Source organism: Psychrobacter sp. R86515, assembly GCF_042466315.1.
In the GTDB taxonomy this organism is placed as follows: domain Bacteria; phylum Pseudomonadota; class Gammaproteobacteria; order Pseudomonadales; family Moraxellaceae; genus Psychrobacter.
Genome location: NZ_JAXHCC010000001.1, coordinates 2,941,245 through 2,998,915, shown reverse-complemented (window position 1 = coordinate 2,998,915; position 57,671 = coordinate 2,941,245). Strand labels below are relative to the sequence as shown.

General features: G+C 43.5%; 47 protein-coding genes (2 of these 47 cut by a window edge). 28 read left to right on the top strand and 19 right to left on the bottom strand.

What is annotated here, in order from left to right:
* The 6 genes from SJY28_RS12255 to carA form a co-directional block, all read right to left on the bottom strand.
* Positions 1-928 carry the 5' portion of a putative DNA modification/repair radical SAM protein gene (locus SJY28_RS12255; protein WP_057760729.1) on the bottom strand. Its footprint begins 341 nt before the window's first position, so 928 of the gene's 1,269 nt are visible here — the first part of the coding sequence; its start codon is at positions 926-928; its stop codon lies off the left edge, out of view.
* A 141-nt stretch (positions 929-1,069) separates the two neighbouring features.
* A complete protein-coding gene (locus tag SJY28_RS12250) occupies positions 1,070-1,645 on the bottom strand; it encodes a hypothetical protein (protein WP_379544659.1) in 576 nt (191 codons plus the stop codon).
* A 202-nt stretch (positions 1,646-1,847) separates the two neighbouring features.
* Entirely contained in the window at positions 1,848-2,741 is an 894-nt protein-coding gene (locus SJY28_RS12245) for a hypothetical protein (RefSeq protein WP_379544658.1), read from the bottom strand.
* Between the two features lie 471 nt (positions 2,742-3,212).
* A complete protein-coding gene (gene greA / locus SJY28_RS12240) occupies positions 3,213-3,689 on the bottom strand; it encodes a transcription elongation factor GreA (RefSeq protein ID WP_057760725.1) in 477 nt (158 codons plus the stop codon).
* A gap of 330 nt (positions 3,690-4,019) precedes the next feature.
* Positions 4,020-7,283, bottom strand: a complete 3,264-nt coding sequence (gene carB / locus SJY28_RS12235; protein ID WP_102091162.1) for a carbamoyl-phosphate synthase large subunit — start codon at positions 7,281-7,283, stop codon at positions 4,020-4,022.
* A 153-nt stretch (positions 7,284-7,436) separates the two neighbouring features.
* On the bottom strand, positions 7,437-8,678 hold the full coding sequence (gene carA / locus SJY28_RS12230; RefSeq protein ID WP_379544657.1) for a glutamine-hydrolyzing carbamoyl-phosphate synthase small subunit: 1,242 nt from the start codon (positions 8,676-8,678) through the stop codon (positions 7,437-7,439).
* 502 nt (positions 8,679-9,180) lie between these two features.
* Between carA and SJY28_RS12225 the strand changes: the two genes are divergently transcribed.
* The 13 genes from SJY28_RS12225 to SJY28_RS12165 all read left to right on the top strand — a co-directional run bounded on the left by SJY28_RS12225 (position 9,181) and on the right by SJY28_RS12165 (position 27,089).
* On the top strand, positions 9,181-9,717 hold the full coding sequence (locus SJY28_RS12225) for a gamma carbonic anhydrase family protein (protein WP_379544656.1): 537 nt from the start codon (positions 9,181-9,183) through the stop codon (positions 9,715-9,717).
* A 157-nt stretch (positions 9,718-9,874) separates the two neighbouring features.
* Positions 9,875-10,576: an HAD family hydrolase gene (locus tag SJY28_RS12220; RefSeq protein WP_379544655.1), complete on the top strand. Its 702-nt coding sequence runs from the start codon at positions 9,875-9,877 to the stop codon at positions 10,574-10,576.
* A gap of 125 nt (positions 10,577-10,701) precedes the next feature.
* A protein-coding gene (gene prfB / locus SJY28_RS12215; protein ID WP_102078362.1) for a peptide chain release factor 2 occupies positions 10,702-11,797 on the top strand; the annotation gives its coding sequence in 2 pieces (ribosomal slippage) (positions 10,702-10,773 and positions 10,775-11,797; 1,095 coding nt in all).
* Positions 11,798-11,858: 61 nt separating this feature from the next.
* Complete coding sequence (locus tag SJY28_RS12210; protein ID WP_379544654.1) at positions 11,859-12,143, top strand: pyrimidine/purine nucleoside phosphorylase; 285 nt, start codon at positions 11,859-11,861, stop codon at positions 12,141-12,143.
* 210 nt (positions 12,144-12,353) lie between these two features.
* Complete coding sequence (locus SJY28_RS12205; RefSeq protein WP_379544653.1) at positions 12,354-13,484, top strand: DNA topoisomerase IB; 1,131 nt, start codon at positions 12,354-12,356, stop codon at positions 13,482-13,484.
* A 309-nt stretch (positions 13,485-13,793) separates the two neighbouring features.
* Positions 13,794-15,515 carry an AMP-binding protein gene (locus SJY28_RS12200; protein ID WP_379544652.1) on the top strand — a complete coding sequence of 574 codons (1,722 nt, stop codon included), beginning with the start codon at positions 13,794-13,796 and terminating at the stop codon, positions 15,513-15,515.
* 72 nt (positions 15,516-15,587) lie between these two features.
* Complete coding sequence (locus SJY28_RS12195; RefSeq protein WP_379544651.1) at positions 15,588-16,379, top strand: SDR family NAD(P)-dependent oxidoreductase; 792 nt, start codon at positions 15,588-15,590, stop codon at positions 16,377-16,379.
* A 111-nt stretch (positions 16,380-16,490) separates the two neighbouring features.
* Positions 16,491-17,072 carry a murein L,D-transpeptidase family protein gene (locus SJY28_RS12190; RefSeq protein WP_379544650.1) on the top strand — a complete coding sequence of 194 codons (582 nt, stop codon included), beginning with the start codon at positions 16,491-16,493 and terminating at the stop codon, positions 17,070-17,072.
* Positions 17,073-17,380: 308 nt separating this feature from the next.
* A complete protein-coding gene (gene clpB, locus SJY28_RS12185) occupies positions 17,381-19,978 on the top strand; it encodes an ATP-dependent chaperone ClpB (RefSeq protein ID WP_379544649.1) in 2,598 nt (865 codons plus the stop codon).
* Between the two features lie 207 nt (positions 19,979-20,185).
* A complete protein-coding gene (locus SJY28_RS12180) occupies positions 20,186-21,463 on the top strand; it encodes a PQQ-dependent sugar dehydrogenase (protein ID WP_379544648.1) in 1,278 nt (425 codons plus the stop codon).
* A 189-nt stretch (positions 21,464-21,652) separates the two neighbouring features.
* Positions 21,653-23,296 (top strand): BCCT family transporter, encoded by a 1,644-nt coding sequence (locus SJY28_RS12175; RefSeq protein WP_191113839.1) that lies wholly within the window; start codon positions 21,653-21,655, stop codon positions 23,294-23,296.
* Positions 23,297-23,540: 244 nt separating this feature from the next.
* Entirely contained in the window at positions 23,541-25,193 is a 1,653-nt protein-coding gene (locus SJY28_RS12170; protein ID WP_379544647.1) for a BCCT family transporter, read from the top strand.
* Positions 25,194-25,436: 243 nt separating this feature from the next.
* Positions 25,437-27,089: a BCCT family transporter gene (locus tag SJY28_RS12165; protein WP_057760694.1), complete on the top strand. Its 1,653-nt coding sequence runs from the start codon at positions 25,437-25,439 to the stop codon at positions 27,087-27,089.
* A 143-nt stretch (positions 27,090-27,232) separates the two neighbouring features.
* Here SJY28_RS12165 and SJY28_RS12160 read toward each other — a convergent pair whose 3' ends face one another.
* The 8 genes from SJY28_RS12160 to dnaQ form a co-directional block, all read right to left on the bottom strand.
* Positions 27,233-27,589: a hypothetical protein gene (locus tag SJY28_RS12160; RefSeq protein ID WP_379544646.1), complete on the bottom strand. Its 357-nt coding sequence runs from the start codon at positions 27,587-27,589 to the stop codon at positions 27,233-27,235.
* Between the two features lie 233 nt (positions 27,590-27,822).
* A complete protein-coding gene (locus SJY28_RS12155; RefSeq protein ID WP_102078350.1) occupies positions 27,823-28,179 on the bottom strand; it encodes a DUF3144 domain-containing protein in 357 nt (118 codons plus the stop codon).
* A gap of 76 nt (positions 28,180-28,255) precedes the next feature.
* On the bottom strand, positions 28,256-29,422 hold the full coding sequence (gene metK, locus SJY28_RS12150; protein ID WP_057760687.1) for a methionine adenosyltransferase: 1,167 nt from the start codon (positions 29,420-29,422) through the stop codon (positions 28,256-28,258).
* A 489-nt stretch (positions 29,423-29,911) separates the two neighbouring features.
* A complete protein-coding gene (gene nth / locus SJY28_RS12145; protein WP_379544645.1) occupies positions 29,912-30,607 on the bottom strand; it encodes an endonuclease III in 696 nt (231 codons plus the stop codon).
* A gap of 120 nt (positions 30,608-30,727) precedes the next feature.
* On the bottom strand, positions 30,728-31,573 hold the full coding sequence (locus tag SJY28_RS12140) for an RnfABCDGE type electron transport complex subunit B (RefSeq protein ID WP_379544644.1): 846 nt from the start codon (positions 31,571-31,573) through the stop codon (positions 30,728-30,730).
* A gap of 257 nt (positions 31,574-31,830) precedes the next feature.
* Entirely contained in the window at positions 31,831-32,769 is a 939-nt protein-coding gene (gene nudC / locus SJY28_RS12135) for an NAD(+) diphosphatase (protein WP_379544643.1), read from the bottom strand.
* A 265-nt stretch (positions 32,770-33,034) separates the two neighbouring features.
* The gene (locus SJY28_RS12130) at positions 33,035-34,717 is read right to left on the bottom strand and encodes a hypothetical protein (protein WP_379544642.1); all 1,683 of its coding nucleotides are present in this window, start codon (positions 34,715-34,717) and stop codon (positions 33,035-33,037) included.
* Between the two features lie 147 nt (positions 34,718-34,864).
* Positions 34,865-36,499, bottom strand: coding sequence for a DNA polymerase III subunit epsilon (dnaQ, locus tag SJY28_RS12125; protein ID WP_379544641.1), 1,635 nt, complete (start codon positions 36,497-36,499; stop codon positions 34,865-34,867).
* A 350-nt stretch (positions 36,500-36,849) separates the two neighbouring features.
* Between dnaQ and SJY28_RS12120 the strand changes: the two genes are divergently transcribed.
* Both SJY28_RS12120 and SJY28_RS12115 read left to right on the top strand, forming a co-directional pair.
* The gene (locus SJY28_RS12120; protein WP_379544640.1) at positions 36,850-37,395 is read left to right on the top strand and encodes a hypothetical protein; all 546 of its coding nucleotides are present in this window, start codon (positions 36,850-36,852) and stop codon (positions 37,393-37,395) included.
* A 103-nt stretch (positions 37,396-37,498) separates the two neighbouring features.
* Entirely contained in the window at positions 37,499-37,804 is a 306-nt protein-coding gene (locus SJY28_RS12115) for a hypothetical protein (protein WP_379544639.1), read from the top strand.
* 121 nt (positions 37,805-37,925) lie between these two features.
* On the opposite strand, the gene SJY28_RS12110 is transcribed toward SJY28_RS12115, so the two are convergent.
* On the bottom strand, positions 37,926-38,405 hold the full coding sequence (locus tag SJY28_RS12110; RefSeq protein ID WP_379544638.1) for a YkvA family protein: 480 nt from the start codon (positions 38,403-38,405) through the stop codon (positions 37,926-37,928).
* Between the two features lie 203 nt (positions 38,406-38,608).
* On the opposite strand from SJY28_RS12110, the gene SJY28_RS12105 reads away from it, so the two are divergent.
* Complete coding sequence (locus tag SJY28_RS12105) at positions 38,609-39,886, top strand: LD-carboxypeptidase (protein ID WP_379544637.1); 1,278 nt, start codon at positions 38,609-38,611, stop codon at positions 39,884-39,886.
* 19 nt (positions 39,887-39,905) lie between these two features.
* Here SJY28_RS12105 and SJY28_RS12100 read toward each other — a convergent pair whose 3' ends face one another.
* Positions 39,906-40,928: a GlxA family transcriptional regulator gene (locus tag SJY28_RS12100; RefSeq protein ID WP_379544636.1), complete on the bottom strand. Its 1,023-nt coding sequence runs from the start codon at positions 40,926-40,928 to the stop codon at positions 39,906-39,908.
* 181 nt (positions 40,929-41,109) lie between these two features.
* On the opposite strand from SJY28_RS12100, the gene SJY28_RS12095 reads away from it, so the two are divergent.
* From SJY28_RS12095 to arfB, 6 genes are all read left to right on the top strand, one after another.
* Positions 41,110-42,915: an acyl-CoA dehydrogenase gene (locus tag SJY28_RS12095; RefSeq protein ID WP_379544635.1), complete on the top strand. Its 1,806-nt coding sequence runs from the start codon at positions 41,110-41,112 to the stop codon at positions 42,913-42,915.
* A 22-nt stretch (positions 42,916-42,937) separates the two neighbouring features.
* A complete protein-coding gene (locus SJY28_RS12090; RefSeq protein ID WP_102078819.1) occupies positions 42,938-43,945 on the top strand; it encodes an NADP-dependent oxidoreductase in 1,008 nt (335 codons plus the stop codon).
* Positions 43,946-43,948: 3 nt separating this feature from the next.
* Positions 43,949-44,731 carry an SDR family NAD(P)-dependent oxidoreductase gene (locus tag SJY28_RS12085; RefSeq protein WP_102078818.1) on the top strand — a complete coding sequence of 261 codons (783 nt, stop codon included), beginning with the start codon at positions 43,949-43,951 and terminating at the stop codon, positions 44,729-44,731.
* A 158-nt stretch (positions 44,732-44,889) separates the two neighbouring features.
* Complete coding sequence (locus SJY28_RS12080) at positions 44,890-45,654, top strand: SDR family oxidoreductase (protein ID WP_379544634.1); 765 nt, start codon at positions 44,890-44,892, stop codon at positions 45,652-45,654.
* Between the two features lie 237 nt (positions 45,655-45,891).
* Positions 45,892-46,734 (top strand): HpcH/HpaI aldolase/citrate lyase family protein, encoded by an 843-nt coding sequence (locus SJY28_RS12075; protein ID WP_379544633.1) that lies wholly within the window; start codon positions 45,892-45,894, stop codon positions 46,732-46,734.
* 357 nt (positions 46,735-47,091) lie between these two features.
* A complete protein-coding gene (gene arfB / locus SJY28_RS12070; RefSeq protein ID WP_379544632.1) occupies positions 47,092-47,505 on the top strand; it encodes an alternative ribosome rescue aminoacyl-tRNA hydrolase ArfB in 414 nt (137 codons plus the stop codon).
* A 151-nt stretch (positions 47,506-47,656) separates the two neighbouring features.
* Here the strand turns inward: arfB and SJY28_RS12065 are convergent, their stop codons facing one another.
* From SJY28_RS12065 to SJY28_RS12055, 3 genes are all read right to left on the bottom strand, one after another.
* Positions 47,657-49,525, bottom strand: a complete 1,869-nt coding sequence (locus SJY28_RS12065; protein ID WP_379544631.1) for an autotransporter domain-containing protein — start codon at positions 49,523-49,525, stop codon at positions 47,657-47,659.
* 413 nt (positions 49,526-49,938) lie between these two features.
* Positions 49,939-51,192, bottom strand: coding sequence for a YbfB/YjiJ family MFS transporter (locus SJY28_RS12060; RefSeq protein ID WP_379544630.1), 1,254 nt, complete (start codon positions 51,190-51,192; stop codon positions 49,939-49,941).
* A 351-nt stretch (positions 51,193-51,543) separates the two neighbouring features.
* The gene (locus tag SJY28_RS12055) at positions 51,544-52,743 is read right to left on the bottom strand and encodes a sugar transporter (protein ID WP_379544629.1); all 1,200 of its coding nucleotides are present in this window, start codon (positions 52,741-52,743) and stop codon (positions 51,544-51,546) included.
* 737 nt (positions 52,744-53,480) lie between these two features.
* Here SJY28_RS12055 and SJY28_RS12050 point away from each other — a divergent pair.
* The 6 genes from SJY28_RS12050 to SJY28_RS12025 all read left to right on the top strand — a co-directional run.
* Positions 53,481-54,395 (top strand): hypothetical protein, encoded by a 915-nt coding sequence (locus SJY28_RS12050; RefSeq protein WP_379544628.1) that lies wholly within the window; start codon positions 53,481-53,483, stop codon positions 54,393-54,395.
* 37 nt (positions 54,396-54,432) lie between these two features.
* Positions 54,433-54,840 (top strand): alpha/beta hydrolase, encoded by a 408-nt coding sequence (locus SJY28_RS12045; protein ID WP_379544627.1) that lies wholly within the window; start codon positions 54,433-54,435, stop codon positions 54,838-54,840.
* 3 nt (positions 54,841-54,843) lie between these two features.
* Positions 54,844-55,017, top strand: coding sequence for a hypothetical protein (locus SJY28_RS12040; protein WP_379544626.1), 174 nt, complete (start codon positions 54,844-54,846; stop codon positions 55,015-55,017).
* A gap of 97 nt (positions 55,018-55,114) precedes the next feature.
* A complete protein-coding gene (locus SJY28_RS12035) occupies positions 55,115-55,747 on the top strand; it encodes a TetR/AcrR family transcriptional regulator (protein ID WP_379544625.1) in 633 nt (210 codons plus the stop codon).
* Between the two features lie 81 nt (positions 55,748-55,828).
* Entirely contained in the window at positions 55,829-56,812 is a 984-nt protein-coding gene (locus tag SJY28_RS12030; RefSeq protein ID WP_379544624.1) for an MDR family oxidoreductase, read from the top strand.
* A 400-nt stretch (positions 56,813-57,212) separates the two neighbouring features.
* Positions 57,213-57,671, top strand: the 5' portion of a protein-coding gene (locus SJY28_RS12025; protein ID WP_379544623.1) for a hypothetical protein. It continues 177 nt past the right edge of the window; 459 of the gene's 636 nt are visible here — the first part of the coding sequence; it begins with the start codon at positions 57,213-57,215; its stop codon lies beyond the right edge, outside the window.

Here is a 57,671-nt window from a genome sequence, read left to right as displayed (position 1 = left end):
AAAATGGCGACTCCGGCTCCACAATCTCATGCGCACCAAAACCATAAAAGCGCATTAACCAATCTGCCTGATACAGACGATTCTCTCGTACCATGGGCACGGGCGTTCCAATCGCAGGCAAGCGATTATCAGAGAGCATAGGTACATAGCCTGAGTAATAGACACGCTTGAGATCATACGTTTTGTAAAAGTGACTCGACAGCTGAATCACCTGCAAGTCAGTCTCGTTACTCGCACCAACGATCATTTGGCTGGTCTGACCTGCTGGCGTGAACTTAGGCGCTTTCTTATGAGTCTTACGGCTTTCACGAATGGTGATGATTTCTTCTTTTACCGTCTCCATCGGTGCTTTTAATTGGTCATGTGATTTCTCTGGCGCAAGCAAAGCCAACCCTGATTTGGTTGGAATCTCGATATTGACGCTCAAACGATCCGCATATAATCCTGCTTCTAATAGCAGTTCCTTTGACGCACCTGGAATGGTCTTTAGATGGATGTAACCATTAAAGCGTTCGCGAGTACGCAAGAGTTTGGCGACTTCGACCAGTCGCTCCATTGTATAGTCGCCACTTTTAAAGATACCAGAGCTAAGAAATAACCCTTCAATATAGTTACGGCGATAAAACTGCATGGTTAAGTCAACGACTTCTTCGACACTGAACGCGGCGCGCGGCGTATCATTGCTTTTACGTGAGGTGCAATAAGCACAGTCGTAAATGCAGTGATTGGTCAAAAGAATCTTTAGCAGACTGACGCAGCGACCATCTTCGGTATAGCTGTGACAGATACCTGTTGCTGAGGCATCACCTAGTCCGCCGCCTTGGTTTTTGCGAGTACCAGCGGAGGATGAGCAGGAGACATCATACTTGGCAGCATCAGCCAAAATATTGAGTTTTCCCTGTAATCTTTCATAATTGATGTTTGCCATAAGTCGCGTTTTACCAATTAATTGATGAAAGACTATTTTACCAAAATTATCGCTAAGTCATTGTATTTATAGGTGAAGTTAGAATGATATGCGACAACGGTTGTCGTCACAAAAATCTGGACTTTTGGATATGGTTTGAATTTACATAAAGATTTTTTCAGCTAATAATCCAACCACCAATCCGCTAACAATACCTGCAATACCGAGTAGTAGGAGAGGAATGGCTAGTATCGTGAATATCTGTGCTTGGCTTTTTTGAATCTCAATAGAGTAGTGGTTTGAATCAATATTGGCCAACGGTATGGCGCCTCCTATCATTGCTTGAAATCTTGAGGTACTTGAACCTGGTCCTAGCTTTAATTCGTAGTGACCCGCTTCCGCCTTAAAAGTAAAAAGCTCCATTCTTCCAGTATCAAAATTGTTTGAGCGCGGAGACAGTATCGAGCGGTTAATCTTGATTTCTTTGTTAGTAGCGGTATTGAGAATATGTGGTCTAAACTGATACAGCGGCGTTTTTTTGAAGAGAGGGCCCTTGTGCCAGATTGCATAAACGCCAGGTTTTGAGACAGTAAAACTACCTGCATTATCGTTATATGGTAGTGTCAATAATATGACGACATTGAATGCATTGCTAAACAGTTTTATCGCTTTAAAGACAATAAATATGCCAATAAGAATAAGGATGAATAGAAGTATTCTAATGGACAGGATGCTCATTCTTCATCTGCCTTAGTGATAAAGAGCTTAATAATAACGTGGTATAGCCGATACAAGTACAAGGCTCATTTTTCGGATTAACAAACGTTTATTTATATCACAATAAGTTGGCTATTTCCCAAAATAAAGGTCTTGTAGACTAGATGACTAGTCCACAAGACCTTTTATAAAATTTAGAATTTATTAAGTTCTATTACTGTATTTACTGAACCTTCGCACGTATTACCACGGTTTTGGCTGCATTGGCATCAAAGTTCACCAAGTTCCATTTCAGACCAGAGTAGTTTTCTTGGACAACCACAGTATTGCCAACCTGCTGAATGGTTTGATAGCTATCGCCACCCGTTGTCGCAAGCGTCGGCAGAGGACTATTCAACGAGACTAACTGGACGCCACTTGGTAATGAGATCATGGCGTTGATGTCATTGACTGGCTGTGCCGTGGTATTGGTGTACGTGGTGTGATACTCGATCACATCACCAGGGGCAATATGATTGGCAGGGACGGCAACTTCACGTCCATCAGCATTTTTTAGAATTTTCATGACTTTGGTGTTGGCATTGACTACGCCAGGCGTGCTAAAAGTCGGGGTCAGTTGCAACGTATCCAAAGTTGTCGTCGTTGTCGTTACTTGATTGGTCACTGGCTGCTGCATAATCACTGGCGGGGTGACGTTGGTTGCGACAGGTAGTACTTGCGTCACGCTGCTGGCAGGCGTGGTAATCACATCTACTTTAGTGACCTTATTGGTAATAGAGTTAGTCACTGGTACGCTAGTAACGGTCGTCGTACCTTGGACAATAGGAGACTGACGCACGACATAGCGTGGCACAGTGGTCACCTGAGTTATCGCGTACGGCATACCATCTTGCATGGTGATACCGTTTGGCGTCGCCGTAATAGTAGCAGTTTTGCCATCAGAGTATTGCTCGACCACCGTGGTGCTACCGCTCGCAGATGAGCTAATAGCAATCTCAGGGGCAGCATTGGCAGATGATGCGGCCAACATGATACCTGCTAGCATTGCAGACATAGCTGCATTTTTTGCCATAGTCGTTTTAGTAGTTAATGCTTGAAAACTATTGTTCGTAATCATAAAAGACTCCTCAAAAATAATAGTAAGTAATACAACAATAGATAATGCTTAGATAAACAAAACCCCCGCTAAATGACACCGAAAAATATGCCAAATAACGAGGGTAGTAGTGCTGATATTAGCCTATGTATGCGATCAGACCATCATTATTTTTAGTAAGAGCGCAGCAGTGCTAACTTGTATAAAAGCTATTCAATCTTAACTATTTCTTATTGAATAAACTGAATATTGAAGCTGTTGTGCGCTCAAACTCAAATAATTATGCGCCAAAACAAATCATGGATAAAAGCAGCATTGTGTAACCGAAACGGTATAAATGCTATCTATGTGTAGTACAGCTTTCATCTATGGAGTCGCATAACTAAGTAGCTAGGCGCAATCATTGTCATCGAAGCTGCTATCTAAAAGTCATTTTTCAAACTGTCTACAATTGAGAGTATCAAAATTCTAGATTAGAACGCAGTGTAGCTATTAGTCGTAAATGACTTTCATAACTTCATATTCAACGACGCCCTTTGGCGTTTCGATGCGCACTTCGTCGCCTTCGAATTTACCAATCAGACCACGAGCGATTGGTGAATTGACTGAGATTTTACCAGCTTTAAAGTCAGCCTCATCATCGCCAACGATTTTGTATTGTTTCTCTTCTTCGGTGTCCATGTTTTCAATCACGACGCTGACGCCAAACACGATACGGCCTTCTTTTGGCAGTGTCGAAGGATCGATGACTTGAGCGCCACCAAGTTTGGCTTCGATATCACGAATACGTGCTTCACAAAAACCTTGTTGCTCACGGGCAGCATGGTATTCAGCATTTTCTTTCAAATCGCCGTGTTCGCGTGCTTCAGCAATCGATGCTGTGATGCGTGGACGGTCGACACTTTTTAGCTGTTTTAATTCGGCTTCTAAAGCCGCGTGTCCTTGCGGAGTCATTGGGTAACGTTGCATGTTTTTTCCTTAAACCAATAACACCACACCACCTCATAATGAGATGGTGTCAGTGTTGTTGCAATGGATATAAAATATAAAAGAGTGATAATTAAGACGATGTAATGAACAAGTTGGCTATCATTTATGAGTGTATCTCACCTCAATTCAAGCATAGGCGCACTTAAGCTTACGTAATAAAAAGCATAGTCGCAATTTAGCCACTATGCTTTTTAGGTCTATCACGGTAAAGGTATCGTTCCTCAAGCATGGTTGGCTATATTTAAAGCAAACAACGATACTTGAGTGAGCTTTTAGGCAAGCCTAACGGTTATGCTTAATCTACTGAAATTATTCAGCCACGTCAATAGACTTTGCTTGCTCATGCAAATCTTGTAACTTATAGACATCAAACGGTAAGTCAATCGCATAAGATTTGCAGACGGCATCAGCGGCACCTAACGTGGTGACGTAGAATACTTTGCCCTGTAGCGCACTGCGGCGAATAGAGAACGAATCCTCTTGAGCTTGCTTACCTTCAGTAGTATTGATGATAAGGTCGATTTTGCCGTTTTTCAAGGCATCAACGATATGCGGGCGACCTTCAGTAACTTTGTTGATTTGCTGACTTTCGATACCAGCGTCGCTCAGTACTTTTTGCGTGCCAGTGGTCGAGACAATCTTAAAGCCAAAGTCTGCAAGCTGACGAGCAATCGGAGCGATTTGGGCTTTGTCACTGTCACGAACTGAGATAAAGACCGTTTTTGTTTCGCCTTCAGTCGGTAGACCTGGCAGACGCTCGTTACTACCGATAATGGCCTTGTAGAATGCTTCGCCAAAGGTTTTGCCTACGCCCATAACTTCGCCCGTTGATTTCATCTCAGGACTCAAGATTGGGTCAACGCCCGGGAACTTAGCAAATGGGAACACCGCTTCTTTGACCGCATAGAATGCTGGGACAATCTCAGTGGTAAAGCCTTGGTCTTTAAGCGAAGTACCAGCCATACAGCGCGCTGCAACCTGTGCTAACGAAGTACCGATACACTTAGAGACGAACGGTACTGTACGTGCAGCACGTGGGTTCACTTCTAGGATATATACCGTTTCGCCTTTTACCGCGAACTGTACGTTCATTAGACCGATAACGCCTAGCTCTTTTGCCATAGCGACCGTCTGTGCACGCATCACGTCACATAGCTCTTTAGACAGTGAGTATGGTGGTAGTGAGCATGCTGAGTCACCTGAGTGAACGCCAGCCTGTTCGATATGTTGCATAATACCGCCGATAACGACATCAGTACCATCACATACACAGTCTACGTCGACTTCGATAGCATCATCTAAGAAACGATCTAGTAGGACAGGCGCTTCGTTCGATGCTTGTACCGCAGTACGTAGGTAATGTCTTAGCTCGTCTTCGTTATAGACGATTTCCATCGCGCGGCCACCTAGTACATAAGATGGACGTACAACCAATGGATAGCCTACATCTTTTGCTTTAACCAAGCCGTCTTCTAAGCTGGTCGCTAGAGCGTTTGATGGCTGTACTAAATTCAGCTGCTGAATCATGTGCTGGAAGCGTTCACGATCTTCGGCACGGTCGATTGCATCTGGGCTAGTACCGATGATTTTAACGCCTGCTGACTCTAGTGCGCGTGCAAGTTTCAATGGTGTTTGACCACCGAACTGGACAATCACACCATCAGGATTTTCGATACGAACGATCTCTAGCACGTCCTCTAATGTGATTGGCTCAAAGTATAGACGGTCAGAAGTGTCATAATCGGTTGAAACCGTTTCAGGGTTACAGTTGACCATGATGGTCTCGTAACCATCTTCACGCATAGCAAGCGCTGCATGCACACAGCAGTAATCAAACTCAATACCTTGGCCGATCCGGTTAGGGCCGCCACCGATAACCATGATTTTCTTTTTGTCTGTTGGGTTTGCTTCACATTCGCTATCGTACGTTGAGTACATATAAGCCGTGCTAGTAGCAAACTCTGCGGCACAGGTATCGACACGCTTATAGACTGGATAGACGTTTAGATCCCAACGCTTCTTGCGAAGTTGCTTTTGTGAGATACCAAGCAATTTAGCCAAACGCAAATCTGACAAGCCTTTACGTTTAAAGCTACGTAGATTTTTCTCGTTCAAGCCGCCAAAACCAAGTGATTTTACAGTGGCTTCTGTTTTAACGATGTCTTCTATCTGTACTAAGAACCATGGGTCAATCTTGGTAAAATTAAACACTTCATCGACACTCATACCGACGCGGAATGCATCAGCAACGTAGTAGATACGCTCAGGTGTTGGAATGGTTAGGCGGTTGATAATTTCGCTACGCGCTTTTTCGGCGCTTACTTTTGATAAATCAATTTGCTCGTCAAAGCCATCCGCACCTGTTTCCATGCCGCGCAATGCTTTTTGCATTGACTCTTGGAAATTACGACCGATCGCCATCACTTCACCGACCGATTTCATCTGAGTCGATAGGATATTGTCTGCTTGTGGGAATTTTTCGAAGTTGAAACGAGGTATCTTGGTCACGACATAATCAAGCGCAGGCTCAAAGCTGGCTGGCGTTTTGCCACCAGTGATGTCATTTTGCAATTCATCTAGCGTGTAACCAATGGCCAGTTTCGCTGCGATTTTGGCAATCGGGAAGCCAGTGGCTTTTGAGGCTAGGGCAGATGAGCGTGATACACGTGGGTTCATCTCAATGACGACCATACGACCAGTATCAGGATTGATACCGAACTGTACGTTTGAGCCGCCCGTTTCTACACCGATCTCACGCAGTACTGCTAATGACGCATTACGCATGATTTGATATTCTTTGTCGGTCAAGGTCTGTGCTGGCGCGACGGTGATTGAGTCACCGGTATGCACGCCCATTGGGTCAAAGTTTTCGATGGCACAGATGATGATGCAGTTGTCGTTTTTGTCACGAACCACTTCCATCTCATACTCTTTCCAACCGATCAATGACTCATCGATAAGCAGTTGATGGTTTGGAGACAAGTCAAAACCGCGCTCACAGATTTCAATGAACTCATCACGGTTATAAGCGATACCACCGCCTGAACCGCCCATTGTAAATGATGGACGAATGATACACGGATAGCCCATTTTTTCTTGAGTCGCAAAGGCTTCTTCCATGGTTTCAGCCGTTTCAGCGCGAGGGCACTCAAGGCCAATACGCTTCATGGCTTTATCAAACAAGTTGCGGTCTTCTGCCATCTCGATTGAGTCTTTGGTCGCACCAATCAACTCACAGTTATACTTGGTCAATACGCCGTGCTTATCTAGCTCTAGCGCACAGTTTAGTGCTGTCTGTCCGCCCATCGTTGGCAAGATTGCATCTGGACGTTCTTTGGCAATGATTTGCTCAACGGTTTGCCAAGTAATCGGCTCGATATAGGTCGCGTCAGCCATGACAGGGTCGGTCATGATGGTCGCAGGGTTTGAGTTGACCAAGATGACGCGGTAGCCTTCTTCTTTTAGTGCTTTACACGCCTGTGCGCCTGAATAGTCAAACTCACATGCTTGGCCGATGACGATAGGGCCTGCGCCAATGATAAGAATGCTTTTTATGTCGGTACGTTTTGGCATAGTTAGAGCTACCTTCGTTTGGGTGATAATTTGAGTAATCTTTATTTTTGATAACGCTCATGGCGTTTTATGCTTGCAGTGCTTTATTTAGTGCCGCTTGAACCGCTATGGACGATTCAAACGTTTACTTATTATTTAATTATAATCAACCGTTTACGCTTGGGCAGTTTTAGACTGCTCCATCATATCCGCAAACTTATCAAACAATGGCGCGCAGTCATGTGGACCAGGGCTGGCTTCTGGGTGACCTTGGAAGCTAAATACAGGCTTATCGGTCAGCTCGATACCTTGGTTGGTACCATCAAACAGTGAGCGATGGGTAGATTTAACGTTGTCAGGTAGCGTGTCTTCATCAACCGCAAAACCATGGTTCTGACTGGTGATCATAACCGTGCCAGTCGCCAAATCTTGTACTGGATGGTTGGCACCATGATGGCCAGTTTTCATTTTGATAGTATTTGCACCGCTAGCCAAACCAATCAGCTGATGACCTAAGCAGATGCCAAACGTTGGGACGTCAGTTTGTTCAATGATGTGACGTACCGCATCGATTGCGTAATCACAAGCTGCAGGATCGCCAGGGCCGTTTGATAAGAAGATGCCATCTGGGTTCATTGCTAGCACATCTGCGATAGGGGTCTGTGCTGGTACAACCGTTACGTGACAACCGCGGTCAACGAGCATGCGTAGGATGTTTGTTTTGCTACCGAAGTCATAAGCGACGACGTTGTATTTAGAATCGATGTGAGTGCCGAGTTGCTTAAAGAAGCCGCCAGTACCGCTATCATGACTACCAGGGATATCACGGTTGAGTAGGGTGTCTGATAAATCCCAAGTGCCCGCTGTCCACTCGAAGTTCTCTTTAGTGCAGCATTCTTTTGCCAAGTCCATGCCCTTTAGACCTGCAAAACCTTTTGCTAATTCAATCGCTTTTTGCTCATCGTCACTGCTGATAGTCTCGCCGTTTGAGGCAGTCATGATACAGCCGTTCTGTGCACCTTTATCACGTAATAGACGTGTTAGCTGACGCGTATCAATTTCAGCGATAGCCACTGTCTCATTACGCTGTAAATAGTCGCTAAGTGACTCTGAGTTACGGAAGTTAGAAGTTGCCATGGTGGCATCACGGATGATAAGACCGTCTGCCCATACTTTGTGACCGTTGCCAGATTCTGTGTCCTCGCTATTGGTGCCTGTATTACCGATATGAGGGTAAGTCAAAGTCACCAGTTGGCGGGCATAACTTGGATCGGTTAGGATTTCTTGATACCCTGTCATGGCTGTGTTAAATACCACTTCACCAATACGATGACCTAGGCTGCCGATACTGACACCGCGAAAAATTGTACCGTCTGCTAGTGCCAAAATTGCTTGTATTTCTGCCGATGAATTCAAGGATTGCCTCCGCTGTTATTGGTGAGTGCCATCATGTTTTGTTGGACTAAAACTGCTCCGTATCCTTTTATTTACGGCATTTGACTGTTGTCATATAAAAGTAAAAAAAGGGCGATACACAAAAATTTTCCACAAAAAAGCGAGAAGACATTATTGATGAAAACTACAAAACCCACTAGATAGTGAATAGGTAACTTGCATCATGTCCGCTCGCTTAGGCACAGATTTTGCGTATTATATACAAAATAGAAGGTTATAGCTAGCCGATTTACTGGATTAATAGTCATTTCATGGCTAATAATGAGGACTTTATAAAGATATTGACTTTATAAAATAGCCTAAGCAGATATTGACTACTTTCTCTTTTATCGAATTCGACATCAAGCGTGTATTAATAGCGCTGGATTTTCGCAGTTGGCTTTGCCACAATGGACAGCGCAGCGCTAGACCCAATTTTTATAATCGTTTGTTATAACAATAATGAAGATGACAAGGAGTCGTTATGATTTATCAGTATTTAGACAAAACCCCTGAGTTTGCTGCACCGTTCAACGGCTGGGTAGCAGACTCAGCGCAAGTGATGGGCGATGTGTATTTAGGCCATCAGGCCAATGTGTGGTTCGGTGCAGTGATACGCGGTGACAACGATCGTATCCATATCGGTGACTATAGTAATGTGCAAGAAAACAGTGTGATTCACACCGATGCAGGTATTGAGGTGAAAATCGGTAATTACGTGACTATCGGTCATCTGGCTATGCTACATGGCTGTGAAGTCGGTGATAACAGCCTAATAGGCATTGGCGCTGTGGTGCTTAACAATGTCAAAATTGGTAAAAACTGTCTGATAGGGGCGAAAGCCTTGATTACTGAAGGTCAGGTTATTCCTGATAACTCGCTAGTGATGGGCGCGCCTGCAAAAGTAGTCAAGACACTGACCGATGAGCAAGCAGCGATGCTAAAAATGTCAGCGCTACATTATGCTGAGCGTTGCCAGAAATTTAAAACAGGCTTAACAGAAATCGCGATGCCTGACTAAAGGTAAATAAACGAGCTAAGTTTAAATAGATAGACGATAGGGCGCATACTTATTTCATTGATAGACTGTTCAATTAATACGGTCAGCCTTAAAGCATAACGTACCCAATTTTATTAAATAATTCATATTTTTTCGCAACCAATGATAAGGTCTCACCATGCAGGCAAATCAAGCACAAACACAACAAAAACAACTGGCATTATTTGATTTAGATCATACATTACTTGATGTCGATAGCGATTATCTCTGGGGTGAGTATATCGTAAAGCATGACCTTGTCGATGAGGCGCAGTACCGCACTGCCAATCAGAAATTTTATAATGATTATATCGAAGGCACGCTAGACGCGACAGAGTACAATGAATTCGTCGCGCAGTTTTTAAGAAGTCTGCCGCTTGACAGACTTGATGAGCTAAGAGAAGACTATATCAAAAGCGAAATTGAGCCACATATTCGCCCAAAAGCAATGGAAGCGTTGTGCCAGCATATTGAGCAAGGGCACGATGTAGTGATTATTTCTGCGACCAATGATTTTGTGGTATCGGCCATTGCCAAGCGGTTTGGTATTGAAGCTGCCAATGTATTGGCGACGCCGCTCGAGATCAAAGACAATCGCTATACAGGTAAGCTAACTGACAGACCAAACTTCCAAGCGGGCAAAATATACCATTTGGATAAATGGCTAAATAAACAGCAAGCCTCTGGTATCACGTTTGAAAAGACGTACGCGTATTCAGATTCCAAAAATGATATTCCATTGCTCGAATGGGCTGACGTGGCCGTTTGTGTATCACCTGATGATGCGTTACATGCCCATGCCTTGGCACATCGCTGGGCAGTAGAAGATTGGTCAATCTAGATTATTTAATCTAGTAATAGTAGCAACATTAGCAATAGTGATAATTAGCGAACCATTTAGCATCAATCTCATTTAAAATAGCGTCACATTCGTTATTTATTTTTATTAGAAAAACAGGAATATTTATGGAAATCAATCCGTATCAAGAGCAAATTAAAGACTTATCAGAGCGTGGGCAGGACTTGCGGAGGTATCTTTGACTTCGATGGTAAGCAAGAGCGCTTAGAAGAAGTCAATTTAGAGTTAGAAAACCCCGAGCTATGGAACGATCCAGAGCGCGCGACCAAAATTAATAAAGAAAAAAGTCACCTTGATGGTGTCATCGATGTGGTGGTTTCTCTTGAAACCACACTAGAAGACGCGTCTGCCATGCTAGAGCTGGCAGTCGAAGCAGAAGATGAGTCATTGCTAGCTGATGTACAGAGCGAGCTAGATAGCGCTGAGAAACGTGTTGCTGATTTAGAATTCCGCCGAATGTTTAGCGGTGAGATGGATCCAAATAACTGCTACTTGGATATTCAGTCAGGCAGTGGCGGTACTGAAGCGCAAGATTGGGCTGAAATGCTACTACGCATGTATACGCGCTGGGCAGAAGCACATGGTTTCAAAGTAGATGTGATTGAAGTGTCATCAGGCAGCGTGGCTGGCATTAAGTCGGCAACCATTGAGATTAAAGGCGATTATGCGTTTGGTTGGTTGCGTACCGAAATTGGCGTTCACCGTTTGGTACGTAAGTCACCATTTGATAGTAATAATGGTCGTCATACGTCGTTTGCTGCGGTGTTTGTCTCGCCTGAGATTGACGACAACGTCGAGATTGATATCAATCCAGCGGATTTGCGTATCGATACCTACCGTTCATCTGGGGCGGGTGGTCAGCACGTAAACACGACAGATTCTGCGGTACGTATTACCCATGAGCCGTCGGGCGTGGTAGTGACCTGTCAGAATGAGCGTAGTCAACATGGTAACAAAGCCACTGCGATGAAGATGCTACGTGCTAAGCTCTATGAGCTTGAAATGCAAAAACGTATGGAATCACAGCAAGCAGTCGAAGATGGCAAGTCTGACGTCGGTTGGGGCAGTCAAATTCGCTCTTACGTGCTCGATGACTCACGTATCAAGGACTTGCGTACGGGTGTTGAAACCTTTAACACTGGTGCCGTACTAGATGGTGACCTCGATCAGTTTATCGAGGCGAGTCTAAAAGCAGGACTGTAAAAGGCCGTTTTAAATAAGCAGCCGTTTTAAAATAGTAACCAATATTTAATTAAGGAAAATTATGCCAAGCGTTAATAATTATTTTGATGATAAAGTGACTTCTATTGCTTTTCAAACGGCTACCAAGCCTGCGACTGTCGGCGTCATGGAAATTGGTGAGTATGAGTTTGGCACTAGTGAATTTGAAACCATGAGTGTGGTGAGCGGTGCATTGACTGTTAAGCTGCCAGAGAGTGATGAGTGGCAAACGTTTAACGCTAGCGAGCAATTCACGGTTGAAGCCAATCAAAAATTTCAAGTAAAAGTTGATGTCGAAACGGCTTATTTATGTCTGTACGGTAAATAATTACTTTTAAATTGAAGTAGTATAAAAACGAAAAAAGCCAAGTATTTTATGCTTGGCTTTTTTTGTGCGTCATATTTCAAATGAATTGTAAGCTATTATCCTGAAAACTATGTTTTACACAGCATTACACTTTGTCTGTGCCAAATAAACAGCAAAAATTATTGTCATTAATTATGCTGAAACCATGAATTCTCAAAGGTGTATGACTTTATGGCAAAGGTAACAGTAAAGGCAAGCGAGCAAACAATTACCAAAGACGTGCGTCATGATTACGAGCATCTCGCACGCCGTGCCAATTTACGTTATGTGAGTGACGATGAACCAGGCTACGAGCGTAGACGTTGGGGTCGCGGCTTTACTTATCGTGATGCAACGGGCAACACGGTCAAAGACAAAGCATTGCGTCAGCGTTTTGATGCATTGGTGATACCGCCCATGTGGTCAGAGGTCTGGATATGCCAAGATGAAAGAGGCCATCTGCAATCAACGGGGCGAGACGAAAAATCGCGCAAACAGTACCTGTATCATCCGTCATGGAACAATATCCGTGACCAAGCAAAATTTGATGCGATGATAGGATTTGCAGAGGCGCTGCCCAATCTACGCGCGCAGGTGGAGATAGATTTGAAAGCAAAGTCCTTATCACGCATCAACGTACTCGCTGCCGTCATTAAATTGCTAGAGACCACTTTGATTCGTATCGGTAACAGCCGCTACGCCAAGCAAAATAAAAGCTATGGTCTGAGTACGCTACGCAGCAAGCATGTTAGTGAAACCGACAATGGACTGGCGTTTGATTTTGTCGGGAAAAGCGCGAAAGAGCATCACATTGAACTGCAAGACGAGCGATTGATTGATATCGTGCAAGCCTGTTCTGAGCTGCCAGGCTATCAGATATTCAAATATCTAGATGACAACGGACATAAGCAAGTCGTCGACAGTAGCGATATCAATGATTACTTACGGATGCATACGTGCGGCATGGACTGTGAAAGCAAGCTGTACAGCGCAAAGGATTTTCGCACATGGATGGCCAGTGTACTCGCGGCAAGCTATCTATATGATGAGCTACAAACGACGGCAGGCGCTAGCATACTAGCCAGCGCACCAGAAAGCGCTGAGCGACAGCAACTAATTACTGATATGGTAAAAAGCGTGGCAGCAGAGCTGGGCAACACACCAACCGTTTGCCGTGCTTCTTATATTCATCCCATTGTCATTGAGCGCTTTTTGGCAGGGCAATTCTTTGAGGCTTACAAACAAGCACGCCGTGGTCGAACCAAAAAATACCAAAGCTGTGAAGAGAAAGCGTTGTTAGGGTTTTTAAGAGCTGATGTTTAAGTGTGAGGTTTTAGATAATAATATTGAGGTGTTAAGTCTTTAATAGGAAATCGATAGTATGTGGCAGTACTTTGGCTATTGACTGTAGGTGTCTTCGCGGACTTATAGCGAATTAATGATAATTAGTTATAGATTATCTCTATTTCTATGAAATAAAAATGATACGTTATGTATTGAAATAAACGTAGAAATGCGTTACTAATAGAGCATGATAAGTACGAACCTATGAAACGGTCTATAGGATGTGACCGTTTTTTCAATCATAAATACCATTTTACCAATTACCTGCTATTGCTAAAGGATTAGCTTATGAACACCACCTCTCAAACTCCGACGAATATTGATACAGATACTACCGTTACATCAAAAAACTATACCGATTACTATAATAATTTTGATATGGATACACTGCTGTCAGAAATCTTTGACGAGCAGGTGGACGATCGACTAAATGCTTATATGGCTTGCTGTGGTCGACATGTACGTGATGGCCGCGCTGACAATGCTGCGCTAGTACACGAAGACACGGCAGGCAATGTAACGCGCATGAGTTTTGGTGAGCTTGACAAAGCAAGTGCTCAAATCGCTAACTTACTACAGTCGTATGGGGTAAAAGCGGGCGACAAAGTAGCGACTATGCTACCGCGCACGCCCGAGCTGCTAACCGTTGTATTGGCAACATGGCGTATCGGAGCCGTATATCAGCCGCTATTTACTGCTTTTGGTTATGACTCAATCAAATATCGGATGGATAAAGCCGATACCAAAGTCATTTTTACTAATTCGGAGAATCGCGGCAAGTTTGAAGACTTGGCTGAGCAAACCAAAATGGTGTTGGTCGGTAGTACTGAGGATGCTCAGACATGGGGTGACGATCACTATATCCAGTCTATGGAAGCACAGTCGCAAACGATTGAACCAGTAACGCTCGATACAGATGCGCCGTTTTTGCAAATGTTTACCTCTGGTACGGTTGGTAAATCAAAAGGGGTCAGCGTTCCATTGGCTGCATTACCTGCTTTTTACCTATATATGCGTTATGCCATCGATCTACGCGAAGATGATCAATATTGGAACATGGCCGATCCAGGCTGGGCATATGGCTTGTACTATGCCATTACAGGGCCGCTGCTATTGGGCATCACCACTTATTTTAATGAAGCAGGATTCGATGCGACCAATACCCGTGACTTTATGGTGCGTCACAAGATTACCAATTTGGCCTCTTCGCCAACTGCATTTCGAATGATGAAATCTAGCGGCGTATTTGATAATAAAGACGACAATGACGATGATCTTGAAGACAACAGCACCAAACTCGCTTTACGCTGTGCCAACTCGGCAGGGGAGACATTGAATACCGAAGTGGTCAACTGGGTCGAAACCTATCTAGAATGCCAAGTCAAAGACCAGTATGGGCAAACAGAAACGGGCATGACTTGCTGTGCACATCATGCACTGGCGCATGACTGTCCTGTTGGTTCGATGGGTATGGCGCTCCCAGGTCATACGCTAGTCGTACTAGATGATGATATGAATGTATTACCGGATGGTGAGCAAGGGCAGCTAGCAGTTGTGGTCAATCAGTCACCTGCGTTTTATTTCCGCGGTTATAGCTGGAATGAAAAACAAGCCTTTGTAGATGATTACTATCTGACAGGCGACGTGGTCGAGCGTCATAGTGACGGAAGTTACTGGTTCTCAGGCCGTGATGATGACATCATTATTACTGCAGGTTACCGCGTAGGGCCTACTGATGTCGAAAATACCGTCTTAGAGCATGAAGCAGTAGCAGAGTCTGCGGCGGTAGGCGTGCCAGATGAAGTGCGTGGTCACACTATTAAGTCTTATGTGGTGTTAAAAGAGGGCATCGAAGGCAGTGAGCAAATTGCCAAAGAAATCCAAGAGCTAGTACGCAAACGGCTATCCACTCATGCTTATCCGCGTGAGGTTGAGTTTGTGACCGAACTGCCGAAAACGCCAAGTGGCAAGATACAACGCTTTTTGCTGCGTAGTCTGTCTGCTGCATAAATGAGTTGGTAAAGTGTCTATAAATCTAATAGAAAAGTACCTAATAAGAAGCAAGAATTTAAAGGAATAATCATGCAAGTTAAAGAAAACAGCTTTTTGGTCACTGGCGGTGCATCAGGTTTGGGAGAGTCAGTGGCTCGGGCGATTGTCGGTCAAGGCGGTAACGTCGTTATCGCTGATTTAAATGAGTCAGCTGGGCAAGCATTGGTCGCTGAATTGGGTGATAGTGCGCGCTTTGTGCGCTGTGATATCACTAACGGTGATGAAGTACAATCAGCGGTCGAAATGGCAGAGTCAGCTTTCGGTGGTTTGCAAGGTTCAATCAACTGTGCTGGTATCGTAGTGGTACAAAAGCTGCTAGATCGCGATAACAATCCAGCAGACCTTGAGGCATTTAGCCGCGGGGTCAATATCAATCTGGTCGGCTCATTTAACGTTGCTCGTTTGGTTGCTGCTAGCATTGCCAAGCGCATAGCTAATGAGAGCGATGCAGGCGACCATGTAGAAAAGAATGCAGATCAAGGCATTATTATTAATACAGCGTCTATCGCAGCCTTTGACGGTCAAGTAGGTCAAGCCAGCTATTCTTCGTCCAAGGCAGGCGTGGTCGGTCTGACCTTGCCACTTGCTCGCGAGCTGGCACGTCATGGTATTCGCGTGATGACTATCGCACCAGGCGTCTTTGCTACGCCGATGATGGACAGTATTCCTGACAAAGCTCGCGAGCAGCTAGAAGCAGGTGTGCCATATCCTAAACGTTTAGGCGCTCCCAGTGAGTTTGCCAAATTGGTCACTCACATCATCGATAATGCTTACCTAAATGGTGAAGTCATCCGCTTAGATGGTGCGATTCGCATGGTATAGCAGTCTAGTGAGTGATTCATCACTTTTGCACAAAACGTATCTACAGAGTCTGGCATAGTGCTTTGATACATATGATTAATGACAAAAAATTAATTGTGGGAATCAGAGTCTATGCCATTTTTTTATAAAAAATCTTATCCATCAAATGAGCAGCGCACACCTTGGTTGCCCGTTATCATTGGTCTTAGTCTGACTGTTATTGTAAGCACCAGCGCTATTGCTTATGTCAAAAGTACCTCAAAACCCGAAAACCCCATTCCTCCTTCTATAATCATTGATAGAGTCTTCGTCGACAAATCAGATCGAATCTTAAAACTGATGAGCGATGGTAAAGCCATTAGGTCGTATCGTATTGCGCTAGGGGGCAGTCCATCAGGTCACAAGCAACAAGAAGGCGACCAGCGTACGCCCATTGGGATTTATACATTAGACTATAAAAACGAGAACTCTATTGCCCATCGCTCTATCCATATTAACTATCCCAATGATGAAGACAAGGCGCGAGCAAAGTCAATAGAGGTCAATCCAGGTGGCGATATCATGATTCATGGGCAAATGAATGGCTTTGGGTATTTGGCATTGTTTAATCAAAGACGTGATTGGACAGATGGTTGTATCGCTGTTGCCAATGATGAGATGGATGAAATTATGGATGCAGTGACACTTGGTACTCCTATCGAAATCGTGGAGTAGAATAGTCGGATTATTATCTAATCTATACTAAATAGATGCATTATTCATTACCGTATTTAATGGAGATTTATCTTTTACTTGCATTGATAAAATGGCGTCTTTATCTTTTCATGGCTTTTAAATGATGTTAATAACCCATTTAATTATTATTAATAATAAATATCATTGTTTTAAGTAAGGTTTTATTTGGTAATCGTCTTGAAATAGGTGTATATATACCTTATATAAGTGACAGATACCAGTAGGCAGTAAACTAAGATAATCCTTAGAGGTGCTACTGAGAATACCAATTATAAAAGGATATAGACATGAGATTTGAGAAGTTTACTCAAAAACTGCAGTCCGCCATTCAAGAAGCACAGAGCCTAGCATTAGGTCGCGATCATACAGGCATTGATCCTGTGCATTTGCTTGCCGTGTTGTTACAAGATGAGTCTAATTTATCGATATGCCAACAAGCAGGTGCTTCTATTCCAGCGCTAAAAAATGGCGTTGCTAAAGCTCTAGATAACCAGGCGACCATTTCGGAGCCGACAGGTGACGTCAATCTAAACCCAAACTCAGTCAAAATCTTGAACTTGGCAGATCGTCAGGCGCAAAAAGAAGGCGATGATTTTATCGCGACGGAATGGGTGATGTTAGCACTCGCTGAGCAGGGCGAAACCAAAAAGATATTTGAAAGTGCTGGCGTGACGGCAAGCAAACTAAAAGCGGTAATTGAGCAATTGCGCGGTGATGATACAGTGAATAACCAAAACGCAGAAGATCAGCGCGATGCGCTCAACAAGTACACGATTAACCTGACTGAACAAGCAGAGCTTGGCAAGTTAGACCCAGTCATTGGCCGTGACGAAGAGATTCGCCGTACTATTCAGGTGCTATCACGCCGTACCAAAAATAACCCTGTGCTCATCGGTGAGCCGGGCGTTGGTAAAACAGCTATCGTCGAAGGCTTGGCACAAAAAATCATCAATGGTGACGTGCCAGAAGGGCTACGCCGTAAAGAAGTACTGTCGTTGGATTTAGGTGCGCTAATCGCCGGGGCAAAATTTCGCGGTGAGTTCGAAGAGCGCCTCAAAAGCGTATTGAGCGATTTGGCCAAACAAGAAGGCAACGTTATCTTGTTCATCGATGAGCTGCATACAATGGTTGGTGCGGGTAAGTCTGAAGGTGCGATGGATGCTGGTAATATGCTAAAACCTGCATTGGCACGCGGTGAGTTGCATTGTGTCGGAGCGACGACGCTTGATGAATACCGCAAGTACATCGAAAAAGATGCAGCGCTTGAGCGTCGTTTCCAAAAAGTGCTGGTCGATGAGCCAACGGTCGAAGATACCATTGCGATATTACGGGGTCTAAAAGAGCGTTACGAGCTGCATCACGGCGTCGATATTCAAGACAGTGCTATTATCGCTGCTGCGCGCATGAGCCATCGCTATATCACTGATCGTAAGTTACCAGATAAAGCGATTGATTTAATTGATGAAGCGGCCAGTCGTTTGCGAATGGAGATGGATAGCAAGCCTGAATCATTAGGTAAGCTCGATAGTCGCTTGATTCAACTAAAAATGCAGCGCGAAGTACTCAAAAATGAAGAAGATGCTGGCGCGCAAGCCGAGCGTAAAGTGCTCGATGCGCAAATAGCGGAATTGGAAAAGGAGTATGCTGATCTCAACGAGGTTTGGCAGGCAGAAAAAGCACTGGTCAAAGGCAGTCAACAGCTAAAAGACGAGTTGGATAAAGCCCGTATTGCGTATGACAAAGCTAGCCGCGAAGGCGACTATGAGACCATGAGTAAGCTGCAATACGAAACCATTCCGCAGTTAGAACGACGTATTCATGAGTCTGACTTGGCTGAGCAAAAAGAGCAGACAGGTGAAGGTAGCGGTGTGAAATTGCTGCGTAATAAGGTGACAGACAACGAAATCGCCGAAGTCGTTGCAGCCGCAACTGGTATTCCAGTCAGCAAAATGATGCAAGGTGAGCGTGATAAGATGATCGCAATGGAAGAAAAGCTCCATGAGCGTGTCATTGGTCAAAACGAAGCGGTCGAATCGGTGGCCAATGCGGTACGTCGCAGTCGTGCAGGTCTGTCTGATCCCAACCGTCCATCTGGTTCGTTTTTATTCTTGGGACCTACTGGTGTTGGTAAAACTGAGCTGACTAAGTCACTAGCAAACTTCTTGTTTGACTCTGAAGATGCGATTGTACGTATCGACATGAGTGAGTATATGGAAAAACACAGTGTCAGCCGTTTGGTAGGCGCGCCTCCAGGTTATGTCGGCTATGAAGAAGGCGGTACGTTGACAGAAGCGGTACGCCGTAAACCGTACAGCGTCATATTGTTCGATGAAGTAGAGAAGGCGCACCCTGATGTGTTTAACATCTTACTGCAAGTATTGGACGATGGTCGCTTAACCGATTCGCAAGGTCGGGTGGTAGATTTCAAAAACACCGTGATTATCATGACCAGTAACTTGGGTTCGCATAAAATTCAAGAGATGGTTGGTGAGAGCTACGAGGATATCAAAGCGGAAGTAATGGATTCTGTTGGGCAGCATTTCCGTCCAGAGTTCGTCAACCGTATTGACGAAATCGTGGTCTTCCATCCGCTTGGTATGTCGCAGATGGCAGGTATTGCGGATATTCAATTGGATCGATTACGTCAGCGTATCCAAGAGCGTGAGATGGATATTGAGCTGTCAGCAGATGCGATGAATAAATTGGTTGCCGTGGGTTATGACCCTGTTTATGGCGCTCGTCCTTTGAAGCGTGCCATTCAACAAGAGATTGAAAACCCATTGTCATTGAAACTATTAGCAGGTGATTTTGTCGCTGGTGATATTATCAAAGTCGATGTGGGTGCCGATGACAAGCTAACTTTTGATAAGCTTAGAATGAGCTAATCATATTGGCTTTGACGTCTTTATAACCCAACTGTACGCTTAAAATAACCCCCTTATCTACAATCGTAGGTAAGGGGGTTTTATTTATAAGGCACGTTTTACGTTACTGTTTTTTTACCATTTCGATATCTCTTAAGTCTCAGGACTATGCTATAACTAAATCACAGACTAATAATATAAGTATTAATTGAATGGAGAAACAGAACGATGACAGCCCATATTGAACGTATAAATATACCTTTAACTTCGCCGCTAATTATTGCAGCATTGCTGTTTAGCACTGCCGCGTGCTCCAACCCTTCTACAGTAAGTCCCAGCAACAACAAAAGTACCGCAACAGAGTCTAAAGAAGTTTCAACTTCAGATAGCGAGGTTCAAACCGCCACACAAACCACTACACAAACAAATACTAGCAAGCCTGACTTTACTACCAAAGCAATCGCTACCTTTGATGAGCCTTGGGCTATGACAGCGTTACCCATTGCAGATAGCAAAGCGCCAAAATTGCTAGTAACACAAAAAACAGGTGAGCTACTTATCGTAGATACCGCGACGGGTAATAAGACCAAAATCGAAGGCGTTCCTACAGTCGCTTACGGTGGTCAAGGCGGCTTAGGAGACATCATCGCGGCTCCAGATTTTGCGACGTCCAATACCGTGTATCTTAGCTACGCAGAAGCAGGAACAGGAAGTGATAGCAATAAATTCGGTGCTAAAGTCATCAAGGCGACACTCTCAGGATTAGAGACAGCCACACCTACGTTGCAAGATATCACGCCTATCTGGCAACAGTTTCCGAAAGTCACAGGGCAGGGACATTATAGTCATCGTTTGCTGTTTTCGCCTGATGGACGCTATCTATATATCAGCTCAGGCGAGCGTCAAGACAAAGACCCAGCACAAGACATGAATGGCAATCTGGGTAAGATAATACGGTTAAGTCCTGATGGTAACACCCCGACAGACAATCCGTTTACTGATAACGAGTTGGCCAAACAGTTTTGGACCATCGGACATCGCAATGTGCTTGGTATGGCATTTGACGATAGTGGACAGCTTTGGGCGCACGAGATGGGACCAAAGGGCGGGGATGAATTTAATATTATTGAGAAGGGTAACAATTATGGCTGGCCAGTGGTATCCAATGGCCGCAACTATTCAGGTCTAGATATTCCTGACCATGATACAAAGCCAGAGTTTGCGGCACCCAAAATTACTTGGACACCTGTCATATCACCATCTGCTATGAGTATCTATGCGGCTGGTACTCATAATGACTTTCCTAGCTGGCAGGGCAACGCGCTTATCAGTGGCTTATCGTCTAAAGCGCTTATCGTAGTGGGTATAAGCGAAGACAATACCGCCGCTGAGCGTTATCGCTATGACATGGGTGAGCGTGTACGCAGTGTGTTAGCAGTAGACGGGCAAGTGTGGACACTTGAAGACGGTAATGATGCACAATTACTCAGATTATTGCCCAAATAACATCGAAACAATATTGAAATAACATCGAATTAACGACGTATTTACCTGCTTGTATATTTAATTATTTTAATAAAACTATCAAATTCTTTTAGAGTAAATTAATAGTTTTATCAAGTTTTATTTTGTAATAGATTGATAGTTAAGACCTATTTTGTTAAGGTAACGTTCCTTGAAATTTGAGACTTGCACATGGAAGAAGTAAAAGTAGGCAGATTAGGACCTTTTCCGCGGGTAAGTAAACCTGTGTTTATTACATCGTCACTGCTGATTGTTGGCTTTATTATTTTCGGTGCGTTTTTCACCGAAACAGCAGGGGCTGTTTTTAGTTTTTTACAAAATTTTATTACCGATAAGTTTGGTTGGCTATTCATTATTCTAGTCAATACCGCGCTTGCGCTTTGTATTTACTTGGCAATGAGTCGCTATGGTGACATTCGACTAGGTAACCAAACAGAACGACCGCAGTACAATCTGTTCTCTTGGATTGGCATGCTATTTTCTGCAGGTATTGGTATTGGTCTGGTTTATTGGGGTACAGCCGAGCCGCTGTATCACTTTATGGCACCACCAATGGGCGATGCCGAGACAGTAGAAGCCGCCAAGCAAGCGATGAATATCTCATTTATGCATTGGGGTCTACACGCTTGGGCGATTTATACGATTGTAGCGCTGTCTTTAGCGTACTTCCATTTCCGTCGCGGCCTACCATTATCGATTCGATCTACTTTGTATCCTTTACTTGGTAAAAAGATCTATGGTCGTTGGGGACACACGGTCGATATCTTGGCTGTGTTTGGTACGATGTTTGGTGTGGTTACCTCGCTTGGGCTTGGGGTTATGCAGATCAACTCTGGACTCGAAAAGCTGTTTGGTACGCCTAATAGTCTTACCGTACAGTTTGGCCTGATCGCTTTCATTACAGCGCTAGCGGCAGCTTCAGTCTTGATGGGTTTGGATAAAGGTATTAAGCGTTTAAGTGATATCAATATTGGTTTCACTATCGTCTTATTAGCGTTTATGGTCATCTTAGGACCAACGCTATTTATCTTTGATAGCTTTATCGAAAACATCGGAAACTATCTGACTGTGATTGTACCTCTAGGTACATGGGGTGAGTCTTATAGCGGTACAGATTGGCAAAGTAGTTGGACGATATTTTATTGGGCATGGTGGGTTAGCTGGGCACCATTTGTTGGTATCTTTATCGCTCGTATCTCTCGTGGCCGTACTATTCGTGAGTTTACGCTTGGTGTACTACTGATTCCCATGCTGATTTTGTTCTTCTGGTTTACTACCTTTGGCGGCGTTGCTGTTCATATGGAGCTTGCTTCTGCTGTGTCAGGTGTTAGCCCAGGATTGGTTGAAGCAGTACAAGCGGATTCTGGTAGTGCCATCTTTAAGTTGGTTGAATACTACCCATTGGCAAAACCAATTACGCTACTGATTGTCGTCATGATTATGCTATGGTTTGTGACCTCGTCAGATTCTGCTAGCTTTGTCATCGATATGTTGACTGCTGGTGGCGATACCAACCCACCGAAAATCCAGCGCTTGTTTTGGGCAACGACAGAAGGCGTTATCGCTGCTATCTTGCTAGCGGCTGGTGGACTGTCTGCTCTACAGGCGGCAGCGATCGTAGCAGGACTACCGTTTGCCTTAGTGGTCTTTGTCATGATGTATGCGCTACTGCGTGGTTTGAGTCGTGATCGTCTGATTCTATACAGAGCGCAGCAAGGCTTTATTACGGATGAATCAGCAGACCATAACTCAGCGAATGAATTCGTTGATGAGCATCTGCTAAAAGGGCCACCTAAGATCGTTAAAGGTGACTAAGAAGTAGATAGCATCAAGACAGCTACTTAAGCTTTTCATAAAAGAAGCCCCAATTTATTTTTAAATTGGGGCTTCTTTATTGGGTAAAGATATTTAAATTTATTCAGAAAAAATTCGGATTGTTGAAAGTTTATTGCTGCAATGTTACTACGATTTCTATACATTCGGCAGTATTTACATGGTGTTATATTTAGTGATTCGTTCATACCTTGGTATGGTTACGTTCTTTTTTGGGGATATACCTATGGATCATGTAAAAGTTGGCAGGTTAGGCCCTTTCCCGCGGGTAAGTAAACCTGTTTTTTTAACTTCAGCATTACTTATTATTATATTTATTGTTCTTGGCGTTTTTTTTACTGAATCTGCCGGTACATTGTTCAGTTTCTTACAAGGCTTTATTACCGATAAATTTGGTTGGTTTTTCATTATTCTCGTTAATGTGGCCTTAGGACTTTGTGTTTATTTATCTATGAGCCGTTATGGCGATATTCGCCTTGGTGCTCAAACTGAAACACCACAGTACAGTCTATTCTCGTGGATTGGTATGTTGTTCTCTGCTGGTATCGGTATTGGACTTGTCTACTGGGGTACAGCAGAGCCCTTATATCACTTTATGGCACCGCCACTCGGTGAAAAGGAAACGATAGAAGCCGCCAAGCAGGCGATGAATATTACCTTTTTACACTGGGGCTTACATGCTTGGGCATTGTACGCAATTGTAGCGTTATCTTTGGCCTATTTCCATTTCCGCCGTGGCTTACCACTATCGATTCGCTCAACCCTTTATCCTATATTGGGTAAAAAAATATATGGCTCGTGGGGTCATGCCGTTGATATCTTAGCCGTATTCGGTACGATGTTTGGTGTGGTGACGTCACTCGGTCTTGGCGTTATGCAAATTAACTCAGGGCTTGAGAAATTATTTGGTATTCCTAATAATCTCACAATACAAATCGCTCTGATTGCTTTTGTTACTGCTTTAGCCGCCTGTTCTGTCATGATGGGCTTGGATAAGGGTATCAAGCGTCTAAGCGATGTGAACATCGGTCTAACGGCTATTCTGCTTGGTTTTATGGTCGTCTTAGGGCCGACGCTGTTTATCTTTGATAGCTTCCTAGAAAATATCGGCAACTATCTTTCAGTGGTTGTGCCATTAGGTCTGTGGGGAGAGTCTTATGAAGGTGAAGCAAACTGGCAGTCAGCATGGACGATATTTTATTGGGCATGGTGGGTAAGTTGGGCGCCATTTGTCGGCGTGTTTATTGCTCGTATCAGCCGTGGTCGTACGATTAGAGAGTTTGTACTTGGGGTATTACTTATCCCAATGACCATATTGTTCTTTTGGTTTTCAACTTTCGGCGGCGTTGCTATTCATATGGAGCTGCTCGCTGCTATTGATCCGGCGTTGGTTAGTCCTGGACTGGTCGAGGCGGTACAAACAGATTTTGGTAGTGCCATTTTTAAATTGGTTGAGTACTATCCGTTGGCGCAACCCATCACATTTATGATTGTGATTATGATTGTATTGTGGTTTGTGACCTCATCAGATTCAGCAAGTTTTGTCATTGATATGCTGACCGCAGGTGGTGATACCAATCCGCCAAAGATTCAACGTTTATTTTGGGCAAGCACTGAAGGCGTCATTGCTGCTGTTTTGTTAGCTGCTGGTGGATTGAGCGCGTTACAAGCAGCCGCTATCGTAGCAGGATTGCCATTTGCTTTGGTTATATTTGCCATGATGTATGCGCTACTGCGTGGTTTGAGTCGCGATCGATTGATATTATATAGAGCGCAGCAGCATTATATTACCGAAGAATCAGCAGATCACAACTCGGCAGACGAATTTGCTGATGAGCATCTGCTAAAAGGGCCACCTAAGATTGTAAAAGGTGACTAAAAAGTAGGTAAAAGTAAGACAGATACTTAAGCTTTTAACAGAAGAAGCCCCAATTTATTTTCAAATTGGGGCTTCTTTGTTGGGTGAAGATACTTAAATTTATTCAGGACAGATTCGTATTGTTGAAACTTATTACCGAAATGTTACTACCATTTCTATACATTCGGTAGTATTTACAAGGTGTTATATTTGATAATTCGTTCATACCTTGGTATGGTTACGCACTTTTTTGGGGATATACCTATGGATCATGTAAAAGTTGGCCGATTAGGCCCTTTTCCGCGGGTAAGTAAACCTGTATTTTTGACTTCAGCAATCTTGATACTGGCGTTCATTATTTTTGGCGCTTTATTCAACGAACAAGCAGAAGTAGTATTTAACCAAGCAAAAGCATTTGTCTCTTTACGCTTTGGCTGGTTCTTTATTGTCGTGGTCAATTTAACATTGGTCATGAGTATTTATATGATATTTAGCCGCTACGGCGATATCAGACTCGGTCATCAGAATGAGAGGCCAGAGTACAATATGGTTTCTTGGATTGGTATGCTGTTTTCAGCAGGTATCGGTATCGGGCTGCTTTATTGGGGCACCGCTGAGCCGCTGTATCATTTCATGGCACCACCATTAGGCGAGGCGGAGACAGTTGCCGCTGCCAAACAAGCGATGAATATCTCGTTCCTACATTATGGTCTACATGTATGGGCGCTATATGGCATGGTTGCGCTATCGCTTGCTTATTTTCATTATCGAGTAGGTTTACCACTGGCTATCCGTTCGACACTTTATCCAATATTGGGTAAAAAGATCTACGGTGGTTGGGGACATACGGTAGATACGCTCGCCGTATTTGGTACGATGTTTGGGGTAGTGACCACGTTAGGTCTTGGCGTCTTGCAGATTAACTCAGGCCTTGAGACGTTATTTGGTATACCCAATAATATTACGGTGCAGATTATTTTGATTGGCCTTATCACCATGCTAGCAGGGTTATCTCTGTTTATGGGATTGGATAAAGGCATCAAGCGTCTAAGTGATACCAATATATTGTTCACTGTGATATTGCTAAGTTTTGTGATTATCTTTGGGCCTACGCAGTTTATCTTTAACAGCTTCGTAGAAAACATCGGCAACTATTTGCATCAAATAGTGCCGTTAGGTCTATGGACAGAGTCTTATAGAGGCGAAGAAAACTGGCAAGCCTCTTGGACGATTTTCTACTGGGCATGGTGGATTAGTTGGTCACCATTCGTTGGGGTATTCGTTGCACGTATTTCGCGAGGTCGTACCATCCGTGAGTTTATATTAGGGGTGCTATTAATTCCTATCACGATACTTTTCTTGTGGTTTACCGCTTTTGGTGGTTCTGCGGTAAATATGGAGTTGGTAGCAGCAGCAGACCCTAACATAGTTAGCCCAGGTCTGATCGAAGCAGTCAAAGCCGATACGGGTAGCGCTATCTTTAAATTGATGGAGTCTTATCCATTAACAGGTGCGGTCAACTTACTCATCGTGGTGATGATTGTATTATGGTTTGTTACCTCATCAGATTCAGCCAGTTTTGTCATCGATATGCTGACATCAGGTGGTGATACCAATCCGCCAAAGATTCAGCGCTTATTTTGGGCAGGTTCTGAAGGCGTTATCGCCGCTGTATTATTGGCAGCAGGCGGCTTGAGTGCATTACAAGCGGCATCGATTGTCTCAGGCTTTCCTTTTGCTATTGTGATCGTCGTGATGATGTACTCTCTATTGCGTGGTCTCAGTCGAGATCGTTTGATACTCTATCGTAATCAGCAATGGTTCACCACAGAAGAGTCAGCAGAGCATAACTCAGCTAATGAATTCCGTGATGAAGAGTTACTAAAAGGCCCACCAGCACTTGAGAAAGATGCTTAAGCTTTAGAGTTTATTTTCTGGCTACAAAAATACCCAGCTTGTCATAGGCTGGGTATTTTTATAAATTTTCAATATTTTTAATAAAAAACCTTTCAATACAGCAGCTTTCAGTACAGCAGATCTCGATACAACCACTTTATAGATTAGCTACATTCGCCTTTTGTATAACCGATAGCTTCAGGAATATTACAGGCTGAGCAGGCATTACTAGCCGTTCGGTAGCTGATCACTGATCCAACTTTCGTCTTTACACAGACTGGTTCATATTGTGCCGTACAGATATTGTTGGCAGGGTTAGCAGGCGGGCATTGAGTAAGAGCACCTTCAAATTGCTGACTGATATCAGGACTGGATGGGGTAGGCGTTTGACCAGACGTGCCTACATCAGACATAGAGCTACAGCCAGTTAAGGCTAGAACTAATATCAATATAAGTGATGATGGTTTGAACGAAAATTGATTAATTGTGGAAAATCGACGAGTAGATAAAGTTTGTTTCATAAGAAATGTCCTTATTAATAATATTCGATAGTGTCCTGTTATCGTTGATTGATTTACCTATTGAGGCTAAACGTTTAAGTATTTATGGTAGCTTATTTGTCAGTAGCTATCTACTTAAACACCATACAAAAACCCCCAAGCTCAGTTAAGCTTGGGGGTTTATTTTCTGCTATCAAATACTGACTGTACAACAGTATGTCTAAATCAAAGACATCTAGACTGACGAGATTTGCTTATTCAGCTGGTTTGTCGTCTTGATTTAGCTGCACATACTTGTCAAAGTTTTGAGCATAATCAGTTAAATTATCGCTTAGCATTTGGCGATACTGTTTGACATAAAACTCAACGATATCGTCTTTTTCTTTGGCGAAATCATCGCCTTTGACGAAGCCGATAGAGGCAACTGACGCGCTATAACGTGCTGCAGCATACAATAAAGAAGCACCTACTTGACCTGAATGCGCTTCAGGGCCTAGCTGACTGTTTGCGATACCGATGATAGCGTCAGCACGTTGATAAAATGCCTGCATTTCAGGGGTGATTTCGATGTTAGCATCAGCGTTTTGGTCTTGAATATTGTCTTGAGACATAAGCAACTCCTAATAATAAGTGTCAGTAGTTTTTAGTATATAAAAATGGTTGGTAAACGTTTTAAAGTAGTGACTCTTATAAACCAGCGTCTGCTTTTAAGATATCAGCTTTGTCTGTTTTTTCCCACGTAAAGGCAGTCTCTGAACCTGGACGACCAAAGTGTCCAAAGGTAGCAGTCTGCTGATACATTGGCTGTAGTAAGTTCAACATACGGGTAATACCGTAAGGACGTAGGTCAAAATGAGTACGAATCAAGCGGATAATTTCATCGTTGCTGATTTTGCTAGTACCAAAGGTATTAACAGAGATAGAGGTAGGCTCAGCGACACCAATCGCGTAGCTGACCTGTACTTCACAGCGCTCAGCAAGACCTGCTGCTACGATGTTTTTGGCAACATAACGTACCGCGTAAGCAGCACTGCGATCTACTTTTGAAGGATCTTTACCACTGAACGCACCGCCACCATGACGTGCCATGCCGCCGTAAGTATCAACAATAATTTTACGACCAGTCAAACCAGCATCACCGACAGGACCACCAATCACAAATTTACCAGTTGGATTTATATGATAGCGTGTGCCAGCGTGTAATAAGTCAGCTGGGAGCACTTGCTTGATGATAGATTCCATCACGGCTTCTTGTAGGTCTGACTGCGAGATGCTTGGATCATGCTGTGTTGATAATACAACAGCATCGATGGCAACAGGACGATTGCCGTCATACTTCAAGGTTACCTGCGCTTTAGCGTCTGGACGCAACCATGGCAGCTCGCCTGCACGGCGCAGCTCCGACTGACGCTCCATCAAACGATGGGCATACTCGATAGGCGCTGGCATCAGTACTTCGGTCTCATTACTGGCATAACCAAACATCAAGCCTTGGTCGCCTGCACCTTGCTCTTCAGGATCGCTACGATCGACACCTTGTGCGATTTCAGGAGATTGCTTGCCTAGCATGTTGATGACTGCACAAGTCTCGCCATCAAAGCCTAGGTCTGAATGGTGATAGCCGATGCCATTTACGGTGTCACGAACCAGACGCTCTAAATCGATATTTGCGGTTGTGGTGATTTCACCTGCAAGTATGACTGCGCCTGTTTTTACTAAGGTTTCGCATGCCACACGTGCGTGCAAATCTTCACGTAAGATAGCGTCAAGGATAGCGTCTGATATTTGGTCAGCCATTTTGTCAGGATGGCCTTCGCTCACAGATTCTGAGGTAAATAAGTTGTATTCACGCATAATGAGATCGCTTAATTGAATCAATAAGGGTAGGAAAAGCAGCACATCTGGGTGCTGCTCTAATTAATTTTGACCACGCATTTACGCGGCAGATAATCGGTATTTCTTAATTTAAAATCGGTTTTGACTAAAATCTTTACTAATAAATATGACCAAAGGGTGATCGGACTATCATTCAATCAATATATAAAATGATACTGCCTCGCTCTGATATGGTCTTGGCGATAACGAGTTGGGTCAGTACTTGCCCTAATAGACAACGCTAATGTGCAGATTGCCTTATCAGAAGCAGGGTAATGGCCAAAATCTCTTAACGCAAAATAGGGTTATTCTACCTTGAAACGTTATAAAACTCTAGTGAGCAACACTTGCTCTACTATAAGAAATGCTCAACAAGCAATTCATTGCAATCAAAGGTGGTTACTGGATAGCGGTTTATCTAGCTAGGTCGCTAGCTAGCAATAGCGTCTGCTTGAAATAAACAATACGTTACAACTCTAAAAATGCAGCTTTATCTTTGAACATACATTCTTCATAGACAGGGCAAGCGCCGCATTTGGGTGTACGAGCCTGACAGGTATAGCGGCCGTGTAAGATAAGATAATGATGGGCGTCTACGATGAAGTCTTCTGGAATTCGCTCGACCAGCTTTTTTTCGACGATAAGCACGGTTTTGCCAGTGGCAAGCCCAGTACGATTGCCCACCCGAAAGATATGCGTGTCAACGGCCATGGTCGGCTGGCCAAAGGCCGTATTCAACACTACATTGGCAGTTTTTCGACCGACACCTGCCAGTGACTCTAAATCTTTGCGGTTATCAGGAACGGTGCTATCAAATTTCTCAATCAAATCATGGCAGGTTTTGATGACGTTTTTTGCTTTGGCATTATATAGACCAATGTTTTTGATATAGGATTTGAGACCGTCTTCGCCTAGTGCCAGTATTGCCTCAGGTGTGTTAGCTACTAGGTACAATTGCTTGGTAGCAATATTGACACTGACATCAGTCGCTTGTGCGGACAGAATTACCGCGATAAGTAACTCAAAATTACTGTCATAATTAAGTTCGGTGACAGGCTCATCAATAGTCGCTGCCAGTTTTTCAAAGAAGGGACGCACGTCACGATTGGGCATTCGTCTAGAGGGCGGCGTGTCAGCTGTTTTATGTTTGACCGTTTTACTCATGGCATTTTGACTATTATTTTGATGAATGATGGTGCCAAATTATATGCTAGCGCTAGCATTCATGTTAATGATTAAAGTATCAATTTATTAACGCATTAGTTGCGTAATCAGCTATTACCGTTATAGCGATACTTGCAATGACTCAAGCTCTGCTTGTAAGGATTCGAGCTCTGCTTGTTTCTTATCATTTGCATGCACACTCAATTGCTTTTCCAGTTTTTTGATTTTGGTACGGAGCTTGGCAGCTGCAATGGTGTTTTTCGCTTGCGACTCACTGATATTTAGAGACTGACTTGCTGCGTTATTGAGCTTAGCCTCTACCATACTAACGACAGGTCTACTATTGCTTGTATCGGCAAGCTGTTCTGTGACACGTTTCAAATGAGTGTGATAGCGTTGTCTTAAATCCTCTTGCTCTGCTATTCGCTCAGGTTCAGATATTTCTCGCTCAATCGTAACTAAGTCGATGCAATCAACAGGGCAGGGCGCGATACATAGCTCGCAACCAGTACACAAATCTGTAAAAATCGTATGCATATGCTTGCCAGTGCCAACGATAGCATCGACTGGGCAAGCAGGGATGCATTTGGTGCAGCCGATACAGTCATCTTCACGGATAACCGCACGAACCTCGGTCGGACGTTCAGAAGTGGCATCTATTGGCCACTGTGAAGGCACTGCCGTCAGCGTAGTGTTAGGAGTGTCTATATCGAGAGTCTGAGCAATCGCATTGGTGACAGGCTGACCACCAGGCACACATTTGTTATACGGCTCGCCATCTAATACAATCGCAGCGGCATATGGTAGGCAACCATCTGGATGCTCACATAGTCCACATTGCGTCTGTGGCAAACAAGCATCCACACGTGCAATTTTTGCCTGTATATCAGCTGGCAAGGTATCAATGTGTAATGCATCGAATAAGATAGGTAGATTGACTAAGCGTATATTGGTGCTACTTTGCATTTAATTAAGGACCTTAATACCAGTCGTTAGAATAGGTATTAGTATAAATAGAGATAAAGTGTTGAGAAAGCGGTCTTTGTAAAACAGTATCTATAAGAGCATTTGCTCTTTCAGCGTTTTACTACTCATGTTAGCGTGTTACTTATTAAAAAATAAGATTTAAAGTAAAACGCTTATCACAGGAGCAGCGATTTTAAAGAGATGAGATTGAAAATACAATACTATAGCGTAAAGTGGTGTTTATAGATAAGGACTGATTATAAATCTACATTTTGTTCTTTAGCCACTTGGTCAATCAAATCGCGAGCGATACTACCCTTTGGCGGAATTCTGGGCAGGTTTGAGAGATCAAAGAAGTCAGCATGTGCTAGCTCATCTTCTTGCAAGATAATATCGCCACTGGCATACGAAGCACGAAAGCCAAGCATTAAGTTAGAGGGAAATGGCCATGGCTGACTACTCACGTAGCGGATATCTGATACGCTGATATTGACCTCTTCTGCGACTTCACGTACTACGGCATGCTCCAGACTCTCTCCAACTTCTACAAACCCTGCGATCAAACCATACATTGGCGGTAGGTTTTGCTGTCCATGACGATGATGGTGAGCCAATAAGATTTGCATCTCATCCGTCACTGGATTTGGCCGAGTAATAGCAGTAATGACGCATGGTTGTACGCGGGGATACTGGCGCAACCGACATACTGGACAAACCATGGCACGTTCGCCTTGGTCAGCATGTACAGTAGGGCTAGCACAGCGACTACAAAACTGCGTATCTGTTTGCCAGCTTAATAGTTGTATTGCTTGGCTAATCTGATCTGACAAGGCGACTGGCAAATGAGTCATCAGTTTTCGATAAGGAACAAAAGTGTTACCACTACTTTCAGCGATAATTGGTAGCGTCACGTTATGAGCAACCGCATAGTCATAAGTCATGGCGCTCGTCGCTTGAGCGGTAAAGCTATGAGCCATATTGGCGTCAACCATATCATCTGCATCGTTGCCAGTGCTATCGTCTGATAACCAATGATTTGGTGCTAGGCTCTCGTGCAGCGTTACGTGACCAACCTGATAAGCTTGCTCGCTTAAGTCATTACTATCGGGCGATAGCTGAACTTGCAAAGGCCACCAACCATCTGGCATTTGACGGCATAAGATACTGTCATCACTTAATACAAAAGCATGGGCCATATAAAATTCCAAACATTATAAAGTAAGTCCGCATCGACGTAGACACAGACTGTCTTAGAGTAAAATATCAATAATTCTATGTAACCGGATACCCAGATATCCATATATATTGTCAGGCTGGTTCAGCCGAATGACCAGGCTAGTTCACTTAATGACTGTAGTGCTTTCACATGCCTGACTTGTACATACATTATCTTGAACTATCTATACGTAAATGAGATGCCATGGTTAAGAGGTGATGATCATGACATAACAATGAGAAAAGTTAAGCAGCAAGTAGGTGGCTTAAGCTTTGCTGCCCCACATCAAGTGCTTGCTTGCTAACAGGGCGATTATTCTCAAAACCATCTAAGTGATGATCGACCGCCATGATAACATCAGCGATGCAGGCTAATGTACTGTCTTCGATACGTCGTCCGCCTTCGATACGCTTTTCAATGTAGTTGGCTAGCTGACTCAGCATGCTGGCAGGTGTGGCCAACTGTAAGAAACGTACTGCGCCTGCTACTTGACGCATCATCCCAGGAATATTTTGGATATTGAGCATGTCGCGCTCAGGCTCCGCCAAATAATCATTGATGGCTTGCTCGGCACTAGCAATAGCAGTTCGGCTTTCTTGTATCAAGGTATCATTGGCGGTATTAAGCTGATGCAATGAGATATGCGGATTATTCAGTGGTAGATAGATTGCCCCTGGTGTATGCATCTCTGCCATAGCAATGGTGGCGTTCTCTGCGTGCATTAACGCTAATAACAAATGATCGAAGTCTTCAGGAGAAGGCGCTTGCCAATGACCAACAGCTTCTGCTGCTTCGCTAAGACTATTGGCTGCGTTGGACAGACCTAACAAACGTAATGCCGAACTCAGTTCGGTCAGCTCTTTAATAATCTGTGCTGTCTGCATATCAATAGGATTGATTGAATCGCCACGTGCATAGCTATCGACGTGTTCTTTAATATTGTTGATCTGATTTTGAATAATTGTGTTTAACGTATCGGTAAGTTCGCGGTTAGGACCGAATAAAAAGCGCTTCATTTGTTCTAGCTGAGCACCTTCTAAATGGTTATTTGCATACTGTTCACGTAATTGCTGAGCTTGCTCGTTATCACGTTGACAGGCAAAGCTTACTAAATCTGCAAAGCGGGTATCCATTACTGGTAAATAGCTTTGAAATTGCTGCTCTAAATAGATAAGTGTGTGCTTTTGACTTAGGTTTAATGGTAATACTGCTGCGATATCAGTCACGGCAGCAGTCGCCGCTTGCCAAAATAAGCTATCAGTATTTGCAGCGATTAATGCACAGGCTGCACTCATAGCATCAAGTTTTTGTTGATTCGCGGAGTCAATGTTGCCATCTTGATTGAGTAATGCAACCGCAAGGCCACTACGATACGCGTTGGTCAGCAGCTCTGTGTCTAGATTAAGCGTGCTTAGAGATTCAAAGTTTTGTTCAGGGTTGGCGATGATGACACTACTGCTACCAAATGCAGAAAAATAGTCTGCCGTAATAGGAGCTTCTTGACTATGCGCATTAAGCTTGTTGATTACAGGTATGAGTAGAGTAGGCTCTACCGATTCAGTCAAGAGGACAAACTCGACATAACGATCCAAGGTCATGATGGCTTCTGATAGATCCATGATCAAATCAGTATCGTTATTATCACCATTGTCATACAGTCTCTGTAAACCACCAACAATGGCATTATTCAGAGCCTCTGCACCGACCAAAGAAATTAGTTTGAAAATACAAGACAGCTGCTTTAGCACTTCGATAGAGTCTGACAACAAAGGAGCCTGACTACTATCATCGTTGAACTCACTCAAATGAATCTCGGTATCTTTAAGCGTTGCTATAACCTCATCATGCAATAAATGAAGTGATGGTAGGTTAAAATCAGTAACACTAAGTGTTGGGGCGGTTAACTTCATTTGCGCAGACTGGTCCATAAGTATTTTTCCATAATGTACTGATGAGGATAGCAATATTGTAAATTTGATTTAGAAAATATTGGTTAGTGATGTTTTAACGCTTTCTATCATAATAATCAAGACTAAATTATACAAATGTCGGTTCAATAAAAATTCGAACAACAATTACATGCTAGCTTTTAGGGCAGGATAATCTTCTGCCAAAGCGGCATACCAGCTTTGGTCCGCAGTTTCATCCGCCTTTGATGCCAGCAATAAATTCGCTAAATTGGCGAAACTTGCATGAGCGGTTTGTCCGCCATCGGTATCTGTATCCTCTTCAATGGCTAGCGTGACCTGTCCACCAGTCATCGCCAGATAAACTTCGGCTAAAATCTCTGAGTCAAGTAATGCCCCGTGAAAAGTACGGTCTTGCTTACCAACATCTAGGCGACGCACGAGGGCATCTAGCGTGTTTTTTTGCCCAGGGTATTGTTGCTTGGCCATCGCCAGTGAATCGGTTACTTGCACTCGATTAGCAAAGTCATTCAGACCAACTTTTGCAAACTCCATATTTAAGAAGTTCATATCAAAAGTAGCGTTGTGAGCGATAATCTCAGCGCCGTCCATAAAGTCATACAAAGACTGAGCCACTTGGTCAAAGGTCGGCTTGTCAGTCAAAAATGCTTCAGAGATACCATGAATACGAATGACTTCATCATCCATACCACGCTGCGGATTGATATAAACGTGCAGCTTTTCACCAGTAAACTTACGTCCAACCAGCTCCACAATACCGACCTCGATAATACGGTCGCCTTTTAGTGCATCAAGCCCTGTGGTTTCTGTATCCATGATAAGCTGACGATCTGCTTCATGGCGGTGTATCGGCTTTGGTAGTAGCGGCTTAAAATGTGGGTTGGCACGGCTAGTATCCCCATCGAACTTAGGGGCGTCAGATTCTACACTTGGCAACATATCATTGTCGACGGTATCATCTAGGTGCGTTTGAATATCTGGCATAGCTTTGGTACTCGTCGGGTTGTATGTATTGTCTTGATGGCTGTTAGATTCTACAGCAATGTCTTCATTTGTTTGAAGGTTGTCAGCAGTACTCTGACTATCTTCTATTAGCGGTTCAGTTTCTAAGAGCTCTTCATAAAACTCATCGTCCATCATATCTAGACCCAATGGGTCAAAACTTAGCCAATCAGCGCTAGACGTGTTTTGCAAGGTATCAGTATCAGTATTAATGTCAGTCACTATTTGGTCTTTTTTTTTAGTCGTATCTGCTTCACTGACTATAGCTGAATGCCCGCTGTTGGATGTGACACCTAAGTTTGCCAGCTCGTCTGCTTTTTCATTACCAGCATGTCCAGCGTGACCCTTGACCCAATGCCAGCTGACATCACGCTGTTGGCAGAGCTTATCCAATTGTTGCCATAGGTCTTGATTAGCGACTGGCTTTTTACTGGCAGTTTTCCAGCCCTTTTTCTTCCAACCCTCGATCCATTCAGTGATGCCTTTTTGGACATAACTGGAGTCAGTCCAAATCTCAAGAGTATGCTCATTCGGGCTATGGGTCAGGGCTTGTATCGCGCCCATTAGCTCCATACGGTTATTGGTGGTTTCTTTGTCGCCACCGTACAAATCTTGCGTGCTGCCATCACTAAATATAAGATGTGCGCCCCAGCCGCCAGCGCCAGGATTGCCTTTGCAAGCACCATCAGTATAGGCCACAGTGGTATTGGTTTTAGCAGCCAATGGATCAATCGCGTTGTCTTTATGAGTGTTTGGCATTGAATTACGGTTGTCTGACATAAAAGAGTATTGACCTGATAAGTGGTAAGCATAGGGTAGTACTAGAGCATCTCGTTTACGTTATTCGAACGATGATGATGACGTTGTGAGTATAGCAAATCTATCATAAATATGGGCAGTCGTGACGCACAAAGTCAGAAAACCCTTACGGTAACTTATAACATAATAGTAACGTCTTGGTTTTCTGTTAAAATAGCGAAGCTCGCTGAAAGCCACTGATTTTTTAATGACAGAGCTGTCTTTGCTACAAAGATGCCCAAGCGCATTTTTCGTATCTGCTATTTGATGGTTTTTTGACAATAGTACACTTAATTAAAGTTTTTAATGCATGATTGCAGGATAACCCCATTATGTCCTTACGCTCGAATTTATTTAATAAGAGACTGACCTATTTGATGCTCAGTGTGATTACCAGCAGCGCGATTTTTCTGAGCGCTTGTAATGATACTAGCCCTCAAGCAGATACCGAAGTCGCGTCCGACCTGTCTGTCTTTGAGGGTTGTTATACGGTGAGTCAAGATGAGCCTGCTCAGATAAAAGTCAGCCAGCAAAATGACACTTGGGTAATGCAGATGAAAGAACCCGTCACTGCTAAGCGCGTCTGGGATACTCCAGAGCCGTTAGAAGTGATTGAAAATAGCGACATACCGCAGTTCTTCTCTATCGATCCAGACAATGTCGATGCGGTTATTGGTCGTCCTGATCGAGTGCTTGTACTGGCTCATGTCAAACCAGCTTACGCAAATATTGATCCGCTCTTAGACAGTGAGTACTTGTCGTATATCTACCGAGGTGCGAATACGATCTACCGTGTGGAGTGTGATGAGATGAATAATGATATTTTGGCCAATCCACATGCCAATCTTGTTATCGATAATGTTGATGATAGTATTTAAATAAGCGTTGATAATAGTCTTTAGATAAATATCATTGTTGGTCGATGATATTTTCATAGATAGTATTTTGTTATAAATAGTCATACCATTAGAGTTAAGCAATATGAATTTTTTCAGTTACGTGGTACTAGGCGGATTCTCTTATGCAGCTGGTTGGGCGGTAAGGACGTATGTATTAGACAAACAACCGACGCCTGAGCAGCCTTATAATTTGAAACACCCTACAATTTTGGCATATCTGGGTGCATTTTTTATTATCATGTTGATTGTCTCGTGGCTGCTTGGTCGCTATGCGCTTGGTCATGCTGCGATTGACTTACCTTTCATTATTGTCAATAGCCTCGTTGCGACATTCGTCTACTCGTTTGGTCTTAATCCAGAAAAAGCTAATTATGAAGTGCCTGATTAAAATATAGTATTGAATGAGTTAAAAATAACAAAAGCCACGACCGAAATATTAATTCGCGGTCGTGGCTTTTTTAATACCGTGATTATGAATCACTTTTTTTAATAGCTGAAAGTACTAATATTTATGAGGCTTTCTTCAGATTAGTACCAGTCTCGTCGCTATCTTTCTTATCACTACTAGTTTTATCGTTATCAGTCTTATCCGTGTCGCTCTTAGCTTCTAACTTATCCTTAGTAGCTGATTGTTCTTGCTTCCATTCTTTATATTTTTGCAGATCTTTTCTGGCCTGCTTTAAACAAAATTTAAGTACTAGCGCATCATCGATATGGCCTATAAACGGAATAGAGTCAGGAATGAGGTCAATTGGATTTAGCACATAGAGCGCACCAATAACGCCAGCTGAGATTGTCTTAAAAGGAATCTTACGGTAGTCACCTTTGTAATAGTCTTTGACAAGACTCATAAATAACATTAAATCATCACTAAACGGCTCAAGATAGCCGCTGTCTTCTAACTTTTCTTTCAGCTTATCTTCTTTGCCCAGCAAGTATTCTAAATTAGAGTCAAGTGACTTGTTTTTATCGGTTTTTTTATTAAACATAATTATTACCTTTTGTTTTTTGCGATGAATTTGTATTTACAGTAACAAATCTAGTCGATCTATATTGTGTGTCTCAGTAGCGAAAAAGTAAATATCGGTAAAGATTAGGCAACCATCAGTGTCAGAAAAGCGTCTACAATATGCTGACACAAGGTCTAAAAACACAAGTCATAAAAATAAAAGCGATAAGGTAGCAGTAAGATATGGTGATTAAAACTCAGGCATGGAAAGATGATAACAATAGTCATGCACCTGAAACAGCATCTGGGCTAAACCGTCGGCAGTTTCTACGTCGAATCGGTGTGAGTGCAGGCACAGCAGTACTAGCGAGCCAAGGTATTTCTCAAGCGCTTGCAGCCAGTCCTATCGAGTCTGGTCATAGTACGCAGCTGACCAAGGATGATCTACCAACTTCGTTATTGGATAATCGCTCATTAGCACAAACGTCACAGGAACCACTGACGCAGGCAGGTTGTATCACGCCCACGATTGAGACGCGACTTTTTGCTAGCTCCAATGTGGGTGGTAGTGACGAGCGTAATCAGTTGGCATTGGATCGCGTGGCTTGTGCTGGGTTTAAAGTAGAGAATCCTGCTATTACCAATCGTCAGTACTTACGCTTTGCAGGAACGGACTCACAGCGTGCTAGCGATTTTCAAAACCTTGCCACTGGGGCAATAGCCGCGCCCAAGTTACTGCTAGGTGTGCGCGGCGGTTACGGTGCCATGCGCATATTGCCTATGGTGGACTGGTCGACACTAGGACGGATTATGAAGGAGCGCGGCACGATACTCGCAGGCTTTAGTGATGTGACGGCTATTCAGTGTGCGCTATTGTCAAAAGGGTCAATGAGCTCACTTGCCGCGCCAATGCTCTATAGCGAGTTTGGTAAAACCGCGCCCGATAAAGTCAGCTGTCAGCAGTTTGTTGAAGTGTTAACCAATCCCAATCTAACTATCAGCATACAAGATGCTTCATTAACCAGTCAGCAGCTACCTGCCATACTAACAAAAGGTGAGCCAAAACCATTAACTGGTACGATTTGGGGTGGCAACCTAAGTGTCGTATCGGCGCTGGTAGGTAGTGAGTATTTACCGCGTATCGATGGCGGCATTGTGTTTTTAGAAGATGTCGGCGAGCAGGCGTATCGTATTGAGCGCATGTTATATGACTTATATCTCGCAGGTGTGTTCAAAGGTCAGCAAGCGATTGTATTTGGGGCATTGTCTGGTACGGGCGAGGACAGCTATGACAAACGTTATGATGTCGCCACAGTCATTCGTCAGTTGCATGAATTAACAGGATTGCCGGTATATAGTGGTATGCCTTTTGGTCATATCGGCAAAAAATACAGCTTTCCGCTGGGAGCGACTTGCCAGCTGAGTCCTAATGTAAATGGCGGCTATCAGTTGGCATTTACCGATTATCCAACCATCAAGGCTGATGCTATCCAAGTAGAAGGCTTGTGGCAGACTGCTTAAACGTTAAGCACTGTCCTTTTTAAATAGCCAACCGTGAAAATTTATCTTGATATTCTTTAGGCGTTAGCTCTGTCGCGCGTTTGAACAAGCGCGTGAATGAAGAGATATCATCATAACCTACTTGATCGGCAAGCGACTTTATCGATACATCGCCTAATTCAAGTAAGCGTTTGGCTTGTTCAATTCTGACGGCCTGAATATACTCAATCGGTCGCATTGCCACGCAGGACTGGAAGCGCCTGTTTAAAGTGCGCGGGGTGATATTTACCATAGCGGCTAAACTGCTGACCTGCAAAGAATGCTGAAAGTTTTCTTCGATATATTCTTGAACTTGTTTAATTAAATGGTCGGAATGCGGCTTGTGCAAGGTTACATTGGTATAGCTATTTTGACTGCCTCTTTTGCTATCGATGATTTGGGTTTTTGCTACCTGCGTAGAAATCTCACGTCCGCAGTAGCGCTCAATCAATAATAGCCCCAAATCATAAAAGGCGCTGCCACCAGCTGCACAAAATATATTGCCTGACTGGTTTGTTGACAAGCTTCTTGAATGGGTCACAAACTGATTCTCTTGTAAGTCCACGAGTGGAAAGTCTGCCTTAAACTTATTGGCATAGCCCCAGTGTGTGGTGGCTATCTTATGATCTAACAATCCTGCCTTTGCCAAAAAAAATGCACCGCTACAGTTGCTTGCTATATCGGCCTTGGTATTCGCAAGCCGTACTAGGTGCGGTAGTAGCTCACTGTTTTGCTTCAACACCTTATCAATAGAATCGCCAATGGTGGGTACGAGCAATAAATCACACTCTGTCACGTCTTGAATATCGCAGTGGGCTTGCATGATTAATCGATTACTGCACCTAATATCACCACCACCTAAGCTTGCAATCTGTACATTAAATCGTGGCTCTACAGACTCATTTGAAAAGCGCTGCCAACTGACCCCCGTGAATGAAAACAAGTCCAATGCGCCAGAGAGCACACTACCGAGCACACCATCGAAGCCAAGAATAATCATTTTAAAAGGTTTGAAATAGGGCATAAGTCACTCGTTTCCTTTGCTGTACTTACCAAAATAGCCATTATTTAGTTGATTTTAACTGGTTAGATACTCTGTTTGTGTCTTATTTGACCATAATTATGTCATAAATGACAATACGGACAGGTATCAAATTAGACTAATATCAATTGATAACCACATTTAATCAGTTAACGAGAATACTATGGCCGCAGATACCCTCCTAAACGATTTTGAATTACCTTTCCAATTGTATGATGTACTAGGCACAGAATCACTCACGGAGCACGCAAAGTTCTCAGAACATAGCCGTGAGACATTTGATGCTGTATTAGAGACGGCAAATAAGATTGCGACAGATTTATTTCTACCGCACAACCATATCGCAGATAAGAACGAGCCGCAGTTCGATGGTAAAAAAGTCAGCATGATAAACGATGTAAAAGTCGCTTTTGATGCGTTCCGCGAGTCTGGCTTTATCGCTGGTCGTTATAGTTTTGAAGACGGTGGCATGCAGTTACCTGAGACGGTTATGACTGCTGTGGCAGGCTACTTTATGGCAGCCAATCCATCAACGACTGCCTATCCATTTCTGACCACTGCGGCAATCAACGTCATCTCGCATTTTGCTAGTGATGATATCAAAGCGGCCTTTATGCCGCGCATGCTGACAGGTGAGTTCACCGGCACCATGGCACTGACCGAGCCACATGCAGGCTCATCGCTTGCCGATATCAAAACCATCGCTGTAAAACAGGATGATGGCTCGTACCGTGTCAAAGGCAGCAAGATTTATATCTCAGCAGGTGATCATGAGCTGTCTGACAATATCGTGCATTTGGTATTGGCCAAAGTGCCAGGTGGTCCAGGCGGTGTTAAAGGTATCTCTTTATTTGCCGTGCCTAAGTATCGCTTGAACGATGATTTGTCTATTGGCGAGCGTAACGATGTACATCTGACCGGACTGATTCATAAGCTTGGTTATAGAGGTGCGACTTCTACGGCATTGAGCTTCGGCGATGAAGGCGATTGTCATGGTTATTTAATCGGCGAAGAGCACTTTGGCCTGCGTTATATGTTCAAAATGATGAATGAAGCACGTATCGCAGTTGGTTTTGGCGCTTCTATGATTGGTTATCGCGGCTATCAGTATTCGCTAGATTATGCCAAAGACCGTACACAAGGTCGCATTGCGCCAAACAACAAGCCTGAAGATGATGCAACGGCCATTATTCAGCATGGTGACGTAAAGCGCATGCTATTGGCACAAAAAGCTTATTCTGAAGGTGGTATCTCATTATGCTTATATGGCTCAAACCTAATTGACCGTATCAATACCTGTGAAGACGAAACATTAAAAAACGAGCTAACCGAACTATTAGATTTGCTAACCCCAGTGCTAAAAGCATGGCCATCTGAGTATGGTCCAAAAGCCAATGATTTGGGTATTCAAGTATTGGGCGGCGCAGGCTATACGCGTGAATATCAAGCTGAGCAATTTTGGCGTGACAATCGTCTAAATCCTATTCATGAAGGCACAAACGGTGTGCAGGCGCTAGATTTGTCATTCCGTAAGTTATGGCAAAAAGGTGGGTTAGGTATTCAAATCCTAAAACGTGAGGTTACACAAGATTTAGAAAGTATCACTACGCCTGAGAGCGCGCAACTTGCAGGTAAGCTGATGCCTTATATGGGTCAGTTGCATGAAGTGCTCGTGCATTTGGGCAAAGTGTTGCAGACAGAAGAAGCCCTGACGCTTACTGGTAATGCTCAAGCACTAATGAATATTTTTGCCTCAATTGTATTGAGTTGGATTTGGATTCGTCAAGCCAGTAAAGCCGAGCAGCTGCTAAGTACGACGCAAGATGTCGAACAGCAAAACTTCTACAAAGGAAAGATACAAGCGGCCAAATACTTCATCGATTGGGAACTACCATTAGTTAAACGCGACATCGAATTATTAACCAACACCAACTCAGTTTGCACTGATATGCAAGCGGACTGGTTCTAAGGACAACTCTAAGGAAAGAGACATGACAACGATAAACAAACAATGGCGCCTAAAAGCAAGACCAGTAGGCGAGCCAAGCGCTGAAACTTGGGATTATACCGAGACAGAAATACCGACTATTACCGATGGTCAGTTGCTGATTAAGGTTGAATACATCTCTATCGATCCGGCGATGCGTGGTTGGCTGAACGATGCCAAATCTTATATCGCGCCAGTACAAATTGGTGAAGTGATGCGCGCCGGTACTGTGGGTGAAGTGATTGAAAGTAAGCATGAGAAATTTGCAGTAGGTGACTATGTCGCAGGTCACGACGGCGTACAGTCATATGCGGTCAGCGATGGTACTGGTCTGCATAAAGTTGATCCGAGCCTAGCGCCGCTGTCTTACTACTTGGGTGTACTCGGTATGCCGGGGATGACAGGGTATTTCGGTCTCCTAAAAACGGGTCAGCCAAAAGCTGGTGAGACGGTAGTGGTATCAGGAGCTGCTGGTGCGGTTGGTAGCTTGGTTGGTCAGATTGCCAAAATTAAAGGCTGCCGTGTCGTTGGTATCGCGGGCGGTGCTGAGAAATGCAAGTTCTTGGTCGATGAGCTTGGGTTTGATGCGACGATTGATTACAAAAATGAAGATGTGAAAAAAGCACTAAAGAAAACCTGCCCAGACGGTGTCGATGTGTACTTTGACAACGTAGGCGGTGATATCTTAAATGACGTGCTTACTCAGATTAATCTGCATGCGCGTATCGTTATTTGCGGGGCTATCAGCCAATATAACAACACCACGGCAGTAAAAGGCCCATCGAACTATTTATCATTATTGGTCAATCGTGCTCGCATGGAAGGCATCGTGGTGTTCGATAATATCAAAGAATATCCAATAGCCATGAAAGAGATTGCTGGCTGGATTCAGTCAGGTGATATGAAAGTGAAAGACCATATCGTTGAAGGTATTGAGACGTTCCCTGATACTTTGATGATGCTCTTTAACGGTGAAAATTTCGGTAAACTAGTACTTAAGGTAGAGGGATAGATCATGACACTGAATACAAATGGAATTGCATCAGATGTAGCTGGCAAACGAATTTTGATCACGGGCGGTGCGTCAGGTATCGGTGCAGCAAGCGCATTGTTGCTAGCCAGTCGCGGCGCAAAAGTCGTCATTGGTGATATGGCAGAAGAAATGGGCGAAGCAGTTGCCAAACAAGGTCAAGACGCTGGCAACAGTATCGTCTTTAAAAAAGTAGACGTGACCAGTGGTGATGAGGTACGTGCGTTGTTCGACTTCGCAGTAGAAACGCTTGGTGGCTTAGATGTTGTGGTAAACAACGCTGGTATCGACCACAAGCCTTCACCAATGCATGAGCTAAGTGATGATGATTTTGATCGTAATATTGCCGTAAATTTAAAAGGTGTTTGGCACTGTATGCGTGCTGCCGTCAATTGCATGATACCTAATGGTGGTGGTCATGTGATCAACGTCGCATCTATTGCTGGTCTTCGTTCAGCGCCTATGATTTCAGCCTACAGTGCAGCTAAACATGGCGTTATGGGTCTGACCAAATCTGCTGCTCATGAGTATGCTCGTGCCAATATCCGTTTTAACGCGGTATGCCCAAGCTTCATTGATACGCCAATGGTACGCAACACCATGGCAACGATGGATGAGCGTACACAGCAAGCAACGATTAAGGCCAGTCCACTGCGCCGCCTAGGAAATGTCAGTGAAATCTCTAGTGCAATTGCATGGCTTGCCAGCGATGAAAGCAGCTTTATGAATGGTCATGCCTTCACCTTAGATGGTGGTATGCTAGCGTAACCGTGATCGTTGAGCGCTATTTGGTCAGTTCATTAGTGCTCGATAATCGCTGTTAGTTATGACAGCGATTATCTGCGTTCAGTTGTCTGATTTTAGATATATGAGTTCAGCGGTCAAGAATTATTGAAAATATAAAGTTTATAAAAATATAAGGAATAATGATGAAAGATTTATTTGATTTAACCGGTAAGGTTGCTCTAGTAACTGGTGCTAGCCGTGGTATTGGTGAGTCTATTGCTCGTCTATTGGCATCAAGAGGCGCACATGTGATTGTCTCTAGCCGCAAAATCGATGCTTGCCAAGCAGTCGCAGATAGCATTAAAGCTGACGGTCATAAGGCCAGTGCTTTTGCTTGTCACGTAGGAGACATGGAGCAAATTGAAGCAACTTTTGAGCATATTAAAAGTGAATTTGGTCAAATTAATATCTTAGTTAATAACGCTGCAGCCAACCCTTACTATGGTCATATCTTAGATACGGATTTAGCCGCTTTTGATAAGACGGTTGAAGTTAATATTCGTGGTTACTTCTTTATGTCGACGGCTGCTGGCAAAATGATGAAAGAGCAGGGTGGCGGCGTCATCTTGAATACCGCATCAGTCAATGGTTTAGTAGCAGGCGATAAGCAAGGTATCTACTCAATTACTAAAGCGGCAGTCATTAGCATGACCAAAGCATTTGCTAAAGAATGTGGTCCACTTAATATCCGTGTCAATGCGCTATTGCCAGGTTTAACCGATACCAAGTTTGCCTCGGCATTGACTACTAACGATAAAGTCTTAAAAATGGCACTACACTCGATTCCGTTAGGACGTGTGGCTGAGCCTGATGAAATGGCTGGTACCGTATTGTATCTAGTGTCGGATGCCTCAAGCTATACCACAGGCGCGACTATCGTTGTCGATGGTGGCATGCTGGCTTAATTAGATAATCTATAAGACATAGGTTAGATAAGAAAGTAATTGTTTAAAACTGCATTAGACTCAAGAACCGCATGAGATAAATTTTCATGCGGTTTTTTTGATTTATTTTTTAATAAAATGTCTAAGTAATCTTGGTTTTGCACTATCTAATAAATTGCTAATTTTAAATGAGCATCAGCTGTATAGTGGCATAATAAATATGCTAATAGCTACTTGGACAACATGATGGAGTCACGCATGGATTCAATTATCCACAATAAAATAAATACGATTTCTCAAAATAAAACATGGCTGTTTGTGCCAGCGACTCGCATCGATAGAGTGGTGAAAGCCTTTGCTAGTGGTGCAGATGCGGTTATTGTCGATTTAGAGGATGCCGTTGCGCCAGAAGATAAAGCATCCGCACGCGAAGCATTACAGCAATATCACGACAGTGCAGGTTATCAGCCGGTTTGGGTGCGTATTAATAAGGCAGGTAGCAAAGAGTTCTTTAAAGACATAGTACTCTGTCAGAAAACGCCTAATTTGACTGGCTTGTTACTGGCCAAAACTGAGCAAGCAGAAGATATTAATAACGTACATCAGCTTACCAATTTACCCGTGATTGCACTGATTGAGAGTGCGATAGGATTGTATCAACTCGATAGTATGGCAAAAGCAGTCGGGTTGGCCGCGTTTAGTTATGGGTTTCTAGATCTGTGTAACGATTTGCAAGTACAAGTAGGCACACCTGCCGCCGATATCGTTGCCAATCAAATTCGCTATCAGCTGGTTTTGATATCCAAAGTACATGAGCTAGCACCGCCGATTGATACGGTTTATCCTGATTTCAATGATGAGATAGGGCTAAGCGCGCGAGTAAATTTATGGTCGCAGATAGGCATGTCAGGGATGCTGTGTATTCACCCCAAGCAAGTGGCTGTCGTCCAGCAGGCATTAAAGCCGACTGACAAAGCACTGTCGTTTGCTCGGCGTGTGGTCGAGGAGTATGAGAGCAGCGAGCAGGCAGTGTTTGAGATAGATGGAGAGATGGTTGATGCGCCAGTAATTGAGCGCAGCCGTCAACTGTTGGCAAAGTAGCAGAGCAATCCATATTTAGTTAAATATAAGCAGTCGGTTCAATATAATTTGGTTACTAGGGCGTGTCCTCAATTTAATCGATAGTTATCTAAATGGGTTAAAAATGGCTAAATCTTGCCAAATGGCGTCAAATAGCTGACTAATATCTCGATATTATCTGCGCTATTTTCCTTGTTTGACTGCGATTTATCTCATTTTTATCCCCATTCTTAAAATGAGGACACGCCCTAGAAAGCCGAGTGAGAGTATTACAAGCAGTATACTAAGCGAGACTGACACCGTACCTAATTTATAGAGGATTGACTATATAATGCTTTGTCATGAACCATATCCATTCACATTTGATAAAAGCATACTATGATTTTCATTAATAGTAATATTAGCCTCAACGATAATGAGATAGAGATCAGCGCCATACGAGCGCAAGGCGCAGGTGGGCAGAATGTCAACAAAGTATCTTCTGCCATTCACTTGCGTTTTGATATTAACAACTCAAGTCTGAGCGATGAGTACAAGCAGCGACTGCTAAATAGCAAAGATAGCCGAATAACCAAGGAAGGCGTACTGATTATCAAGGCGCAGCAGTTTCGAACGCAAGAGCGAAATAAAATAGATGCGCTTGAGCGTTTGCAAAGCTTTATCACCAAAGCCACTTACGTTAATAAAACCAGAAGGCCTACCAAGCCAAGCAGAAATGCCAAACGTAAACGGGTGGATAAAAAGACCCAACGTGGTAAGACAAAGGCTTTACGCGGTAAGGTGGATTTTTAGAGAATTTATGATATTAGGTTTTGTCATTGAGAAGTTGTTCGGCAGAAAACTTATAGAACAAAAGCTGTAGTAGGCTATGAGGTTTTTTGAATTTAGAATGGTATAGGCGATTAATTATCACCTATACCATTCTTCTAGATTAACGACTTATTTAGAATGCACCATTAAGTCCAACGAATAAGCTGGTTGAGTCGTCGTCATTACCTTGTGAATGTGTGACACCAGCATTGGCATTCAATAGACCAAAGCTTCTAGATAGGCCAAGTGTCATAGCAACGTTATCATCATCAGTTTCGACCATAGGCGTTTCAAAGCTGATATTTGGTAGCGTATTCAAACGTGCGGTTACTGCTTCACGATTGTCACTCAGCTGCTTTTGGTAATGAATATCACCAAATAAGTTGAGGTTTTCCATCAAGCTATGATTGGCTTTGAGACCAAGCTTGCCATATGTCGTAGAGTATTTCTGCTCATCGAACTGCATAGCAATGCCAGACATCTCTTTTTCTTTGAGTCCGTCAATTTTTACGCGGCTCGCTGTGGCACCGATATAAGGCGTAACGGCAATATTGCTCACTTGCATTGGGTAGCCTGCCTGCAGGTTGGCATAAAAGCGCTTGCCATCAGCATTTGACTTAAACTGCTGTTGGTTACTGCCTAGTGTCACAGCACGTGTGACATCGACATCCATGTTGCCAAATCCTGCAGCACCATTGATCTGTAAACCACCAAACTTGTTGCTGTGATAGACACCAAAACCGACCTCTCCTAGATCAATATCACTCAAACCTGTGCCGACGTCTGAGTTTTCAAAGTCTTTTTGGGTGATATTGCCATACAAGCCTGTCACGGCGTTGGCTGAGTTAGGATGAGCAAAATCTACACCAAGCAATACTTGAGTATTATTATCACCATCAAACCCTGCAATTTCTTGATTAGCGACTTCACCGACGGCCCATAGTGTACGGGCAGGTTTTTGCTCACTGCTTTGGATTTGGTTGACGTGTGACTGTAAGCGCTCGTTGGTTGCAAGTCCGGTGGTCGTTGCAATATGTGGCAGCACACCGATTAAGCTAGGCGCTATGACTACAGCGTTTGCATAGTCGGCAATCAGTTGATGAGTAGCACCTGTTGGGTGTATGCCATCAGCGAAGAAGTAGGTTTCGTTGGCATTTGCTTCTACAAGCGTATCAGGTCCACAAGTTAGAGAGCTATTGTTGTCACCGCAAGCTTCATCGGTGACATTAGTGAAACCATACTGAGCAGGCAACGCAATGATCTCCTGAGTTAAGCTAAACATATCGAGCGGTATGATATTAGCGCCAGTATTTGCTGCACCACTAAGCATAAATTGATTGTATAGACTAGTAGCACCAGTACTTTGCGCCTGTGCTACAGGCCCTTGATCAATAACTCTAGGGGTTAGACCGACATCAGGAATATTAGGTACTAAGATATATTTGGCACCATTGTCTTTTAATGCATTAATCGTTTCGGTTTGGCTAGCTACTGCTCCAAGTATGATCGCTTGGGCATTAGCAGGATCTTCAGCCGCTGCAAGCAAGTCATTTGCACCTGCCCACACCACATATAACCCATTAGGATCTACTTTGTTATTGGCGAGATAGCTATCGACTTGGCTATTGGCAGAAGCTACTGGAATACTGAAAGCAGTAACATCTACACCAGCTCTTGCACCGCCAATAGCATAATTATTCCCAGTTTGACTACCGTCATAAGTATTGGCGACAGAGGTTGTACCCAGTTGCTCAGCAAATGATGTCGCCCATGTGTTATCAGGATTGGTAGTAAACTGACCTGACTCTGCAAGCCCAAAGTTATTTTGAGTTAGAGGACTAAAATAGCCACCATCGGTCAGGCTATCACCGAAAAAGGTGACACTGTCATAAGCATTTGCGTGAGAAATACCAGCGATAGATAGGCTGATAGCAAGCATGCTTTTGGTAAAAGTTTTGAGAGTGGTATGGCCAATTTTAGAACGTGAGGTATTACGAGGCATAGCGACTTCCTTGTCATCAATGTAATAGTTTGTCAACCGAGTGTAACCACTTTTTAGAAAGCTAGCAATCGTTTTGATTGCAAAATTGCAAGAATATTGCCTTATTTGAGTAAGTTTTTAGAGCATAAAAAAGGGGGAGCAAGTATTAAAAAATCATACTGTCTCGCTCACATAATATTTCGTTTCTTTATATGTAATTATGCTGTAAGCACCTGATTTTTATTCAGTTATTTTTATTAAAAAATACAAGGCTTATCTATTGATATTGCTTGTTTAACCCAAGTAACTGCCCAATTATATATAATATAAACTCAGCACTCCATAATAAGATAATCAGGCCAAATGCGCATACAGATGTCACTGGCAGCAAGAGCAAAGTATAGTTAGGAGTATCAATACTATAGAGACTGGAATTAAGCTTGTTTTTGTGGACGCAATAATAAGGCAAGTCCAAGCGCTACAAAAGCGGCGATACCAGATATCATATAACTGATACTAAAATCTCCAGTGATTTCTGCGAGATAGCCTGCTGCCACTGGCCCGAGAGCCTGTCCACCTGAAAAGGCAAAAGTCAGTGCTGCAAGTGCACTTGCCGCCGCTGCAGGACCGAAATAGTCGCCCGCCGAGGCAGCCATAATGACAGGCACACTCCACACCACTAAGCCAAACAGAATAATTGACAAGTAAAGCCCTAAACTCCAATCAGTCAGTCCGACCAACAGATAAGCGACGGCAAGGAAGAAAAAAGCCAGCGCCAGACCAAGGCGTCTACCAATATGGTCAGAAATCCAGCCAAACAACATGCCTGAGAAGATGCTAAGCAGTCCAATCCATGCCCAAACACCACCAGCAGTCGCTTCACTTAACTGATACGAGCCAACCATACTGGTCACGATGAAGGTAACGTAAACCATATAAGTAGCGCCATAAATGGCAAAGATGACACCTAAATGTACAAGCAGCTTAATATTGCTACGTTCTAGCTTTTTCTTATTTTTAACAGGTAAGGTAGGTGCGCGCCCAAAAGGGCTTTGGCTGACATCGTCTGGATGATTGCGAATCAAAGCGAAAGTCAGCCAAGCTACCGCAATATTAATCACGGCAAAAATTAACCAACCTGTCTGCCAAGACAGTAGATGAGAGATGGGTAAGAGTTTGGGTACGACAAAGCCCGATAGAATGATGCCAAATCCAGGCCCCGCCATGACCAATCCTAAAGCAAGCCCACGGTGCGAAGGAAAAAACCAATGCGACATGACACTCATCATCGGTAACACCACGCCGCCGCTACCGATACCTGTCAGCACATAGAGTGCGCAGAGTATCGGAAAACTGGTGGTAAAAGCCATACCGAGCATAGAGACAGCAATGAGGAGGAGGCTTGCCGTCGCAGTCGTTCGAGTACCTAATCGAGGTAGAATAAAAGGGCTTAGAAGCACCGCAACCAGATATCCTATCAGGTTGGTAAATCCCAAGATTCCACTTTGAGTATAATTTAACCCTAAAGAAGCCGACATGGACGGCAGTAACATGCCAAATGCGAATCGTCCTAACCCAAGTCCGCAGAACATTGCTACAGAGCCTGTCGCAGCAACGATCCAAGCATAATGTAACCTACCTAGCTTAAGAGGAGCGGTGTTGCTTTTTCGAAGTATTCCATCGGGCATCACGAATCTCCAACAACTTGAAAATGCGCAATATATATCGTCACTAAATTTAGATCGTAGGTAATGACTTCCTTGTTTTGAATAGTATCCATTTCACACTCATCCTTTTGTGCTTAATCTCTATCAGTCCTTTATTAAATATACTTATGGCCAATAAAATTAGTATAACTGCACCTGAACGTTCGTTCAATGAGTATATAAGCAATCCTCGTTATAATTCATAGGCTACAGTGTTGTATTCACAAACAAAAAAATGCCAGCCCATTTATATGGCTGGCATTCTGCTTATTGTTCTCTAACGGTTACTTACTGACTGCTATTTTTGGCTATCCTTTAATATCGACTTATTAGCTAGCCAAGTCGTTTACTCAATTCAGGAAAGCGTTTAATCATAAATAGCATTAATAGTAACGCCACAACTGCGATAGCCGCACCTGTATATCCTACGCTAGATAGTGAAATGTGCGTCACGGCATAACCGCCGAATAGTGCACCCGTACCAATCCCTAAGTTGATAATACCTGAGAACATCGACATCAGCATGTCTTGCGCATTGACATCGACCATGATGACTTTGGCCTGCATTGAGATAATTAGTAGCATGAGCGCCGCGCCCCACAGTAAGGCAATAAAGCTGAGCGCCCATACAGAGGTCACTGCTAGCAACAGCGCAAGCATAGACACGAGCATCAGTATGGTCGATATTAGCATCAATCTAGTATTGAACCGATCACCCCACCGACTGAAAATAACACTACCTACAATTCCTGCTGCACCGAATAGCAACAGCACAAAAGTCGCAGCATTTTCACTGATGTTGCCGACTTGGCGCATAAATGGTTCTATATAAGAATAAGCCGTATAGTGCGCTGTAAAGACCAATAAGATAAGCAAGTACAAACACACTAATAGGGGGTTTTTAAGGAGTTCTGGAATCTTTCTAAAAGACCCTTCAAACATACTAGGTAGCGTTGGCAATAGCCTTGCTTGTAGAATAAATACAATTGAGGCGATGACACCAATACCGCCAAAGGTCGCACGCCAACCAAACCATTGTCCGACTAAACGTCCTAGCGGCACACCCAATACCATTGCTAACGATGTACCTGTTGCTAGTACGCTAAGCGCCATGGCTTTTTTGCCTTCAGGTGCGACGCGTATCGCGATTGCAGCTGTGATCGACCAAAATATCGCATGAGATAACGCAATTCCAACTCGACTAATGAGCAGCACGTCAAAGCTCCATGCAAATACGGACAGTACGTGACTGGCAATGAATACGGCAAAAAGACCCAAGAGCAAGCGCTTGCGCTCAAATCGACTGGTCAATAGCATTAGTGGCAATGACATCGCAGCGACAATCCAAGCATAGAGTGTCAACATCCAGCCGGTCTCTGCCGTCGTAATAGAGAAGTCTTGGGCAATGTCGCTCAACAGCGCCACCGGGACAAATTCTGTGGTGTTCATAATAAAGGCACTAACGCCCATCAAAAATACTTGAAAATACTGAGTTCGGCGAGCTTTTGAGCTGGCCTCATTGTTATGTGTCATAAAATCCAATACAGATGTAAATACTACGTATGATAGGTCAAAGTGGGGTAGGCTTAATTAGAATACAAGGTTTGCGCGGCAAGATAGCAAGCCCACGTCAATCGTGAAAGGTGTTTTTTGATAAGGATTGTTAATTGGACGTTTATTGAGGATGCTTGAGTAATATGAAACTGTCGCTAATGATACTTATTGCCTTGGGGTACTTGCTAACGACTAAACTACAACTCATTGAAAGAAAAGCGACACCAGTTGTCGTAGAAGGTTTTAATCGGCTTTATTTTTATGTGAACTTATATTATAGTTATTAGGTCAGGCAAAATGACATGAGATAAAAACCAGTTAACCTTCGGAGCGCAATGCTTCACTTCTTAACTGAGTTTTTAAACGCTATCTTAGCGAAGTCTTTCTAGTAGTGTTATTTACGTTTTATCCTAAACTTCTGCGCCTGTACAAACTCAAAAACTATATTTATTAATAAACAAGAAACTTAGTAGAAAAAACTCGTTTGCGTTGCAAAAATATAAGCAATGCAACAGCGAAAAACTGTGGTTAAAAAGCCTATCGGAATTAAAAAAATACTACCTTACCAAGTCGATTAATTTACGTAAATTTATAGATAATGACGTCATTTAAACAATGGCGAATAGACTCGGCTGGCTTGAAATCAGCATTCAGAATATAACAACAACGAAAAACTGCAGCTAAACAACCAAAATCAAAACAATAAGGATATAACGATGACGACATTAACGTATCAGTTTGAGCAAAAACGGTTAGACAATATGCAGTGGTCGGATGGCTCAAAGCTATCTGGTATAACGGCACTGGCAAATGATGAAAAAGGCCGAGTACGAAAACAGCCATTGTTTTACCTAGAGACAGTTTCTGTAGACAGTTATGAAGATGATATTTATTTCGTGAATAATACCGATGAGACGCTTAGTTGGGTAGCACCCTTTAAACCTTATCAAAGCATGGAAGAAGCAAGAGCAAAGCTAGGCGATATCAGTGATGAAAACTTGCACAAGGTGAAGCTTTATAGTGATGATATGGATAGCGTGTATCAGGATGTACTGCCTAAGCAGGGCGTGCGGATTGGTAGCACTCATATTATGTATGACAGTGATGCGATGATGCAGTGGTTTATACATGTGCCTTATAAGGGGCCAGATACTCATTATGCGATTTGGCAATTTAATGTAGTGGAAAAGGGCGGGATTCGCGGAACTTACCCATTGCTATGGGATGATTTTAGTAAGCCCTCGCACATGGTGAGTTGTGACTGTTTGTTTGATCAAGCTGATATGCCGATAGAGGTCAGTATTTACGAAGAGCGCTGTGCAATGCTTGACAGGCTTATCGGTTCATTTGGGGTGTCCAATGCCATATTCATATTGGCAATCAATGATGTGCTTTATCGTTATGGCGTGGGTTGGAGCGCGCCCTATAATGAGTCGGATATACAAGCACAAGACATTGCGATAAAACTAACAGAACAAAAGCCAAAAAATTCGGAAGCGGTGAGAGCTATTGTCCAAGCGGTTTATGACTTTTGGTTTAACGAAGGTTTTGCAAAAAATATCTCAATGCAGGCTTGTGAGGAGATTTTGAGTTTGTATCAAGCGCAGGCTGCTAGCCAAAAACCAGTTTGATTTGTAAACTAAATTACAATTAAAAAAGGAGAACCTTATGATGTTTCCTATTGAAAACAACGATACGTTTTTACTGTTTTTTCATGGTCTTGATTCCAGCAATGAGACCAGTAAATATACCTGTATCACGCGTGAGCCAAAATACTGTCAAACGGTCAATTACCGCGAGAGTTTTGTAGAAATATTTGAGATTTATGATGCATTGATTCGCGAGAAAATCGCACAGTACCCGCGAGTGGTGTTGGCAGGGCATTCGCTTGGTGGTTGGTTTGCCAATCATTTTGCCCATAAATATAACTTGCGCGCGCTATTGATTGCACCTTGTATCTATCCAAATGAGGTATTGGCGGATTGTATCCCTGACGTGGCTGATATGAAGCTGTCGTTCCCTACCTCTAACACTCAGATGGTACGAGTTATGGTAGAAGTCGATGATGAAAGCTGAGATGTGGCGGTCGCTAGACGAACCTTGGTAAATCTGCCTGATAGCTGGAACATCGATTATTTTGTAGGCGGTCATCACCGTATCGCTCGTAGTAGTGATATCTGGTATCACGTAACTCATCTGTGCGAAGACCCCATCGTTTGGATGGATGAGGCGACGTATCATGGTGAAGATTGATAGCGAGGACAATCAAAAAACTGTTGCGACTTATGGATAAATAGACCGCTAAAAATAATTGATTGACATTAAAGACGATCGGTCATAATATTCATGCATGACGATTACTAAACCAAAAGCCCGTCGAGGGCGTCCACCCAATGTCGAACGAGAGTTTACGGATACCCGTGAAGCTCTTTTGAGATCTGGGATGGAGATGCTGACAGAGCAAGGCTTTGCGACCACTGGTATCGATGCCATACTCAAACGCATCAATGTGCCTAAAGGTTCTTTCTACAATTATTTCAAAAACAAAGAAGCATTTGGACAGGAAGTGTTGCGGCAGTACGCGATGTATTTTGCTCGCAAGCTAGATCATTGTTTTTTGAATGAGCAAGTGTCTCCTATGCAGCGTATTAGTGACTTTGTTGAAGATGCAAAGTCAGGAATGATCAAGCATGAATTTCGACGCGGCTGCTTAGTAGGGAACTTGGGCCAAGAGATAGTCGTGTTGCCTGAGAGTTTTCGTTGCGAGCTAGAAGGTATATTAGTTGATTGGCAAAAACGTTTAGCGGCTTGCTTACGGCTTGCAGTACAACAAGGACAAATACATCCTAGTAGTGATTGTGATGAGCTTGCTGCTTTCTTTTGGATTGGTTGGGAAGGTGCGGTTTTGCGTGCTAAGTTGACGCAAGATGTCAGTCCATTAGTTACTTTTTTCCGAGGATTTGTAGCAGGGATACAGAAGTAATTTTTTTATTTATATTTTTAGACGACCGGTCTAAATTATTTTTTACTCATTTATAGACGATTGGTCTAAATAGGAGCTACTATGTTTAATGCAATATTAATTGAAAAAAATGATTATGTTTATCAGTCCAATCTGACTGAGATACAGGACACGCAATTGCCAGAAGGAAATGTCACGGTTCGTGTGGCATTTAGCACGCTTAATTACAAAGACGGATTAGCCATCACGGGTCGTAGCCCTGTGGTACGCACATTTCCCATGGTTCCAGGTATTGATTTAGCGGGTACCGTCGAAACAAGCAGCCATCCCCGCTATACAGCTGGTGACAAGGTGTTGTTAAATGGGTGGAGTGTGGGTGAGAAGTATTGGGGCGGTCTATCACAAAAAGCACGATTAAACGGTGACTGGCTTATCCCGCTCCCTGAATCGATGACTGAACGTCAAGCAATGGCAATAGGTACGGCAGGATATACTGCGATGCTTTGCTTGATTGCGTTAGAACGTCATGGGCTTACACCAGAGCGTGGCGAAGTATTGGTGACTGGTGCTAATGGAGGCGTTGGTAGCTTTGCCATCGCACTTTTAGCAAACCAAGGCTACTCTGTCACGGCTTCTACGGGACGTCTAGAAGAAGCCGAATACCTAAAGAGCCTTGGTGCAACGACGATCATTGACCGTACTGAATTGAGTAGCCCAGGACGCGCGCTTGGTAAAGAGAAATGGGCAGCTGCAATTGATTCTGTTGGTAGTTATACGCTGGTCAACGTTTGTGCTAGCACGTGTGAAGACGGTTTAGTCGCTACTTGTGGATTGGCTCAAGGCATGGATTTCCCTGCTACTGTTGCGCCATTTATTTTACGCGGTGTTAGTTTGCTTGGTATCAATAGTGTGACGCGACCTTATGATGAGCGTATAGAAGCATGGCAGCGTTTGAGTACAGGTTTGGATATGACGCAATTGGATGCAATCACCAGAGAGATTGGTCTAAGCGAAGTCATTCCGACAGCAAACGAGTTATTGGATGGCAAGGTTCGTGGTCGAATAGTTGTTGATGTCAATCGTTAAGCGTTAATTTTTAATACTTCGACGTTAAAGTTTCGATGTTGTGCCTCTTTTTAATACATGAATAAGTGAGTGGTGCATCGAAACGTCTGAGATTGAGTGCTCAACATGAAAAAGAATTATTCACAAACGGTCACAAATATCGGTATTTATTTTTTGTCATCTGATGTGCTATCATCGTTGAACGATCTATCGTGGGTTTAACAGTTTTGTTATCGCCGACCATGACAATAGTCTCATGGCGGCGTGACAAACCTTGCAACTTCCAGCACGATATAAAACAACTCTGGTAAAGCGCATGAGCCTGTACTCCGACAACCTCATTTGTGCCTGATTTTTTGCCTATTTGGGCGTATATCATACTTTTTCGTCGGAGTAACAGGAGTCTAAGGTGTTCAATATCATGAGCCACATTGCTAACCCATCTAAATATACCCGTCGTTATCACCCACGCCATTCTCTAGCGCAATATATTATCAATCAAATAGAGTCGCTTGAGCTGCGCCCGCAAGATATCGTCAAGCAAATGGGCTATCCTCTTAAACATACCATACCTGCCTATGACCGCCTGCGCCATGTATTGTCGAGCAAATTCCTTGGGCTTGATGGTAGCTATATGGACAAACACTTTACCGCTGATGAGTTTTTGGCAAAACTGTTTGCTGTACTTGAGATACCGTATCAGCCATTCGCAGAAGATATTGCTCAAATTAAATACGACTTGGCAAATTACTCTAATACGCTACCCAGATATAGCTTACGGGTGGAAGTAGATTTTACATTTACGAGTGCTGATAACTGGATGTCTCGTGGCGCGGCTTCACGTTTTGCGCAAGTACATCTGCCTAGCGGTTTTGCCAAA

Excerpts from the sequence above, each read along its gene's own strand:
- SJY28_RS12250 (WP_379544659.1), bottom strand. The coding sequence starts at position 1,645 with ATGAGCATCCTGTCCATTAGAATACTTCTATTCATCCTTATTCTTATT.
- SJY28_RS12245 (WP_379544658.1), bottom strand. The coding sequence starts at position 2,741 with ATGATTACGAACAATAGTTTTCAAGCATTAACTACTAAAACGACTATG.
- greA (WP_057760725.1), bottom strand. The coding sequence starts at position 3,689 with ATGCAACGTTACCCAATGACTCCGCAAGGACACGCGGCTTTAGAAGCC.
- carB (WP_102091162.1), bottom strand. The coding sequence starts at position 7,283 with ATGCCAAAACGTACCGACATAAAAAGCATTCTTATCATTGGCGCAGGC.
- SJY28_RS12225 (WP_379544656.1), top strand. The coding sequence starts at position 9,181 with ATGATTTATCAGTATTTAGACAAAACCCCTGAGTTTGCTGCACCGTTC.
- SJY28_RS12220 (WP_379544655.1), top strand. The coding sequence starts at position 9,875 with ATGCAGGCAAATCAAGCACAAACACAACAAAAACAACTGGCATTATTT.
- SJY28_RS12210 (WP_379544654.1), top strand. The coding sequence starts at position 11,859 with ATGCCAAGCGTTAATAATTATTTTGATGATAAAGTGACTTCTATTGCT.
- SJY28_RS12205 (WP_379544653.1), top strand. The coding sequence starts at position 12,354 with ATGGCAAAGGTAACAGTAAAGGCAAGCGAGCAAACAATTACCAAAGAC.
- SJY28_RS12200 (WP_379544652.1), top strand. The coding sequence starts at position 13,794 with ATGAACACCACCTCTCAAACTCCGACGAATATTGATACAGATACTACC.
- SJY28_RS12195 (WP_379544651.1), top strand. The coding sequence starts at position 15,588 with ATGCAAGTTAAAGAAAACAGCTTTTTGGTCACTGGCGGTGCATCAGGT.
- SJY28_RS12190 (WP_379544650.1), top strand. The coding sequence starts at position 16,491 with ATGCCATTTTTTTATAAAAAATCTTATCCATCAAATGAGCAGCGCACA.
- clpB (WP_379544649.1), top strand. The coding sequence starts at position 17,381 with ATGAGATTTGAGAAGTTTACTCAAAAACTGCAGTCCGCCATTCAAGAA.
- SJY28_RS12180 (WP_379544648.1), top strand. The coding sequence starts at position 20,186 with ATGACAGCCCATATTGAACGTATAAATATACCTTTAACTTCGCCGCTA.
- SJY28_RS12175 (WP_191113839.1), top strand. The coding sequence starts at position 21,653 with ATGGAAGAAGTAAAAGTAGGCAGATTAGGACCTTTTCCGCGGGTAAGT.
- SJY28_RS12170 (WP_379544647.1), top strand. The coding sequence starts at position 23,541 with ATGGATCATGTAAAAGTTGGCAGGTTAGGCCCTTTCCCGCGGGTAAGT.
- SJY28_RS12165 (WP_057760694.1), top strand. The coding sequence starts at position 25,437 with ATGGATCATGTAAAAGTTGGCCGATTAGGCCCTTTTCCGCGGGTAAGT.
- SJY28_RS12160 (WP_379544646.1), bottom strand. The coding sequence starts at position 27,589 with ATGAAACAAACTTTATCTACTCGTCGATTTTCCACAATTAATCAATTT.
- SJY28_RS12155 (WP_102078350.1), bottom strand. The coding sequence starts at position 28,179 with ATGTCTCAAGACAATATTCAAGACCAAAACGCTGATGCTAACATCGAA.
- metK (WP_057760687.1), bottom strand. The coding sequence starts at position 29,422 with ATGCGTGAATACAACTTATTTACCTCAGAATCTGTGAGCGAAGGCCAT.
- nth (WP_379544645.1), bottom strand. The coding sequence starts at position 30,607 with ATGAGTAAAACGGTCAAACATAAAACAGCTGACACGCCGCCCTCTAGA.
- SJY28_RS12140 (WP_379544644.1), bottom strand. The coding sequence starts at position 31,573 with ATGCAAAGTAGCACCAATATACGCTTAGTCAATCTACCTATCTTATTC.
- nudC (WP_379544643.1), bottom strand. The coding sequence starts at position 32,769 with ATGGCCCATGCTTTTGTATTAAGTGATGACAGTATCTTATGCCGTCAA.
- SJY28_RS12130 (WP_379544642.1), bottom strand. The coding sequence starts at position 34,717 with ATGGACCAGTCTGCGCAAATGAAGTTAACCGCCCCAACACTTAGTGTT.
- dnaQ (WP_379544641.1), bottom strand. The coding sequence starts at position 36,499 with ATGTCAGACAACCGTAATTCAATGCCAAACACTCATAAAGACAACGCG.
- SJY28_RS12120 (WP_379544640.1), top strand. The coding sequence starts at position 36,850 with ATGTCCTTACGCTCGAATTTATTTAATAAGAGACTGACCTATTTGATG.
- SJY28_RS12115 (WP_379544639.1), top strand. The coding sequence starts at position 37,499 with ATGAATTTTTTCAGTTACGTGGTACTAGGCGGATTCTCTTATGCAGCT.
- SJY28_RS12110 (WP_379544638.1), bottom strand. The coding sequence starts at position 38,405 with ATGTTTAATAAAAAAACCGATAAAAACAAGTCACTTGACTCTAATTTA.
- SJY28_RS12105 (WP_379544637.1), top strand. The coding sequence starts at position 38,609 with ATGGTGATTAAAACTCAGGCATGGAAAGATGATAACAATAGTCATGCA.
- SJY28_RS12100 (WP_379544636.1), bottom strand. The coding sequence starts at position 40,928 with ATGCCCTATTTCAAACCTTTTAAAATGATTATTCTTGGCTTCGATGGT.
- SJY28_RS12095 (WP_379544635.1), top strand. The coding sequence starts at position 41,110 with ATGGCCGCAGATACCCTCCTAAACGATTTTGAATTACCTTTCCAATTG.
- SJY28_RS12090 (WP_102078819.1), top strand. The coding sequence starts at position 42,938 with ATGACAACGATAAACAAACAATGGCGCCTAAAAGCAAGACCAGTAGGC.
- SJY28_RS12085 (WP_102078818.1), top strand. The coding sequence starts at position 43,949 with ATGACACTGAATACAAATGGAATTGCATCAGATGTAGCTGGCAAACGA.
- SJY28_RS12080 (WP_379544634.1), top strand. The coding sequence starts at position 44,890 with ATGATGAAAGATTTATTTGATTTAACCGGTAAGGTTGCTCTAGTAACT.
- SJY28_RS12075 (WP_379544633.1), top strand. The coding sequence starts at position 45,892 with ATGGATTCAATTATCCACAATAAAATAAATACGATTTCTCAAAATAAA.
- arfB (WP_379544632.1), top strand. The coding sequence starts at position 47,092 with ATGATTTTCATTAATAGTAATATTAGCCTCAACGATAATGAGATAGAG.
- SJY28_RS12065 (WP_379544631.1), bottom strand. The coding sequence starts at position 49,525 with ATGCCTCGTAATACCTCACGTTCTAAAATTGGCCATACCACTCTCAAA.
- SJY28_RS12060 (WP_379544630.1), bottom strand. The coding sequence starts at position 51,192 with ATGCCCGATGGAATACTTCGAAAAAGCAACACCGCTCCTCTTAAGCTA.
- SJY28_RS12055 (WP_379544629.1), bottom strand. The coding sequence starts at position 52,743 with ATGACACATAACAATGAGGCCAGCTCAAAAGCTCGCCGAACTCAGTAT.
- SJY28_RS12050 (WP_379544628.1), top strand. The coding sequence starts at position 53,481 with ATGACGACATTAACGTATCAGTTTGAGCAAAAACGGTTAGACAATATG.
- SJY28_RS12045 (WP_379544627.1), top strand. The coding sequence starts at position 54,433 with ATGATGTTTCCTATTGAAAACAACGATACGTTTTTACTGTTTTTTCAT.
- SJY28_RS12035 (WP_379544625.1), top strand. The coding sequence starts at position 55,115 with ATGACGATTACTAAACCAAAAGCCCGTCGAGGGCGTCCACCCAATGTC.
- SJY28_RS12030 (WP_379544624.1), top strand. The coding sequence starts at position 55,829 with ATGTTTAATGCAATATTAATTGAAAAAAATGATTATGTTTATCAGTCC.